General features: G+C 74.5%; 58 protein-coding genes and 2 tRNA genes (2 of these 60 cut by a window edge). 26 read left to right on the top strand and 34 right to left on the bottom strand.

All coding sequences use genetic code 11. The features are described from left to right. Positions 1-51, bottom strand: partial view of a phosphoserine transaminase gene (gene serC / locus N555_RS0107810; RefSeq protein ID WP_029430934.1) — the beginning only. Its footprint begins 1,065 nt before the window's first position; the window shows 51 of its 1,116 coding nt (coding positions 1-51); the start codon lies at positions 49-51; the stop codon falls past the left edge of the window. 29 nt (positions 52-80) lie between these two features. Next, positions 81-1,214, bottom strand: a complete 1,134-nt coding sequence (locus N555_RS0107805; RefSeq protein ID WP_034509333.1) for a citrate synthase 2 — start codon at positions 1,212-1,214, stop codon at positions 81-83. Positions 1,215-1,336: 122 nt separating this feature from the next. Between N555_RS0107805 and pdxH the strand changes: the two genes are divergently transcribed. Together pdxH and N555_RS0107795 are read left to right on the top strand one after the other, a co-directional pair. Then, entirely contained in the window at positions 1,337-1,984 is a 648-nt protein-coding gene (gene pdxH, locus N555_RS0107800) for a pyridoxamine 5'-phosphate oxidase (protein WP_156036250.1), read from the top strand. Beyond that, positions 1,981-3,384 (top strand): MFS transporter, encoded by a 1,404-nt coding sequence (locus N555_RS0107795; RefSeq protein WP_081866060.1) that lies wholly within the window; start codon positions 1,981-1,983, stop codon positions 3,382-3,384. The genes pdxH and N555_RS0107795 overlap by 4 nt, the downstream gene beginning before the upstream one ends. A gap of 48 nt (positions 3,385-3,432) precedes the next feature. Here the strand turns inward: N555_RS0107795 and N555_RS0107790 are convergent, their stop codons facing one another. Then, entirely contained in the window at positions 3,433-4,107 is a 675-nt protein-coding gene (locus N555_RS0107790) for a UdgX family uracil-DNA binding protein (RefSeq protein WP_029430930.1), read from the bottom strand. Positions 4,108-4,191: 84 nt separating this feature from the next. On the opposite strand from N555_RS0107790, the gene N555_RS0107785 reads away from it, so the two are divergent. From N555_RS0107785 to N555_RS0107770, 4 genes are all read left to right on the top strand, one after another. Beyond that, positions 4,192-5,112, top strand: coding sequence for an ABC transporter ATP-binding protein (locus tag N555_RS0107785; protein WP_029430929.1), 921 nt, complete (start codon positions 4,192-4,194; stop codon positions 5,110-5,112). Further along, positions 5,109-6,293: an ABC transporter permease gene (locus tag N555_RS0107780; RefSeq protein ID WP_029430928.1), complete on the top strand. Its 1,185-nt coding sequence runs from the start codon at positions 5,109-5,111 to the stop codon at positions 6,291-6,293. Before N555_RS0107785 ends, N555_RS0107780 begins: the two co-directional genes overlap by 4 nt. Positions 6,294-6,345: 52 nt before the next feature. After that, positions 6,346-7,326, top strand: a complete 981-nt coding sequence (locus tag N555_RS0107775; protein ID WP_029430927.1) for a TIGR03557 family F420-dependent LLM class oxidoreductase — start codon at positions 6,346-6,348, stop codon at positions 7,324-7,326. Between the two features lie 76 nt (positions 7,327-7,402). Further along, positions 7,403-8,161: a tetratricopeptide repeat protein gene (locus N555_RS0107770; RefSeq protein ID WP_029430926.1), complete on the top strand. Its 759-nt coding sequence runs from the start codon at positions 7,403-7,405 to the stop codon at positions 8,159-8,161. A 1-nt stretch (position 8,162) separates the two neighbouring features. Here N555_RS0107770 and N555_RS0107765 read toward each other — a convergent pair whose 3' ends face one another. Next, a complete protein-coding gene (locus tag N555_RS0107765; RefSeq protein WP_029430925.1) occupies positions 8,163-9,089 on the bottom strand; it encodes an SMP-30/gluconolactonase/LRE family protein in 927 nt (308 codons plus the stop codon). A gap of 56 nt (positions 9,090-9,145) precedes the next feature. On the opposite strand from N555_RS0107765, the gene ppc reads away from it, so the two are divergent. Both ppc and N555_RS0107755 read left to right on the top strand, forming a co-directional pair. Further along, positions 9,146-11,959 (top strand): phosphoenolpyruvate carboxylase, encoded by a 2,814-nt coding sequence (gene ppc, locus N555_RS0107760; RefSeq protein ID WP_029430924.1) that lies wholly within the window; start codon positions 9,146-9,148, stop codon positions 11,957-11,959. An 18-nt stretch (positions 11,960-11,977) separates the two neighbouring features. Further along, positions 11,978-13,081, top strand: a complete 1,104-nt coding sequence (locus N555_RS0107755; RefSeq protein WP_029430923.1) for an inositol monophosphatase family protein — start codon at positions 11,978-11,980, stop codon at positions 13,079-13,081. Positions 13,082-13,083: 2 nt separating this feature from the next. Here N555_RS0107755 and N555_RS0107750 read toward each other — a convergent pair whose 3' ends face one another. After that, on the bottom strand, positions 13,084-14,502 hold the full coding sequence (locus N555_RS0107750; RefSeq protein ID WP_051683836.1) for an FAD-dependent oxidoreductase: 1,419 nt from the start codon (positions 14,500-14,502) through the stop codon (positions 13,084-13,086). A gap of 86 nt (positions 14,503-14,588) precedes the next feature. On the opposite strand from N555_RS0107750, the gene N555_RS0107745 reads away from it, so the two are divergent. Beyond that, complete coding sequence (locus N555_RS0107745) at positions 14,589-14,891, top strand: putative quinol monooxygenase (RefSeq protein WP_029430921.1); 303 nt, start codon at positions 14,589-14,591, stop codon at positions 14,889-14,891. A gap of 3 nt (positions 14,892-14,894) precedes the next feature. Here N555_RS0107745 and N555_RS29065 read toward each other — a convergent pair whose 3' ends face one another. The 12 genes from N555_RS29065 to N555_RS0107685 all read right to left on the bottom strand — a co-directional run bounded on the left by N555_RS29065 (position 14,895) and on the right by N555_RS0107685 (position 26,387). Then, positions 14,895-15,461, bottom strand: a complete 567-nt coding sequence (locus N555_RS29065; RefSeq protein WP_029430920.1) for a sugar O-acetyltransferase — start codon at positions 15,459-15,461, stop codon at positions 14,895-14,897. Positions 15,462-15,534: 73 nt separating this feature from the next. Continuing rightward, entirely contained in the window at positions 15,535-16,347 is an 813-nt protein-coding gene (locus tag N555_RS0107735; RefSeq protein WP_029430919.1) for an Fpg/Nei family DNA glycosylase, read from the bottom strand. Next, complete coding sequence (locus tag N555_RS0107730) at positions 16,340-17,707, bottom strand: cryptochrome/photolyase family protein (RefSeq protein ID WP_029430918.1); 1,368 nt, start codon at positions 17,705-17,707, stop codon at positions 16,340-16,342. The genes N555_RS0107735 and N555_RS0107730 overlap by 8 nt, the downstream gene beginning before the upstream one ends. A gap of 141 nt (positions 17,708-17,848) precedes the next feature. Continuing rightward, the gene (locus N555_RS0107725) at positions 17,849-18,169 is read right to left on the bottom strand and encodes a GNAT family N-acetyltransferase (protein ID WP_029430917.1); all 321 of its coding nucleotides are present in this window, start codon (positions 18,167-18,169) and stop codon (positions 17,849-17,851) included. Between the two features lie 152 nt (positions 18,170-18,321). Beyond that, a complete protein-coding gene (locus N555_RS0107720; protein WP_034509330.1) occupies positions 18,322-19,110 on the bottom strand; it encodes a hypothetical protein in 789 nt (262 codons plus the stop codon). 1 nt (position 19,111) lies between these two features. Continuing rightward, positions 19,112-19,537 carry an S-adenosylmethionine decarboxylase gene (locus N555_RS0107715; protein WP_029430915.1) on the bottom strand — a complete coding sequence of 142 codons (426 nt, stop codon included), beginning with the start codon at positions 19,535-19,537 and terminating at the stop codon, positions 19,112-19,114. A gap of 77 nt (positions 19,538-19,614) precedes the next feature. Further along, positions 19,615-21,933 (bottom strand): putative bifunctional diguanylate cyclase/phosphodiesterase, encoded by a 2,319-nt coding sequence (locus N555_RS0107710; RefSeq protein ID WP_034509327.1) that lies wholly within the window; start codon positions 21,931-21,933, stop codon positions 19,615-19,617. 79 nt (positions 21,934-22,012) lie between these two features. After that, positions 22,013-23,260, bottom strand: coding sequence for an esterase/lipase family protein (locus tag N555_RS0107705; protein WP_029430913.1), 1,248 nt, complete (start codon positions 23,258-23,260; stop codon positions 22,013-22,015). A 160-nt stretch (positions 23,261-23,420) separates the two neighbouring features. Next, the gene (locus N555_RS27380) at positions 23,421-23,591 is read right to left on the bottom strand and encodes a CsbD family protein (protein ID WP_029430912.1); all 171 of its coding nucleotides are present in this window, start codon (positions 23,589-23,591) and stop codon (positions 23,421-23,423) included. Between the two features lie 96 nt (positions 23,592-23,687). After that, entirely contained in the window at positions 23,688-24,707 is a 1,020-nt protein-coding gene (locus N555_RS0107695; RefSeq protein WP_029430911.1) for a hemolysin family protein, read from the bottom strand. Further along, a complete protein-coding gene (locus N555_RS0107690; RefSeq protein ID WP_029430910.1) occupies positions 24,704-26,086 on the bottom strand; it encodes a hemolysin family protein in 1,383 nt (460 codons plus the stop codon). Before N555_RS0107690 ends, N555_RS0107695 begins: the two co-directional genes overlap by 4 nt. Positions 26,087-26,314: 228 nt before the next feature. Beyond that, a tRNA-Arg gene (locus N555_RS0107685) sits at positions 26,315-26,387 on the bottom strand. Between the two features lie 102 nt (positions 26,388-26,489). Here N555_RS0107685 and N555_RS0107680 point away from each other — a divergent pair. Genes N555_RS0107680 through N555_RS0107660 form a run of 5 tightly spaced genes read left to right on the top strand, consistent with a single transcriptional unit; the run spans position 26,490 to position 29,557 of the window. Then, positions 26,490-26,858 (top strand): hypothetical protein, encoded by a 369-nt coding sequence (locus tag N555_RS0107680; protein ID WP_156036248.1) that lies wholly within the window; start codon positions 26,490-26,492, stop codon positions 26,856-26,858. 47 nt (positions 26,859-26,905) lie between these two features. Beyond that, positions 26,906-27,355: an SRPBCC family protein gene (locus N555_RS0107675; protein ID WP_029430908.1), complete on the top strand. Its 450-nt coding sequence runs from the start codon at positions 26,906-26,908 to the stop codon at positions 27,353-27,355. 52 nt (positions 27,356-27,407) lie between these two features. After that, on the top strand, positions 27,408-28,289 hold the full coding sequence (locus tag N555_RS0107670; RefSeq protein WP_231502642.1) for an NAD-dependent protein deacetylase: 882 nt from the start codon (positions 27,408-27,410) through the stop codon (positions 28,287-28,289). Beyond that, positions 28,286-28,597, top strand: coding sequence for a hypothetical protein (locus tag N555_RS0107665; RefSeq protein WP_029430906.1), 312 nt, complete (start codon positions 28,286-28,288; stop codon positions 28,595-28,597). The genes N555_RS0107670 and N555_RS0107665 overlap by 4 nt, the downstream gene beginning before the upstream one ends. 39 nt (positions 28,598-28,636) lie before the next feature. Then, positions 28,637-29,557 (top strand): MSMEG_6728 family protein, encoded by a 921-nt coding sequence (locus tag N555_RS0107660; protein WP_029430905.1) that lies wholly within the window; start codon positions 28,637-28,639, stop codon positions 29,555-29,557. A 4-nt stretch (positions 29,558-29,561) separates the two neighbouring features. Here N555_RS0107660 and N555_RS0107655 read toward each other — a convergent pair whose 3' ends face one another. Then, positions 29,562-29,981, bottom strand: a complete 420-nt coding sequence (locus tag N555_RS0107655) for a PaaI family thioesterase (protein ID WP_029430904.1) — start codon at positions 29,979-29,981, stop codon at positions 29,562-29,564. Continuing rightward, positions 29,978-30,340, bottom strand: a complete 363-nt coding sequence (locus N555_RS0107650; protein WP_029430903.1) for a VOC family protein — start codon at positions 30,338-30,340, stop codon at positions 29,978-29,980. The genes N555_RS0107655 and N555_RS0107650 overlap by 4 nt, the downstream gene beginning before the upstream one ends. Before the next feature lie 161 nt (positions 30,341-30,501). On the opposite strand from N555_RS0107650, the gene N555_RS0107645 reads away from it, so the two are divergent. Next, the gene (locus N555_RS0107645) at positions 30,502-31,203 is read left to right on the top strand and encodes a YbaK/EbsC family protein (RefSeq protein WP_231502641.1); all 702 of its coding nucleotides are present in this window, start codon (positions 30,502-30,504) and stop codon (positions 31,201-31,203) included. Here N555_RS0107645 and mscL read toward each other — a convergent pair. The 5 genes from mscL to N555_RS0107615 all read right to left on the bottom strand — a co-directional run bounded on the left by mscL (position 31,200) and on the right by N555_RS0107615 (position 34,397). Beyond that, a complete protein-coding gene (gene mscL, locus N555_RS0107640) occupies positions 31,200-31,637 on the bottom strand; it encodes a large conductance mechanosensitive channel protein MscL (protein ID WP_051683835.1) in 438 nt (145 codons plus the stop codon). The genes N555_RS0107645 and mscL overlap by 4 nt on opposite strands. Positions 31,638-31,687: 50 nt before the next feature. Beyond that, positions 31,688-32,299: a Flp pilus assembly protein CpaB gene (gene cpaB, locus N555_RS0107635; RefSeq protein WP_029430900.1), complete on the bottom strand. Its 612-nt coding sequence runs from the start codon at positions 32,297-32,299 to the stop codon at positions 31,688-31,690. Positions 32,300-32,394: 95 nt separating this feature from the next. Next, positions 32,395-32,739, bottom strand: coding sequence for an FmdB family zinc ribbon protein (locus N555_RS0107630; RefSeq protein WP_029430899.1), 345 nt, complete (start codon positions 32,737-32,739; stop codon positions 32,395-32,397). 153 nt (positions 32,740-32,892) lie between these two features. After that, a complete protein-coding gene (locus N555_RS27835; RefSeq protein WP_156036246.1) occupies positions 32,893-33,069 on the bottom strand; it encodes a hypothetical protein in 177 nt (58 codons plus the stop codon). A 119-nt stretch (positions 33,070-33,188) separates the two neighbouring features. Further along, complete coding sequence (locus tag N555_RS0107615) at positions 33,189-34,397, bottom strand: PucR family transcriptional regulator (RefSeq protein WP_029430898.1); 1,209 nt, start codon at positions 34,395-34,397, stop codon at positions 33,189-33,191. Between the two features lie 124 nt (positions 34,398-34,521). Between N555_RS0107615 and N555_RS0107610 the strand changes: the two genes are divergently transcribed. Further along, the gene (locus tag N555_RS0107610; protein WP_029430897.1) at positions 34,522-34,842 is read left to right on the top strand and encodes a DUF3040 domain-containing protein; all 321 of its coding nucleotides are present in this window, start codon (positions 34,522-34,524) and stop codon (positions 34,840-34,842) included. Between the two features lie 54 nt (positions 34,843-34,896). Here N555_RS0107610 and N555_RS0107605 read toward each other — a convergent pair whose 3' ends face one another. The 3 genes from N555_RS0107605 to N555_RS0107595 all read right to left on the bottom strand — a co-directional run bounded on the left by N555_RS0107605 (position 34,897) and on the right by N555_RS0107595 (position 37,817). Further along, a complete protein-coding gene (locus N555_RS0107605; protein WP_029430896.1) occupies positions 34,897-35,238 on the bottom strand; it encodes a TraR/DksA family transcriptional regulator in 342 nt (113 codons plus the stop codon). Positions 35,239-35,566: 328 nt separating this feature from the next. Beyond that, a complete protein-coding gene (locus tag N555_RS0107600; protein WP_029430895.1) occupies positions 35,567-36,118 on the bottom strand; it encodes a dihydrofolate reductase family protein in 552 nt (183 codons plus the stop codon). Between the two features lie 109 nt (positions 36,119-36,227). Beyond that, positions 36,228-37,817 (bottom strand): GMC family oxidoreductase, encoded by a 1,590-nt coding sequence (locus tag N555_RS0107595; RefSeq protein WP_029430894.1) that lies wholly within the window; start codon positions 37,815-37,817, stop codon positions 36,228-36,230. A 112-nt stretch (positions 37,818-37,929) separates the two neighbouring features. On the opposite strand from N555_RS0107595, the gene N555_RS0107590 reads away from it, so the two are divergent. After that, complete coding sequence (locus N555_RS0107590) at positions 37,930-38,430, top strand: MarR family winged helix-turn-helix transcriptional regulator (protein WP_029430893.1); 501 nt, start codon at positions 37,930-37,932, stop codon at positions 38,428-38,430. Between the two features lie 40 nt (positions 38,431-38,470). After that, the gene (locus N555_RS0107585; protein WP_029430892.1) at positions 38,471-39,493 is read left to right on the top strand and encodes an LLM class flavin-dependent oxidoreductase; all 1,023 of its coding nucleotides are present in this window, start codon (positions 38,471-38,473) and stop codon (positions 39,491-39,493) included. A gap of 9 nt (positions 39,494-39,502) precedes the next feature. On the opposite strand, the gene N555_RS0107580 is transcribed toward N555_RS0107585, so the two are convergent. The 5 genes from N555_RS0107580 to N555_RS0107560 form a co-directional block, all read right to left on the bottom strand. Beyond that, positions 39,503-40,219 carry an AAA family ATPase gene (locus tag N555_RS0107580; RefSeq protein ID WP_197028929.1) on the bottom strand — a complete coding sequence of 239 codons (717 nt, stop codon included), beginning with the start codon at positions 40,217-40,219 and terminating at the stop codon, positions 39,503-39,505. A 112-nt stretch (positions 40,220-40,331) separates the two neighbouring features. Continuing rightward, positions 40,332-41,849: a carboxyl transferase domain-containing protein gene (locus N555_RS0107575; RefSeq protein WP_029430890.1), complete on the bottom strand. Its 1,518-nt coding sequence runs from the start codon at positions 41,847-41,849 to the stop codon at positions 40,332-40,334. Beyond that, positions 41,846-43,033: a CaiB/BaiF CoA transferase family protein gene (locus N555_RS0107570; RefSeq protein ID WP_029430889.1), complete on the bottom strand. Its 1,188-nt coding sequence runs from the start codon at positions 43,031-43,033 to the stop codon at positions 41,846-41,848. Before N555_RS0107570 ends, N555_RS0107575 begins: the two co-directional genes overlap by 4 nt. 17 nt (positions 43,034-43,050) lie before the next feature. Next, positions 43,051-44,331 carry an SLC13 family permease gene (locus N555_RS0107565; protein WP_029430888.1) on the bottom strand — a complete coding sequence of 427 codons (1,281 nt, stop codon included), beginning with the start codon at positions 44,329-44,331 and terminating at the stop codon, positions 43,051-43,053. 43 nt (positions 44,332-44,374) lie between these two features. After that, positions 44,375-44,968, bottom strand: a complete 594-nt coding sequence (locus tag N555_RS0107560; protein WP_029430887.1) for a 5-formyltetrahydrofolate cyclo-ligase — start codon at positions 44,966-44,968, stop codon at positions 44,375-44,377. 44 nt (positions 44,969-45,012) lie between these two features. On the opposite strand from N555_RS0107560, the gene galU reads away from it, so the two are divergent. The 7 genes from galU (at position 45,013) to N555_RS0107525 (ending at position 51,527) form a co-directional block, all read left to right on the top strand. Next, the gene (gene galU / locus N555_RS0107555; RefSeq protein ID WP_029430886.1) at positions 45,013-45,930 is read left to right on the top strand and encodes a UTP--glucose-1-phosphate uridylyltransferase GalU; all 918 of its coding nucleotides are present in this window, start codon (positions 45,013-45,015) and stop codon (positions 45,928-45,930) included. A 35-nt stretch (positions 45,931-45,965) separates the two neighbouring features. Next, positions 45,966-47,348, top strand: a complete 1,383-nt coding sequence (gene glp, locus N555_RS0107550) for a molybdotransferase-like divisome protein Glp (RefSeq protein WP_081866058.1) — start codon at positions 45,966-45,968, stop codon at positions 47,346-47,348. A 1-nt stretch (position 47,349) separates the two neighbouring features. Next, positions 47,350-47,973: a GNAT family N-acetyltransferase gene (locus N555_RS0107545; protein ID WP_231502640.1), complete on the top strand. Its 624-nt coding sequence runs from the start codon at positions 47,350-47,352 to the stop codon at positions 47,971-47,973. A 214-nt stretch (positions 47,974-48,187) separates the two neighbouring features. After that, entirely contained in the window at positions 48,188-48,868 is a 681-nt protein-coding gene (locus N555_RS0107540; RefSeq protein ID WP_231502639.1) for a hypothetical protein, read from the top strand. A 70-nt stretch (positions 48,869-48,938) separates the two neighbouring features. Next, positions 48,939-49,012 (top strand) — tRNA-Ala (locus N555_RS0107535). A 71-nt stretch (positions 49,013-49,083) separates the two neighbouring features. Further along, positions 49,084-50,211 carry a CaiB/BaiF CoA transferase family protein gene (locus N555_RS0107530; protein ID WP_029430882.1) on the top strand — a complete coding sequence of 376 codons (1,128 nt, stop codon included), beginning with the start codon at positions 49,084-49,086 and terminating at the stop codon, positions 50,209-50,211. Positions 50,212-50,273: 62 nt separating this feature from the next. Continuing rightward, the gene (locus N555_RS0107525; RefSeq protein ID WP_081866057.1) at positions 50,274-51,527 is read left to right on the top strand and encodes a 3-deoxy-7-phosphoheptulonate synthase; all 1,254 of its coding nucleotides are present in this window, start codon (positions 50,274-50,276) and stop codon (positions 51,525-51,527) included. Between the two features lie 3 nt (positions 51,528-51,530). Here the strand turns inward: N555_RS0107525 and N555_RS0107520 are convergent, their stop codons facing one another. Next, a complete protein-coding gene (locus tag N555_RS0107520) occupies positions 51,531-52,325 on the bottom strand; it encodes an enoyl-CoA hydratase/isomerase family protein (protein ID WP_029430880.1) in 795 nt (264 codons plus the stop codon). A gap of 49 nt (positions 52,326-52,374) precedes the next feature. Then, positions 52,375-53,637 (bottom strand): MFS transporter, encoded by a 1,263-nt coding sequence (locus N555_RS0107515; protein WP_034509320.1) that lies wholly within the window; start codon positions 53,635-53,637, stop codon positions 52,375-52,377. A 221-nt stretch (positions 53,638-53,858) separates the two neighbouring features. On the opposite strand from N555_RS0107515, the gene N555_RS0107510 reads away from it, so the two are divergent. Continuing rightward, positions 53,859-55,301: the 5' portion of a PQQ-dependent sugar dehydrogenase gene (locus N555_RS0107510; RefSeq protein WP_029430878.1), read on the top strand. The gene runs 1,368 nt beyond the window's last position; only the first 1,443 of its 2,811 coding nucleotides appear in the window; its start codon is at positions 53,859-53,861; its stop codon lies off the right edge, out of view.

Genomic DNA, 55,301 nt, shown 5'->3' with positions numbered 1-55,301 from the left:
CCCGAAGCGTCCGTCCTTCGGCAGCAGGTCGGCGGGGATGGTGATGCTCATCGACGGTCTCCTCGGGTGCGGCCCATGCGTCAGGAGGCGGGGGCGGCCTGGCTGATGGACTTGGTGGCGACGTTCTCCCAGCCCTCGACCTCATCGGGCTTGCGCGGGTCCGGCCCGATGTAGCGGGCGGACGGGCGCACGAGGCGGCCGGTGTTCTTCTGCTCGAGGATGTGCGCGCACCAGCCGGCGGTGCGGGCGCAGGTGAACATCGAGGTGAACATGTGGCTGGGCACCTCGGCGAAGTCGAGGACGATCGCCGCCCAGAACTCCACGTTGGTCTCGACCGGCCGGTCCGGACGCCGCTCGCGCAGCTCCTTGAGCGCGGCCTGCTCCAGGGCGCGGGCGGCCTCGAAGCGCGGGGCGCCGAGCTCCTCGGACGTGCGGCGGAGCACGCGGGCGCGCGGGTCCTCGGCGCGGTAGACGCGGTGACCGAAGCCCATCAACCGCTCCTTGCGGTCGAGCAGGTCCTTCACGTACTTCTCGGCGTCACCGGTCTTCTCGACCTCGTCGAGCATGTGCAGCACGCGGGAGGGGGCGCCGCCGTGCAGCGGGCCGGACATGGCGCCGATGGCACCGGACATGGCGGCGGCGACGTCGGCGCCGGTGGAGGCGATGACGCGGGCGGTGAACGTGGAGGCGTTCATGCCGTGCTCGGCCGCGGAGGTCCAGTACGCGTCGACGGCGGCGACGTGGCGGGGGTCGGGCTCGCCGCGCCAGCGGACCATGAAGCGCTCGACGATCGTCTTGGCCTCGTCGACGCGGGCCTGCGGGACGGCGGGGTTGCCGATGCCGCGGGCGGACTGCGCGACGTAGGACAGCGCCATGACGGCGGCGCGGGCCAGCTGGTCGCGGGCCTCCTCAGCGGAGATGTCCAGCAGCGGGCGGTAGCCCCAGAACGGCGCGAGCATCGCCAGCGCGGCCTGGACGTCGACGCGCACGTCGCCGCTGTGCACCGGGATCGGGAACGGCTCGGCCGGCGGCAGGCCCGGGCCGAACTTCCCGTCGACGAGCAGTGCCCACACGTTGCCGAAGGTCACCTTGCCGACCAGGTCCTCGATGTCGACGCCGCGATAACGCAGGGCGCCGCCGTCCTTGTCCGGTTCGGCGATCTCGGTCTCGAAGGCGATGACGCCTTCCAGTCCGGGTACGAAGTCGTCGGCCATCTCGCATGCTCCTCTGCGCGCGGGATCGTGCGCCGGGTCGCGGCGCACGACAACGATCGAACAGTAGGCCCAGGTCCGGTGCCCGGCGCAGCCGGGGCGGGAGCGGTGGCAGCATCGGATGCGTGCCCGACCTCTCCCGGATGCGCCGGGACTACGACCAGCCCGTGCTGCGGGAAGACGACCTCGCCGCCACCTGGGTGGAGCAGTTCGACCGCTGGTTCGCCGACGTGGTCGCCTCGGGGGCCGCGGACCCGAACGCCGTGGTCGTGGCCACGGCCGATGCCGACGGCGCTCCCGACGCCCGCATCGTGCTGGTGAAGGGCTACGACGAGGCCGGCTTCGTCTTCGGCACCAGCTACGCCTCGGCCAAGGGGGCGCAGCTGGCGGTCAACCCGCGCGCGGCGCTGGTCTTCCCCTGGCACGCGCTGCAGCGGCAGGTGCGGGTGACCGGCCGGGTCGAGCGGATCGGCGACACCGCCTCCGACGCTCTGTGGGACCCGCGGCCCCGCGAGGCGCAGCTGGCCGCGGTCGCCTCGGTGCAGTCGACCGTCGTCGACTCCCGGGACGAACTGGAGGCGCGGGTGCGGCTGCTGGACTCCGAGACGCCGGAGGGATCCGTGCCCCGCCCGCCGGTCTGGGGCGGCTACCGCGTCGTCCCGGAGACCGTCGAGTTCTGGCAGGGCGGCCCCGGCCGGTTGCACGACCGCCTGCGCTTCGTGCGGGACGACGAGGAAGGCGGCGGCTGGCTTGTGCAGCGCCTCGCCCCATGACGTCGCCGGTCGACCCGGTCGAGGGCGGGAGGGCCCTCGAGGAGCCGGTGCCGGCGCCGCGCCGCTCGTTCGCCATCGACACCAGCCCGCTGCAGAACGCGAACTACCGGCGGCTGTTCTGGGGCATCGCGGCCACGATGCTCGGCCAGCAGATGACGCTGGTCGCCGTCCCGTACCAGGTCTACGACCTCACCGGCTCCTCGCTGCTGGTCGGTGTCACCTCCGTGGTCGCGCTGGTGCCGCTGGTCGTCTTCGGGTTGCTCGGCGGGGCGATCGCCGACGCGATGGACCGCCGCCGGCTGATGCTCGTGACCGCGACCGGGTCGGCGGTCACCAGCGCGCTGCTGGCGGTGCAGGCGCTGCTGCCCGGCGGCGGCAACATCTGGCTGCTGTGGCTGCTCACCGCGTCGGTCTCCGGGTTCAGCGCGGTGAACCAGCCGGCCCGGAGTGCGGTCATCCCGGCGATCGTCGGTCCCGCCGGGGTGCCCGCGGCCAACGCGCTGTCCATGACCGTGCGCCAGGCAGGCGTCATCGTCGGGCCGCTGCTGGCCGGGATCCTGATCGGCCTCGGTGACCTCTTCCTCGCCTACGCCGTCGACGCGGTCGGGTTCGTCGTCGCGCTGCTGCTGCTCCGCGGGCTGCCGTCGCTGCCGCCCGCCGGAGTCGTGGCGGGGCGGTTGCGGCTGGGTGCGGCGGTGCGCGGCGTCGGCGAGGGGTTCGCCTTCCTGCGCACCCAGCCGGTGCTGCTGATGACCTTCGTCGTCGACATCATCGCGATGGTCTTCGCCTGGCCGCAGGCGGTGTTCCCCGAGCTGACCGACACCCGTTTCGCCGACTCGCCGAACGCGCTGGGGTGGCTGTTCGCCGGCGTCTCCATCGGCGCGCTGCTGATGGGACTGACCTCGGGCTGGGTGTCGCGGGTCGACCGGCAGGGCGCGGTGGTGCTGGTCGCCATCGTCGTCTGGGGCGTGGCCATCATCGGGTTCGGCCTGGCGCCGTCGCTGTGGCTGGCCGTCCTGTGCCTCGCCGTCGCCGGCGCCGGCGACATGGTCAGCGCGGTGCTGCGCTCGTCGATGCTGCAGACGGCCGCGCCCGACGAGATGCGCGGCCGCATGCAGGGCGTCTTCATCGTCGTGGTCGCCGGCGGCCCGCGGCTGGGGGACCTGCGGGCCGGGGCGCTGGCCAGCACGGCCGGGGTGAGCGTGGCCATGGTGTCCGGCGGGATCGCCACCGTCGTCGCGATGGTGGTCGTGGCGCTGGCGGTGCCGTCGTTCTGGCTCTTCCGCGCCTCCCGCGCGGCCCGGCCGGACGACGGCGCCCAGCCCGGCGCAGGCGGAGCCCGACCGGTCTCGCCCGCCCCCGAGAGTGGCGAGGGCCGGCCGGGCTCCACCCCGTCGTGACGAGCGGGGCGCGGGCAGGGTACTTGATCGTTCAGTAATCCCGGGCGCTCATCGGGCGAGTGCCGTGGCGACCACCCGGAGGTCGGCGACCAGCGCGTCGAAAGCCGCCGGTCGGGCGTCCTCCGGCGTCCGCAGGACCGCGGACGGGTGCGTGGTCGCGAGCATCCACGTCTGGTGCGGGGCGTCCTCGTCGTCGTCGGCCGGGTCGACCGCCGCGACGCCCGGCGGGGTCCAGGGGAGCAGCTGTCCGCGGTCCTTCGTGATCCGGAAGGACGGCGAGATGAGGGCCTTCGCCGCGGTCGCACCGAGGCAGACGACGACCTCGGGCTTGAGCACCTCGAACTCCGCCTCCAGCCACGGCCGGCAGGCGCGCAGGTGCTCGGGCCCGGGGGACTGGTGGATCCGCCGCTTGCCGGTCGGGGTGAACCGGAAGTGCTTGACGGCGTTGGTCACGTAGGCGTCGCGGCGGTCGATGCCGGCCCCCTCCAGCGCCCTGTCCAGCAGCCGCCCGGCCGGCCCGACGAACGGCTCGCCCTTGCGGTCCTCCTGGTCGCCGGGCTGCTCCCCGACGAACACGATCCGCGCCGTCTCCGGGCCCTCGCCGAACACGGTCTGCGTGGCCGGCTCCCAGAGCTCGCAGGCGCGGCACCCTGCGGCCGCCGTCCGCAGCCCGGGCAGCCCCACGCCGGACGGCGGGGAGGCCGGCACGTTCTCCTGGCTCATGTCCCGATGACACCGCAGTCGGCGCCGTGCCGCTCGCCGGACGCCGGATACGGTCGACGGAGGGCTGCCGAGGGAGGACGCACAGTGCTGGAGTTCGACGGGCTCTACAAGAGCTACGGCGACAACCGGGTCCTGGAGGGTGTCGGCTTCACCGTCGCGCCGGGGTCCATGTTCGGGTTCTGCGGCGCCAACGGCGCCGGCAAGACGACGACCATGCGCATCGCGCTGGGCCTGGCCCGCGCGGACGCCGGGGAGGTGCGCTGGCAGGGCACCCCGCTGGTCGCCGCGGCCCGGCGGCGGATCGGCTACATGCCGGAGGAGCGCGGGCTCTACCCGAAGATGAAGGTCGGCGAGCAGCTCACCTACTTCGCCCGCCTGCACGGCCTCGACGCCGCCGCGGCCGCCCGTGCCGCCGAGCACTGGGCCGAGCGGCTGGGCCTGGGCGCCCGGCGCAAGGACGCGGTCGAGAAGCTGTCGCTGGGCAACCAGCAGCGGGTGCAGCTGGCCGCCGCGCTGGTCTCCCGCCCCGACGTGCTGATCCTCGACGAGCCGTTCTCCGGACTCGACCCGGTCGGCGTGGACTCCCTCGCCGAGGCGCTGCTGGAGCAGTGCCGGGACGGCGTGCCGGTCGTCTTCTCCAGCCACCAGCTGGACCTCGTCGAGCGGCTGTGCGACTCCGTGGGCATCCTCGCCCGCGGCCGGATGGTCGCCAGCGGCACCGTCGAGGAGCTGCGCCGCCGCGAGGCCGGCCGGCTGCTCCGGGTCGTCGTCCCCGAGGCCCCGCAGGGCTGGGCGGCGGCCGTCCCCGGCGTGCGGGTGGTCTCCCAGCAGGCGGGGGACACGCTGCTGGAGCTCGCCGCCGGCACCGACGACCAGGCGGTGCTCGCCGCCGCGCTGCGCACCGGGCGGGTCACCCACTTCGCGTGGCGCGAACCCACGCTCGTCGAGCTGTTCCGCGAGGCGGTCGCCGACCCGGCGCCGGTCCTGGACGAGGTCGCGGCGTGAGCGGGCAGAAGCCGCTGGGCAGCGCCGCCCTGGTCCGGCTCGTCGCCGGCCGGGAGATCTCCACCCGCCTGCGCGACAAGAACTTCATCATCAGCTCGGTCGTGATCATCGTCGTCCTGATCGCGGTCATGGCCTTCCAGGTCGTCGTCGGCTCGGGTGAGGACGAGGGGCGCGTCGGCGTCGTCGGCGACACGTCCGAGCTGGGCCCGGCGATCCAGGCCCAAGGCGCGGCCGTCGGGGTCGACGTCACGATCGTCGAGCTGGACGACGACGCCGCGGCCCGGCAGGCGGTGGAGGACGGGGACGTCGACGGCGCACTGCTCGGCGGCACCGGGGACGAGCCGCAGCTCCTGGTCGAGGAGCGCGACGCCACTCTGGAGGCCGTCGTCAACGGCGCGGTCGCCGGCGTCGCGATCAGCCAGGAGCTCGCCGAGGCCGGTGTCGACCTCACCGCGGTCCCGGAGGTGTCGGTCTCGTCGCTGGACGAGGGGGACGACGACGGCGAGCGGATCGTCGTCGCGCTCATCGGTGTCGGCGTCCTCTACGGCCTGCTGATCCTCTTCGGCCAGTTCGTGGCGCAGGGCGTGGTCGAGGAGAAGTCCAGCCGGGTGGTGGAGCTGCTGCTGGCGACGATGCGCCCGTGGCAGCTGCTCGCCGGGAAGATCCTCGGGCTCGGCGTGCTGGGGCTGGCGCAGATCGTGGTCATCGGCGTGATCGGCGTGACGGGGGCGCTGGCCTTCGACGTCGTCGAGGTGCCGGGCGACCTGATCAGCACGGTGGTGTCCGTGGTGCTGTGGTTCGTCCTGGGCTACGCCTTCTACGCCTCGGTGTTCGCCGTCGCCGCCTCGCTGGTGAGCCGCCAGGAGGACCTCGGCAGCGTGCTGACGCCGACGACGCTGGTGCTGGTCGCCGGCTTCTTCGTCGGGCTGCAGGCCGCCGGTGACCCCGACAGCACGCTGGCCACGGTCACCTCGTTCGTGCCGGGCCTGTCGCCGCTGGTGATGCCGGTGCGGCAGGCGGCGGGGGAGGCCGCGGTGTGGGAGGTGGGCCTCGCCGTCGTCCTCATGCTCGTCGCGATCGCCCTCGTCGTCCGGCTGGGTGGTCGGGTCTACGCGGGCGCGCTGCTGCGCACCAGTGGGAAGACGAAGCTGCGCGAGGCGCTGCGCGCCGAGCGCGCCTAGCGGCACGCCCCGGGGTCGGTTGGGTGCGACCGGCCCCGGGTAGCCGGGCCGCATGGCGATGCAACTGGGCTACACGATGATGACCGAGCAGGCCGGCCCGAAGGACCTGGTCAGCCACGTGGTCGGGGCCGAGGAGTCGGGCTTCGACTTCGCGGTCAGCAGCGACCACTTCTTCCCGTGGCTGGAGGAGATGGGCCACTCGCCCAACGCCTGGGTCACCCTCGGGGCCGCAGCGCAGGCCACCAGCCGGATCCCGCTGATGACCTACGTGACGTGTCCGATCATCCGGTACCACCCGGTGGTGGTCGCCCAGCAGGCGGCGACGCTGCAGATCCTGTCCGAGGGCCGGTTCACCCTGGGCATCGGCGCGGGGGAGAACCTCAACGAGCACGTCGTGGGTGCGGGGTGGCCGCCGGCCGACGTCCGCCACGAGATGCTCGTCGAGGCGCTGCACGTCATCCGCGAGCTGTTCGACGGCGAGGGCCACGTCAACTTCCGCGGCGACCACTTCGACGTCGAGTCGGCCAAGTTGTGGGACCTGCCGGAGAAGCGGGTGCCGATCGGCATCGCCGTGTCCGGTCAGCAGTCGTGCGAGATCGCCGGCGAGCTGGGCGAGGCGATGATCGCCACCGAGCCGCGCACCGAGCTCGGCGAGTGGTTCGACGACGCCGGCGGGGTGGGGAAGCCGCGGATCGCGCAGATGCCGATCAGCTACGACACCGACCGCGACGCCGCCGTCGAGCGCGCGCACCGGCTGTTCCGCTGGTTCGGCCTCGGCTGGAAGGTGAACGCGGAGCTGCCCGGCCCGTCGGCGTTCGACTCGGCCAGCCAGTTCGTCCGCCCCGAGGACGTGTCGGGGAGCATCCCGTGCGGCGCGGACGTCGACGCCGTCATCGAGGGTGCCCAGGAGTACGCCGACGCCGGCTTCACCCACCTGGCGCTGGTGCAGATCGGCGGCGACCAGCAGGCGCCGTACCTCGAGTGGGCGAAGCGGGACCTGATGCCGGCCTGGCGGGAGGCCTTCGGCTCCTGACGGGGGAGACACGTTCGGGTCAGGTCACCATCTCGGAGGACGCCGCGGGAGCGTCCGGCACCCCACGATGATCGACATGACCGAGGACCTGCACGAGCGCCTCCGGCAACTGCCGGCCGCCGACGCGCCCGCGCTCATCGCCCTCGGCCGTGAGCTGCTGGCCGACGGGCGGCTGACGGAGGCCGAGGAGTGCTTCCGCCGTGCCGCCGACCTGGGCGATGCGGTGGCTGCCTTCGCGCTGGGCAACGCCCTGGCCGCGCAGGAGCGCTGGGACGAGGCGAGCGTCGCGTACGAGACCGCACTGGCCGGTGGCGAGGCGGACGCCTGGCACACGCTGGGCGTCGTCCTCGACGAGATGGGCGACACCGACGGCGCGCTGGCCGCCTGGCGGGGTGCGGCCGAGGCCGGCGACTCCCGTGCCGCGGCGGTGCTGGCCTGCCGCGAGTGGTGCGCCACCCAGGACCTCGGGCTGGAGGACGCGCTGCGGGCCGCCGTCGCGGAGTACCCGCCTGCCCGTGCCGACCTCGCCGACCTGCTGCGGGAGACCGACCGCGCCGTCGAGGCGCGCTTCGTGCTCGAGGTGGGGGCCAAGCGGGGCGAGGCGGGATCCTGGCTGCCGCTGGGCAACCTCTACTGCGACGAGCTGGGCGACGACGAGGCGGCCGAGGAGGCCTACCGCAGCGGCATCGCGGCCGGCGACGTCCGCTGCCACCACAACCTCGGGGTGCTGCTGGTCGGGCGCGGTGACCAGGAGGGCGCGACCGAGCAGTTCGGTCTGGGCGCCGAGGCCGGCGACGAGCTGGCCATCGCCGCCCTGCGGCTCTTCCAGGACTGACTCAGGGGAGCTGGCGGAGGGCGTCGAGCGGGCCGCGGTAGGGCGACGCGGGCGGGCCGGTGACCCCGGGCCGCGCGGTGAAGAGCCGCCCGGCGTCGGGCTGCTCCGCCAGATCGGCGGACGACATCCCCTCCGTCGAGGTCGTCACGACCAGGAGGTCGCGGTCGGTGCCGGCGAAGCAGCACGCCGAGGTCTGCGCGACCGGCACCTCCACGACCGCGAGCAGTTCGCCCTCCGGCGACCACCGGCGCACCTGCCCACCACCCCAGAGCGCCGCCCAGAGACAGCCCTCGTCGTCGACGGTGAGCCCGTCGGCCACGGCGTCGGCGGGGAACTCCAGCAGCACCCGGCCGCGGGCGATCGTCCCGGCGCCGACGTCGTAGTCGTAGGCGCGAACCAGCCCCGGCCCGGAGTCGGAGAGGTAGAACGTTCCGCCGTCGGGCGACCAGCCCAGGCCGTTGGAGATGGTCAGCCCGTCGAGCAGCGTGCGCACGGTGCCGTCGAGGTCCAGGCAGTAGAGGGCGCCGCCCCCGGGGTGTTCGTCGAACGCCACCGTCCCGGCCAGCAGACGTCCGGCGGGATCGCAGGCCGCGTCGTTCATCCGCGTCCCGCCGGACTCGGGGGAGCCGCCCTCGCCGGCGAGGTCGATGAGCACGCGGGCGGTGCCGTCGTCGGCCAGACGGGTGAAGCCGCCGCCCGCGGCGAGCAGCCAGCCTCCGGCGGCCGCGGGGGCGACGGCGCCGACGGTGTCCCCGCCCCGGTGGACGGCGATCTCGGAGAGGACACCCGATGCGTCCACGGTGCCGCGCCGCAGCAGCCCGCCGGAGATGTCCACCCAGAGCAGCTCGCCACGGGCGGCGTCCCAGCGCGGACCCTCCCCGTGGTCGGCGGCGGGAGGGGCGGCGGGCGTCGCGGTCAGCCGTTGCATCTGCACGTCCTCCCCACGTCACCCGGCCGTCACACGGGCGGCGGCATACTCCGGCCATGTCCGAAGCCACTGTGGACCCCGCAGACCTGCGTCAGCACGGCCGGGAGTCCGACGCCGGCACCGACGCCCCCCTGCGGGAGGACATCCGGCTGCTCGGGCGGGTGCTGGGCGAGGTGATCGCCGAGCAGACCGGCGACGAGGTCCTCGACCTGGTCGAGCGCACGCGGGTCGCGGCCTTCGGGGTCCGCCGGTCCGACGTCGACCGCGCCGAGCTGGCCGGCTCGCTCGGAGAGCTCGACGTCCGCGACGCCAACCACGTCATCCGGGCGTTCAGCCACTTCTCGCTGCTGGCCAACCTCGCCGAGGACATCCACCACGAGCGCCGGCGGCTCTTCCACCGGCGCAGCGGGTCCCCGCCGCAGCCGGGCAGCCTGGCCGCCAGCTTCCGGATCCTCGACGACGCCGACCTCGACGCCGGCACGGTCGCCGAGGCCCTCGCCGGCGCGCTGGTCGTCCCGGTGGTCACCGCGCACCCCACCGAGGTGCGGCGGAAGACGATCACGCAGGTCCAGCGCCAGGTCACCGAGCTGATCCGGCGCCGGGACCGCTCCGCCGACGACCTGGCCGGGGACCCGGAGTGGTCGGGCAAGCTCTGGCGGTCGGTGCTGACGCTCTGGCAGACGGCGTTGCTGCGGCTGTCGCGGCTGCGGCTGCAGGACGAGATCGACGAGGCGCTGCGGTACTACGAGCTGTCGCTGTTCGAGGTCATCCCGGCGATCAACACGCAGTTGCGGCGCGCCCTGCAGGACCGCTGGCCCGACGCCGGCCTGCTCGACCGGCCGATGCTCCAGCCGGGCTCCTGGATCGGCGGCGACCGCGACGGCAACCCCTTCGTCACCGCCGACGCCGTCCGCCGGGCCACCACCCGGCAGGCGGAGACGGCACTCGGCCACCACCTCGCCGAGCTGGTCGAGCTGCGCACCGAGCTCTCCATGTCCGACCGGCTGGTGACGCCCACCGACGAGCTCCGGGAGCTCGCCGTCCGCTCCGGCGACGAGTCCCCGTTCCGCGCCGACGAGCCCTACCGGCGCGCGCTGATCGGCCTGCACGCCCGGCTGGCGGCCACCGCCGAGCGGGTGCTCGGCCGGGTGCCGGGCGAGGCGCCCCCGGTCCCGGGCGAGCCCTACGCCGACCCGGTGGAGTTGCTCGCCGACCTCGCCGTCGTCGACGCGTCGCTGCGCAGCCACGGCGCGGGTGCGCTGGCCGACGACCGGCTGACCCGGCTGCGCGAGGCGGTCGAGGTCTTCGGCTTCCACCTGTGCGGGCTGGACATGCGGCAGAACTCCTCGGTACACGAGGAGGTCCTCGCCGAGCTGCTGGCCTGGGCCGGGGTCTGCGAGGACTACGCCGGCCTGGACGAGGAGGCGCGGGTCGGATTGCTGGCCGGGGAGCTGCGGCTGCGCCGCCCGCTGGTGCGGCCGGACGCCGAGCTGTCGGAGCTGGCCCGCGGGGAGCTGGACCTGCTCCGCGCGGCCGCCGACCAGGTCGCGCTGCTCGGGCCGCAGGCGATCCCGAACTACGTCATCAGCATGTGCGAGTCGGTGAGCGACGTGCTGGAGGTCGCCGTCCTGCTCAAGGAGGTCGGGCTGCTCGAGCTCGACGGGAACGGGCAGCCGACGTGTCCCGTCGGGATCTCCCCGCTCTTCGAGACGATCGACGACCTGCAGAACGCCGGCGCGACGACCGCGGCGATGCTCGCCCAGCCGCTCTACCGGGCCATGGTCGCCGGCCGCGGGGACCGCCAGGAGGTGATGCTCGGCTACTCCGACAGCAACAAGGACGGCGGCTACCTCGCGGCGAACTGGGCGCTCTACCGGGCCGAGCTCGCCCTGGTCGAGGTCGCCCGGACCGAGGGGGTGCGGCTGAGGCTCTTCCACGGCCGCGGTGGCACCGTCGGCCGCGGTGGCGGGCCCAGCTACGAGGCGATCCGGGCCCAGCCGCCCGGCGCGGTGTCGGGCTCGCTGCGGATCACCGAGCAGGGCGAGGTGATCGCCGCCAAGTACGCCGACCCCGACCTGGCCCGGCGCAACCTCGAGGCGCTGGTGGCCGCGACGCTCGAGGCCAGCCTGCTCGACGTCGAGGGGCTCGGCGGCGCCGCCGAGGAGGCCTACGCGCTGCTCGACGACCTCGCCGAGCGGGCCCGGCGGGCCTACAGCGCGCTGGTGCACGAGACGCCGGGGTTCGTGGAGTGGTTCCGCGCCGCGACCCCGATCCGCGAGCTGGGCGAGCTGAACATCGGCAGCCGCCCGCCGTCGCGCAAGGCCGGCGACCGGATCACCGACCTGCGCGCGATCCCGTGGGTGTTCAGCTGGTCGCAGGCCCGGATCATGCTGCCCGGCTGGTACGGCACGGGCTCGGCGCTGGAGTCGTGGGTGGGCGACTCCGACGAGCGCCTCGGGCAGCTCCGTGAGCTGCACGAGCGGTGGCCGTTCCTCCGGACCGTCCTGTCCAACATGGGCATGGTCCTGGCCAAGACCGATCTGGGGCTGGCCGCGCGCTACGCCGGGCTGGTGGCCGACGAGGAGCTCCGGGCGCGGGTGTTCGACCAGATCACCGCCGAGCACGCCCGTACCTGCCGGATGCTGCTCGCCGTCACCGGCGACGACGAGCTGCTCGCCGACAACCCGTCGCTGGCCCGGTCGATCCGCAACCGCTTCCCCTACCTGGAGCCGCTGCACCACCTCCAGGTCGAGATGCTGCGCCGGCGGCGCGGCAACCCGGACGGCGAGAGCCCGGACGACGAGCTCGTGCGCCGCAACATCCAGCTGACCATCAACGGCATCGCCACCGCGCTGCGCAACAGCGGCTGACCGGGCAGGGTCGGCCGGGTGGGGAGCGGGGGAGCGGGAGCGGAGGGCGTCGTCGTCGCGGCGACCGGCGGCGAGGTCCTGCACCGGGCGGCCGCGGACCTCGATCTGGCGCCGGCGGCCCTGGCGCCGGCGGTGAGCGATCCGGCCTACCGGGTCCTGGCCGGCGGCGCGGGGGAGGCGGTCCTGCTGCGCCGGCAGTGGACCGGTGAGGGGATGCCCGAGGCGGTGGTGCTCGCGTCCGCCGGCATGGGCCCGGACCACCCCGCGATCCTGGCGACCGCGGTGGGCTGGGGCTGCGACCGGGTGCGTGACCGGCCCGGTGGTCGCGGCGTCCGTCCCGTCGCCCTGCCGGGCCCGGACGCTCCGCTCGTCGAGCGGTTCCTCGCCGCGGCGGCGCTGGCCGCCACCCGTGTGGAGACGGCGGTGTCGCTGGCCCGGGGCACGGGGGAGGACCGGGTGAAGGTCGACGGCAGCCCGTCGCTGGCCGCCGACGAGGCCGCCCACACCGCTGCCGTCGGGGTGCTCGGCGCACTCGGCGTGCCCGTGCTCAGCGAGGAGCGGCCGGACGTCGCCGTCGACCCCGTCGCGCCGTGGATCGTGCTCGACCCGCTCGACGGCACCGGCAACTTCCGCGCCGGGCTGCCGCCGTGGGCGTTCTCCGCCGGGCTGGTGCACGCCGGGCGGCCGATCGCGGGCGTCGTCGTCGACCTGTCGTCGGGGCGGCGGTGGTCGGGCGGGGAGGGCGCCGGGGCCTGCCGGGACGACGTCCCGATCCAGCCGCGGGAGGGCACCACCGTGGTCGTCCCCAGCGCGCCCGGTGGCCGCTCGGTCGGCGTCCCGACCACCGCCCGGCGGATCCGGGTGACCGGCTGCACCGCCGTGGAGATCTGCCTGGTCGCCGACGGCTCCGCCGCGGGGTGGCACGACCTCGACCGCTCCGGCACCCACGTGCACGACGTCGCCGGCGGGCTGGCGGTGCTCGCCGCGGCCGGCGGGGTGGCGCTGACCGCCGACGGCGAGCCGTTGCGCCTGAGCCCCGACACCGAGGAGCTCATCCGGTTCGCCGCCGCCGGCACGGGAGCGACGGCGGCGGAGCTGATCGCCGCCGTCGCGCGCCGCTGACCTCAGCCGCCGGCGGGAGCCTCCGCCTCGGCCTCGATCTCCGCGGCCCGCGCGGCCGCGAGCAGGTCGTCGCGGTCGTGGATGGTGGTCCGCTGCCGGCCGCGGGTGGCACCGAGCGCGGTCTCGGCGGCGTCGATGGCCTTCCAGTTGGGCAGCAGCACCGGGTCGGCGCCGCGGGCGCGCAGCGTGCGCACCAGGTCGTCCTCGTCGCCGTGCGGGCCGATCACGCCGGCCTCGACGTCGCCGAGCAGCGTGGCCACGGTCTCCCGTGCGTCGTGCTTGTTGGTGCCGACCACCCCGGTGGGCCCGCGCTTGATCCAGCCGGCCACGTACTCGCCGCTCGACGGAGCGCCGTCGCGGAGCACCCGCCCTGCCTCGTTGGGCACCGTGTTGGAGGCGGTGTCCAGCGGCAGGCCGGGCAGCGGCAGCCCGCGGTAGCCGACGGAGCGGACGACGAGGTCGGCGGGCAGCGTGGTGAGCTCGCCGGTCCCCACGGCGCGGCCGTCGGCGTCGACCGCCGTCCGCTCCACCTCGACGCCGGTGACCCGGTCCTCGCCCAGGATCCGCACCGGACGGGCGAAGAACTGCAGCGTGATCGTGGCGCGCCCGGGCTCGGCGGTGTTGGGGGCGTAGCCGCGCAGCACCTTGACGTTGCGCGCCTTCAGCCGGTCGGCCGGGGGCGGCTCGTCCTCGCCGGGCACGTCGGCGGGGTCGACGAGCACCGTCGCGCCGGCGAGGTCGCCGAGCTCGTCGAGCTCCTTGGTGGTGAAGCTGGCCTGCGCCGGCCCCCGGCGGCCGAGCACGGTCACCGACTCCACCGGGGCGGCGGCCAGCGCGTCGAGCACGTGCTGCGGCATGTCGGTCGGGTCGAGCTCCTCGGGGGTGCGCACCAGCACCCGCGCCACGTCGAGGGCGACGTTGCCGACGCCGATCACGATCGCGTGCCGCACGCCCTCCAGTGCCGCCTCGATCCGCTCCCGGTCGGCATCGGGGTGCCCGCAGTACCAGCCCACGAGGTCGGTGGCGGCGATGCTGCCGGGCAGGTCCTCGCCGTCGATGGACAGCGCACGGTCGCGCGAGGCGCCGTAGGTGTAGATGACCGCGTCGACGTGCCGGCGCAGCTCCTCCAGCGACAGGTCGGTGCCGATCTCGACGTTGCCGACGAAGCGGACGTGCTCGTGGTCGAGGACCCCGTGCAGGGTGTCGCGCAGCGCCCGCATGCGCAGGTGGTCGGGGGCGATCCCGTGCCGGACGAGGCCGAACGGCGTGGGCAGCCGGTCGATCAGGTCGACCGCCACCGGGACGGCGTCCTGGCGGGTGAGCGCCTCGGCGGCGTAGATGCCGGCCGGTCCCGCGCCGACGACCGCCACCCGGAGGCGGCGGGGGGCGGATGTGGTGGCAGTCTCCTCGGCGTCCGACATGATCGGCATCCTGACCCGCGGGGACGGGATGCGCCAACCACCGCCCCTGTCGGGCCTGTCGCCACCGCTGCCGTTGGAGGACCTGCATGTCCGTCGTCGTCGTCGCCCACATCCGCCCGCTGCCCGAGCACCTGGACGCCGTCAAGGAGGCGTTCCTGGAGATCCTGCCCCAGGTGCACGCCGAGCCCGGCTGCGAGCTCTACGCCCTGCACGAGGCCGACGGTGTGCTCGTCATGATCGAGAAGTGGGAGAGCCAGGAGGCGCTGAACACGCACATGACCGCGCCGGCGCTGACCGCGGTCGGGCCGAAGCTGGCCGGCAAGGTGACCGGCGCCCCGGAGGTCCAGCTCCTGACGCCCCTCCCGACCGGCACCAAGGGCGCCCTCTGACCCTCAGCGCTCCGTGTCGGGCGGCGGCCCCAGCCGCCGCCGCTCGACCGCGCTGGTCGCCGTGACCACGCTCATCGGCGGCACGTCCTTCGCGACGACGGCGCCCGCGCCGACCACCGAGCCCCGGCCGATCGTCACGCCCGGGGTGATGGTGGCCGCGGCACCGATCCAGACGTCGTCCTCGATGACGATCGGTGCGCAGGTCAGGAAGTCGAACCGTTCGGCGGGCTCGACCGGGTGCCCCGACGTGCTCAGCGTCACTCGCGGTCCGATCAGCACGCGGTCGCCGATGGTGATGCCGCCGAGGTCGGAAAAGCTGCACCCCTGGTTGACGAACACCCGCTCGCCGAACTCCGTCGCCAGGCCGTGGTCGCAGTAGAACGGCGGCAGGACCGTCAGCGAGTCGGGGAGCGAGCGGCCGAAGATCTCGGTCAGCAGCGCCCGTCGCCCGTCGAGGTCGTCGAACGGCAGGGCGTTGAGCCGCGCGGTCAGGGTCATGACCACCTGCACGCGCTCGGCGAAGGCCCGTGACTCCGGCGTCCGGGTGGGGATCCGCCGCTCGTTCCGCACGCCCGGATGCTGGCACGCGGGTGGGACACCCGGAGGAGATCCGTCGGCGTCACGCCCACAGATCTCCTCCGGGTCAGGTGGCCTGGCAGACGGGGCACCAGTAGAGGTTGCGGCCGACCATCTCCTGGGTGCGCACCTCGGTGCCGCAGATCCGGCAGGGCAGCCCGGTGCGCCGGTAGACGTAGTGCGCGTCCTCCCGCGTGGCCGGCCCGCGCTTGCGGCCGCGGTGCTCGGGCCGGGTCGTCACGATCCGGCCGAGGCGGACGCCGGACCGCATGAGCGCGATCAGGTCGGCCCACAGCGCCGTCCACTCCTCGGCGCCGACGTCGCGGCCGGGCCGGAACGGCGAGATCCCGTGCCGGAAGAGGATCTCGGCGCGGTAGACGTTCCCGACGCCGGCGAGCACCGACTGGTCCATGAGCAGCGCGCCGACGGCGGTGCGGCTCCCGGCGACCCGCTTGTGGGCGAGCGCGCCGTCGCGGCTGCGGGCACGCAGCGGGTCCGGGCCCAGCCGGTCGAGGATCTTGTCGACCTCGGGCGTGGTGAGCACCTCGCAGGCCGTCGCCCCGCGCAGGTCGGTCCAGACACCCTCGCCGTCGGGGCCCGGCCCCTCCCAGCGCATCCGCAGCGCACCCCGCGGCGGCGGCGGCCTGCCGGTGCCGCTGGTGTAGGTGCCGTAGAGGCCCAGGTGCACGTGCAGGGTGTCGGCGCCGAAGCAGGCGAACAGGTGCTTGCCGTAGCTGGTGACCTCCTCGAGCACCCGGCCGTCGAGGAGGTCGGCGCCCGCGGCGAAACGGCCCTGCGGGCTGGTCACGTGCACCGGCCGGCCGGCGAACGCCTCCTGCTGCTCGCGGGCCAGCCGGAAGAGGGTGTGGCCCTCAGGCACGGCGCACCCGCTCGAAGCGGTCGAGGGCGACCTTCCGCTCGTGGGCGTGGTCCACGACCGGCTCGGGGTAGCCGGCCGGCACGCCGCCGGGCGCCGTCCACGGCTCGTGCACGTACTTCGCGTCGACGTCGCGGAGTTCCGGGACCCAGCGCTTCACGTACTCCCCGTCCGGATCGAACTTCTTGCCCTGGGTGATCGGGTTGAAGACCCGGTAGTACGGCGAGGAGTCGGTGCCGGTGCCGGCGACCCACTGCCACCCGTGGTTGTTGCTGGCGAGGTCGCCGTCGACCAGGTGCTGCATGAAGTACCGCGCTCCCCGTGTCCACTCCTGGTGCAGGTCCTTGACCAGGAACGAGGCCACGATCATGCGCACCCGGTTGTGCACGTAGGCCTCGCCCAGCAGCTGGCGCATCCCGGCGTCGACGATCGGGAAGCCGGTCCGCCCGGTCTCCCAGGCCCGCACCAGCTCCTCGGCGTGCGCCCCCGAGTCGTAGCCGAGAGCCTGCAGCTCCGGGCGCAGGTACTCCCGCGCGGACTCCGGCCGGTGCCACAGGACGTCGGCGTAGAACTCCCGCCAGGCCAGTTCGTCGGTGAAGCGCCGCACCGCCTCGCCGTCGCCCTCGTGGCCGAGGTCGGCCAGCAGCGTGCGCGGGTGGATGGTCCCGTACTTCAGGTGCGGCGAGAGCCGGCTCGTGCCGTCGCCGGCGGGCAGGTTCCGGCCCTCCGCGTAGCCCGACAGCCGCAGCTCGCGGAACCGGTCCCACGCCTCGTGGGCGGCCGCCTCGCCGGCCGGCGGGAGCTCCGTGCCGCCGAGGTCCGGCGCCGGCGGCAGGTCCTCCGAGCGGACGCCGGCGCACCACCGGACGTCGTCCCGGTGCGGGGCGGGAGCGGGCCAGCCGTGCTCGCGCCAGGCGCGGGCGAAGGGGGTGAAGACCTGGAACGGCGTGCCGTCCCGCTTGGTCACCAGCCCCGGGCCGACGGCGTACGGGGAGCCCGTCCGCACGAACGCGACCTCGCCCAGGGCGCGCTCGACCGCGACGTCGCGGCGGCGGCCGTAGGGGCCGGTGTCGGCCGAGACGTGCACGGAGGCGGCTGTGAGCTCGCGGGCGACGGCGGGGACGACGTCGGCCGGGTCGCCGGAGCGGATCACCAGCGCCCCGCCGGTCGCGTCGCGCAGCTCGCTCAGGCAGCGGCGGAGGTACTCCCGCCGCGGTGCGCCCGACGGCCCCCAGAGCCGCGGGTCGACGACGAAGAGCGGGAGGACCTCGCCGTCGGCACCGGCCGTCTCGACCGCCGTCAGCAGCGCTGGGTGGTCGCCGAGCCGCAGGTCACGGCGGAACCACAGGATGCTGGTGGGCACCCGCGCCACGGTAGGTGCGATTCCGGTTGTGCGCAGTGCATCGGCCGTTCGGGCCGGTCGCTCAGATCGTGCCCATGGCCTGACTACGCGCCCGGGTCCGCTCCTCGCTCGTTCCTCGCTGCGATGCTCCCCGGGCTGACGTCAGGCCTGGGCGGTCGCCAGACCGAAGTGCGGACGGTCGTCCTCGCGCACGAGGTCGACGTACTCCGGGTGCTGCTGGATGTAGTGCCGGATGAACGAGCAGTACGGCAGCACGTGCACGCCACGCTCACGCGCCGCGTCGAGGACGCCGGCCACCAGCGCCGACCCGATGCCGCGGCCGCCCACGCTCGGGTCGACCTCGGTGTGCGGCAACGTCATGACGCCGTTCTCGACGTGGTAGCTGGCGAGGCCGACGACACGTTCGCCCAGCCGGACCTCGAAGCGCCCCTTGTCGGGGACGTCGACAACACTCGTCTCCATCGTGCTCTGACCGTCCTCTCGTGGCCGCCGGCGCCGTTGCCGGGGCTCGATGTTCCTACCCGAAAGGTAACGCCTCGGACACGCTCTGAGTTGCCCGTTCACTCCCGAGGCGCGTCGGATCACCCGTGGTGAGGTAGGCGGCCGGGCGGAGGTCAGGGTGCCGGGACCGCCTCGGGCCGAGCGGTCGGCGGGCGCCAGCCGGTGGTGTCGCGGCGGGGGACGTCGGTCCGCACCGGCATGGGATCGGGCTCGGCGAGCGGGACACCGCGGTCGGCCGTGAGGTCGGCCGGGTCCATGGTGATCGACCGGAACCGGCCGTCGACCAGCGCCGGGGCGAGATCGGGCTGCGCGGCCGTCACGAGCTCGGCGGCCGTCGCCACGACCAGGTCGCACGGCGTGCTGCCGGGTGAGCCGAGGTAGGGGTGCGAGGTGGCACCGGCCATCGGGAACCACGGCACGCCCATGGCCTGGCACAGCTCGAGGACCGGGTCGTCCAGCAGGGTCACCAGACCGTCGACGCCACAGTTGCGCGCGTAGCGCCAGGTGCCGTGGAACAGGGCGAGGCTGACCTCGGCGCCCGCGCTGCCGGCACGGAACCGCGGGTCGACGGCCATGGTGGCGACGTCCCAGACGAGTCCGCCGGCCAGGCCCCGGGCGCCGAGGGCGTCGGCGGGGGAGAGGCGCCAGGGACCGGCCGCCATGTCGACCAGCGTCTTCACGCTGCCCGCGTCGTCGGGGAGGATCAGCCGGGCCGCGCCCAGGGCGGAGCCGTCGGCGTCGTCGATCACGGTGACGAAGCGGGACCGCGCCTCGTAGGGGCCGTACTCCTGCTCCATCACCTCGGTCGTGTTGCCGAAGGCCTGGAGGAACACCTGCGCCTCGACCCGCCGGGCGGCGTCGCGCTCGGCCGGCGTGTGGGCGATCAGCAGCCGCAGCGCCATCTCAGAACGCCTTCGCCACGATGGTGTCCGCGGAGAAGAAGTCCCGGGTGAAGGCCACGGCGGCGTCGGCGGAGAAGGCCTTGCACGTGTAGATGTCCACGGAGAAGAACAGCCGCGGCTGCTCCCACGCGTAGAAGTGCGCGCCGGAGGTCTCCCAGTGGATCCACCCGGCCCAGCCGTACAGGTCCGACCGGTGCGTCACCGGCTCGATCAGCTGCACCATGTCGACCTCGCGGGACAGTGCCGAGAGGTAGGTCCTGATCTGCTCGTCGTCGACCGGCCGGGCGGGGATCCCCTCGATCACCAACCGCTGCCGCAGGATCTCCGGCGCGAGCTCGCGCCACTCGCCGGCCTCCGGTTGCGACGCCCCGTCGCCACCGTTGCGCGACTGAGGAGAGACCAGTGCGGAGAAGGTCGACGTGATCATGAGGCCATCCTGCATGACTCACGGTCACGAGCCGGTCTCATTACGCTCAATAGGTTGAGCGCGCCCTCACTTCCGGGTCAGAACGCGCGCACTCCCTGCGTGACATCGGGGATCAGTGTGGTGCTCAGCACACCCGTGTCGTGCGCTGCGAGCCAGGTCAGGAAGTCGCCGACCGGCATCGGGCGGGCGATCGCGAAGCCCTGCGCCACGTCGCAGCCGAGGCGGGCGAGCGTCGCACTGGTGGCGAGTGTCTCCACGCCCTCGGCCACCAGGGTCAGCCCGAGGTCGTGAGCGAGGGCGACCGTGTGCTGGACGATGGCCGCCGCGCGAGGGTCGCGGTCGACGTCGGCGATGAGCGACCGGTCGAGCTTGAGCTCGTCGGCGGGCAGGTGCCGCAGGTAGGCCAGCGAGCTGTACCCGGTCCCGTAGTCGTCGATCGACGTCCGGACGCCGACGCGGCGCAGGTCGCCCAGCACCGTGCGGCCGCGGTCGGCGTCGGTCATGAGGGTGTCCTCGACCAGCTCGAGCGTGAGCGCCTCCATCGGCAGCCCGTGCCGCTCCAGTGCCGCGGCGACCTTCTCGGGCAGGTCCAGGTCGTTGACGTTGGCGGCCGACAGGTTGACCGCGACCGGCACCCGGCGGTCGGCCCACCAGAGGGCGGTCGCGTCGAGCGCGAGCTCGAGGACCTTGTCGGTCAGGGGACGGAGCAGACCGGCCTGCTCGGCGGCGGGCAGCAGGTGCGCGGGGGAGAGCAGACCCCGCGTGGGGTGGTTCCACCGGACGAGGGCCTCGGCACCGAAGACGCTCCCGTCGTGCAGGCTCAGCTGCGGCTGCAGGTGGATGACCAGCTCGTCGCCCTCGAGGGCGGTCCGCAGCTCCTCCATCGTGCGCAGCCGGTCGCTGCCGGCGGTGCCGGTGACCGGGTCCGGGACGTAGACGTGCACGCCTCCGCGGTCGTTCTTGGCCGTGTACATGGCGACGTCGGCGCAGTGCAGCAGCTCCTGCACGGTCGTCGCCGGGGCCGGCGTCGTGCCGACGCCGATGCTGACGCCGACGTGCAGCCGGACGCCGGACACCGTGAACGGCTCGACCAGCAGGTCGCGCAGGCGCTCGGCCAGGACCTGGGCCTCCTGGACGCCGGTCCCGGGCAGCAGGACGGCGAACTCGTCGCCACCGAGCCGGGCCAGCACGTCACGGGAGCGCAGCGAACCGCGCAGCCGCGGCCCGATCTGGCGGAGCAGGTCGTCGCCGGCGGTGTGCCCGAGGCTGTCGTTGACCTCCTTGAAGCCGTCCATGTCCAGCAGCAGGAACGCCGCCGGGTGGCTGGGGGTCGCGGTCGCGACGACGCGCTCGGCGTCCTCGAGCAGCGACCGGCGGTTGGGCAGGCCGGTGAGCTCGTCGGTGCGGGACTCGCGCTTGACCTGGTTGAAGCTGCGCACCTCGCCGAACGTCACGCCGATGCGGGTGATGCCGGCCAGCACGCACCCGATGGCGAGCCACGCCGCGACGGCGGGCAGATCCCGGGTCCAGCCGGCGCCGAGGACGACGAGGCTGGCCACGATGCAGGCCAGGGGGACGGCGAGCAGGCGCCACCCGAGGCGGGAGCCGGCACGGTCCATCGGCGCGGGGCGGGGGCGGGCACCTGCCGCCGCGGTGGCGGTCAGCACGACGCAGACCAGCCAGCCGAGCTCCAGCGGGCCGCCGTCCACGTAGGTGCCGTGCATCTTGAGCGCGAAGAGCACGATGTCGGAGCCGCAGATGAAGAACAGGCCGACCCCGAGCAGGATCAGGGTGCGGTCGAGCCGCACGCCGAGGATCGACCCGACGGCGACCAGGACGGCGATGAGCAGGATGGTGGTCGTCGGCGCGACGAGGTCGATCGCGCCGACCGCGGGCTCGCCGGCGCCGGGGGCCAGGTAGGGGCCGAGCACGAACGCGACACCGGCCGACAGGGTCCCGAGGGCGCCGACGATGGCGTCGAGCCACATGCTGCGGTGGAACCGCGGGACGCGGGTCCGGATCATCACGAAGATCGGCACGTACATGACGGCGTACGAGGTGAGGGAGACGGCGTTGGCCAGCGCGGAGGCCGGCCCGTTCCCCTCGAGCCCCGCGGAGAGCACCCGCAGCGCGTTGCCCGTGCCGCCGAGGACGAGCACCACGGCCAGGCCGAACCAGGCGTTCCGCTCGGCACGCACCCGTCGTCCCGCGGCGTAGCAGGTCAGAGCGGCGGCCAGGTACGGCAGGTTGTAGAGGACGACGTCGTAGGTCCGGTCCCAGAACGGGGACAACGGCCGACCCCAGAGACCGGTCGCGTAGAGGGCCGTGAGACCGAGGGTGAGGTACAGCAGGACCTGGGGGTGCCGCTGCGCGGTGCCCACCTGTCGCCTCTCCATGACCCGTCCATCGGCGCGACGGAGCAAGATCTCCAACCGAGCCACCCCTCTCGTCACCCCGACGGGTGAGTGGCCGGTCTCAGACGTCGGCGTCCCGCGCGGTCAGCCAGCGCCGGATGGCGAGGTAGACGCGCGGGTCGCTCTGCAGGTCGAAGTGGTTCAGCCCGCCCAGGCGTGTCACGTGGTCGGGCGGGAAGGTCAGCCGGTCGTCGTCGCCGGTGTCGCCGCTCGCGCTGCGCGGCGGCACCAGCAGATCGCCCAGCAGGTCGGCCGTGCGCGCCTCCGGGTCGCGGGTCAGCGTGGCGAGGACGACGAAGTGGCGCGCGCCGTCCGACAGCGGCACGTGCGTGTGTGCCGCTGCCTCTCCGGCGTCGAGGTCGCGGCCGCTCCAGTCGTCCTCGACCAGGGTGCCGCGGCGCAGGTCCTTGATGCCGACGCTGCGCAGTGCGAGCACCCGCGACAGGGGCCGGGTCTCGGGCAGCCGCGCGAGCAGTCCGGTCAGCGCGTGCGCCCCGCGCTCCAGCGGGGCGCCGAGGTGGGGGCTGCCGAGGGTGATCGTGTCGCGGACCAGCGTCGTCCACGGGCGGCCGTCCGGCGTGCCGCTCCCGGCGCGGTGCAGCGCGGCCCGGGCGACCAGGCCGCCCATCGAGTGCCCGACGAGGACGACGTCGCGGACCGGGACCGGCCAGGCCGCCACCAGGTCGCCCAGCAGCGTGTCGAGCAGCCGGCCGTTGTCGGACAGGTGCAGGCCGGTGTTGTAGCGGAGGAAGACCGGCGTCAGGCCCAGGTCGCGCTGCAGCAGCGTGCCGTAGTTCGTGCCCGGGACGCCGTCCTCGCGCTGTGACCCGCGGTCCCAGGAGGCCTCGGTCTCGGTCAGGCCGTGCAGCAGGACGACCAACCGGTCGCCGGCGTCGGGGAACGCCGCGGCGAGGTCGCCCGGCGTCGTCGGCACCGACCTGCCCTCGACGCGGACGGCCATCGGGATGGCGAGACCGGGCGCGTGCCGGGCCACGGAGTCGCCGTACAGCCCGTTGAGCACGCCGAGCGCCCGGCGACCGGCCGGCGACCCGTCGAGCGGGGAGTCGTCGGCGGCGAGGGTCGCCACCTGCCCGGCGGCACGGGCGCCGACGCCGAGCGCCGCCCCGACCCCGCCGTAGGCGAGCCCGGCGACGGCGTCGTGGACGAGCCGGACCGGCGCGCCCGCATCGCCGACGGCACCGAAGGCCCGGTCGGCGATGCCGGAGTGGAACTCGGCGATCCGCCGCGTCCACCCGCCCAACCCCATCCCGGCCAGCTCGGACAGCCCGAGCACCTCGTCGCGCCGCACGGCGTCCCCCTCTTGTTGCGGTGAGGCTCCTCCGGCGGCCAGCCGGTGGCAATGTCCGGTCGCCGCCTCCTGGGCCGAACAGCCGACGGGCCGGTCCGGCGCTGGTGCGCCGGACCGGCCCGTCGACGGTCGAACGTGCCGTCGCACGCTCGCAGGCGGTCTACTTGAAGACGTCCTTGATCTTCTCGCCGGCCTGCTTGAGGTTGCTCTTGGCCTGGTCGCCCTTGCCCTCGGCCTCGAGGTCGGGGTTGTCGGTGGCCCGGCCGACGGTCTCCTTGCCCTTGCCGGCCAGCTCGTCGAACTTGTTGCCGATCTTGTCCTCGTTGCTCATGACGGGTGACTACCCGGCGGGGACCGGCGGCAGTCCGGATGTGCGATCTCTCATCAGGGAATCGTGGATCTCGCACGCCGTGGTGGGTCGGCGACCTCAGGCGGCGGGAGCGGCCTGGCGGGGGAAGAGCCGGCGCAGTACGTCCGACAGCGTGATGACGCCGACCACGGTGTCGTCGCGGGTGACAACCGCCAGGTGGTTGCGCGTCTCGCGCATGGCCTTCAGCGCGGCATACACCGTCGTGTCGGCGGAGAGGGTGAACACCGGGCGGGCGAAGGGCACCACCGGCAGGTCCTCGGCCGCAGCCAGCGTGTCCCGGACGTGCACGACGCCGGTCAGCTGTTCGCGGTCACCGAGCAGGACCCGCAGGTGTCCGGTCCGTCGGGTGACCTCTCTGACGGCGCCGACGGTGGCGTCGCCAGGAACAGCAGCCAACGGCGCCGCTGTGTCGACCAGGTCGGTGACGGTCAGGTCCTGGAGCTCCAGCGCGCCGGAGATCTGGGTCGAGAAGCTGGCGTCCAGGGCGCCGACGTTGGCGGAGTGCTCGACCAGATGACGCAGCGCGTCGGGGCTGTGCCCGACGGCGAGCTCGTCGGTCGGCTCCACCCCGACCAGCCGCACGAGCCGGTTGGCCGCCGCGTTCAGCAGTCTCAGCAGCGGCCGGAAGACCGCCATGAACGCCCGCATCGGCGCTGCCAGGAGAGTCGCCGAGCGCTCGGGGTGGGCGATCGCCCAGGACTTCGGGGCCATCTCGCCGACGACCAGGTGGACGAACGTGACGATCATCAGCGCGAGGACGAACGCCACGACGTCGGCGGCGACCAGCGGGAGTCCCCACGTCTCGAACAGCGGGGTCAGCCAGTGGTGCACCGCCGGCTTGCTGATCGCACCCAGCGCCAGCGTGGCCGCGGTGATGCCCAGCTGGGAGCCGGCGAGCAGCAGCGTGAGCTCCGAGGAGTTGCGCAGCGCCGCCCGCGCCGACCGGCTGGACGGTGCCGCCTCCTCCAGCCGGTGGCGCTTGGCGGCCAGGGCAGCGAACTCGACGGCGACGAAGAACGCACTCAGCGCGACGATGACGACGGTCGCGGAGACGACCACCCATGGGCTGTCGCTCATCGGGTGTGCTCCTCGGGGGTGGCGGCGCGGTCCGGGAGTTCGAGGCGGACCCGGGACGGCACGTGCCGGTCGACGGCGAGCACCTGGACGTGCAGGAAGCGCGGGTTCGGGTCGTCGTCGTGCACGAGGTCGCCGGGGTCCGGCGGCAGCTCGATCGTCAGCGTGGCGCCGGGCGGCGGCAGGGTGCCGGCGGCGGCGATGACCAGGCCGGCGATCGTCTCGTAGTGCCCGCGGGGCAGGTCCACGGCGAGGGCGCGCTCGACCTCGTCGACGTGCACGTCGCCGGCCATCTCCCACACGCCGTCGCCGTCCACCGGCACGTACGCGGGGTCGACGTCGGCGTCGTGCTCGTCGGTGATCTCACCGACCAGTTCCTCGGCGAGGTCCTCGAGCGTGATGACACCGGCGAAGCCGCCGTACTCGTCGATCACGCAGGCCAGCTGGTTGCCGGTGTCGGCGAGCTGGCGCAGCGCGTCGGGCAGCGGCGTGAAGGTGGAGACGACCGGGCACTCCCGGGCGATGACGCTCACCGGTGCGGTGTCGGGCTCGGGGGTGATCAGCAGGTCGGCGAGGTGCACCACCCCGACGACGTCCCCGGTGGCGGTGTCGAGCACCGGGTAGCGGGAGTGGCCCGCCGCCATCAGCGCCCGCAGGTGGCCCAGGGTGTCGTCGGGCTGGACGGTGCCGACCCGTGGCCGGGGGATCATCGCGTGCTCGACGTCGCGCTCGGGGAAGTCGAGGATGCGGTCGACGAGCATCGACAGTTCCGCCGGGAGATCGCCGCTCTCGCGGGACTCCTCGACGATGTGCTCCAGGTCGCGGGCGGTGGCGGCGTGCTCGACGTCGTGCACCGGCTCGATCCGCAGGACGCGCAGCAGCAGGTTCGACGCCTGGTCGAACACCCAGATGAGCCAGCCGAACACCCGCAGGTACATCGTGGTGGAGGTGGCCAGCCAGCGGGCGACCGGCTCCGGGCGGGCGATCGCCAGGTTCTTCGGGAACAGCTCGCCGAAGAGCATCTGCACGATGGTGGAGAACAGCAGCGCCAGCACCGCGCCGATGCCGACGCTCACCCCGGTGGGGATGCCGACGCCGCCGAGCAGTCCGCCGAGGGACTCGCCGATCAGGGGCTCGGCGACGTAGCCGACCAGGAGCCCGGTCACGGTGATGCCCAGCTGGGCGCCGGAGAGCATGAAGGACGTGCGGCGGGTGACGGCCAGGGCGCGTTGCGCGGTGGCGTCCTCCGACTCGGCGGCGGCCGCCAGGCCGGCGCGGTCGACCGCCATGTAGGCGAACTCCTGCGCCACGAAGTAGCCGGTGACCACGGTGATCCCGAGGACGACCAGGACGCCGAGCAGGAGGGTGAGCAGGTCGGTCACCGGCCACGCACCTCCCCGGTGGAGGGGACGGGCGTGGCCTGCGGTCTGTGCTCGGGGCTCATGGATCTCTCGGGACGGAGGGGCCGGACCAGCCGGAGGCTCCACCGGACAACGCGGCGCGGACCGCGGCCGTTCCGGGCCGGCGGCGTAGTGGCTGCCCCGGTGCACACCCGACGGCCCGGTGCCCAGATGCCGTGCGGGCCCCGCGCCACGGCCACCCGGCGGGAGTGCCCCCGGCAGGATTCGAACCTGCGACACACGGTTTAGGAAACCGATGCTCTATCCCCTGAGCTACGGGGGCTCGGGCGGCGACCGCCGCTCGTCGGGGTGCGCCGAGGTTAGCCGGTCACCCGCCGTGGCCGACCGGCCGGACCTCAGGCGCTCCGGGCTCTACGGTCGGGAGATGACCGGGGTGCTGGCAGCGGTGGGCCTCCTGGTCCTGCTCGCCCTCGTGATCGTCTGGATGGTCCGGCCGGTCCGCGGGGCGCAGGCGCTCGGCGGCCGGCCGGCGCTGCCCCCGCGCGACCGGGCCCGGATGGCCGAGGCGGTGGCCGCTGCCCGGTGGGCACCCGCGCACGACGAGGTGGAGGGGCAGACCCGCGTCCTGCTGCGCCGGTCGTGCCCGGGGCTGGACGGCTTGCCGGTCGTCCTCGAGGAGCGGGTGTTCGCCACCTTCCCGGCCGACGACGCGGCCTGGGAGGCGCGGTTCACCGAGGCGATGGCCGGAGCGCGGTTCCGCTGCGGCTACCTCAACGCCGAGGAGGGCGGCTAGTCGCCCCTGCCGGGGCCCCGAGGAGGGACGACGGCAGGATGGCGGTCATGGGTCAGGTCGTCGCCACCGCAGAACACGTCGTCCGCGCTCCGGCCGAGCAGGTGCGGGCCGGGCTCGCCGACTACGCGGGCGTCCGCAGCCGGGTGCTGCCCGAGCAGTTCTCCGACTACCGGGTCGAGTCCGGGGGGCAAGGTGCCGGCACCCGCGTCGCCTGGCGGTTCGCCGCCACGTCCAAGCGGGTGCGCGAGCAGCTGGTCGAGGTCACCCAGCCCGACGCCGACACCCTCGTCGAGCGCGACACCCGCTCGTCGATGGTGACGACCTGGACCGTCCACCCGGCGGACGCCGGCGCCACGACCGTCCGCGTGCGGACCACCTGGGACGGGGCCGGCGGCATCGGCGGCTTCTTCGAGCGCACCTTCGCGCCCAAGGGCCTGCGCCGGGTGTACCTCGACCTGCTCGGCCGCCTCGAGCGGGAGCTGGGCGCCGCAGCCTGATGTCGTCTGACGGTCGGCGGCGCACAACCGGTTCGCGGGGGACGATGGGCCGGTGAGTTCCGCGCTGCCCGTCGTCGAGGAGCCCGCCGAGCTGCGCGGGGAGGTGCCCACCCTCCCGGGCCTCGCGGAACTGGCCGACCTCGTGGGGGACGGCGACGTGCTGGTGCTCTCCGGCGCCGGCCTCTCCACCGACTCCGGCATCCCCGACTACCGCGGGGCCAGCGGCTCGCTGCGCCGGCACACCCCGATGACCTGGCAGACGTTCCGCAAGGACCCCCGCGGCCGGCACCGCTATTGGGCGCGCAGCTTCGTCGGCTGGCGGCAGATGCGAGCGGCCCGGCCCAACGCCGGCCACCGGGCGGTCGCCGACCTGCAGGCCGCGGGGCTGCTCAGCGGCGTCATCACCCAGAACGTCGACGGGCTGCACCAGGCCGCCGGCGCCCGCGACGTCGTGGAACTGCACGGCGGGCTGGACCGGACGATCTGCCTGCAGTGCGGCGACGTCGCCTCCCGCGCGCTGCTCGACGAGCGGCTGCGGGCGGCCAACCCCGACTTCGGGCCGCGAGCCGACGAGGTGAACCCGGACGGCGACGCGGAACTGCCCGACGAGGTGCTCGACGGCTTCGTGATGGTCGACTGCCTGGCCTGCGGTGGCGGACCGCTCAAGCCCGACGTCGTCTTCTTCGGCGAGACCGTGCCGCGCGACCGGGTCGACGGCTGCTTCCGGCTGCTCGAGGAGTCCGGCAGCCTGCTCGTCCTCGGCTCCTCCCTGACCGTGATGAGCGGCTACCGCTTCGTGCTGCGCGCGGCCGAGCTGGGCATCCCGGTCGGCGTCGTCAACCTGGGGGAGACCCGTGGCGACGCCAAGGTGGACGTGAAGGTCGACGCCCCGCTCGGCGCGGTGCTGCCCGAGCTCGTGACCCGCCTGACGTGACCCGCGAGGTCGAGCACACCGACGACGGCCGCTGGATCGTCGTCGACGGGCGCCGGTGGCGGACCGCCGACCCGGCGCTGCCCGACGACGTGCGTACCCGGCTGCTGCACCACCTCGGGGTCGGGCGTTCCGGGGTGCGCAGCGCCGGCCGGGCCGACGACCCGACGGCGCTGGCCGCCGCGCGGGCCCGGGTCCAGCTGGCCAAGACCGGGCTGGGGGAGCGCGGCGAGGCCTGGTGGGAGCAGGACGACGATGCCCGGCGTGCACGCTGGGAGACGGCACTGCGCGAGCTGGACGCGCTGGACTGAGCGGGCGGTCCGCGCCGCCGTCGGGAAGGATCGAGGGCGATGCAGACCTTCCTGCCGGTGGCCGACTTCGCCGAGAGCGCCCGGCTGCTGGACTCGCCGCGGCTGGGCAAGCAGCGGGTGGAGACCCTCCAGGTGCTCCGTGCGCTCGAGCTGCCCGACTACGGCTGGGTGTCGCACCCGGTCGTCCGGATGTGGCGCGGCCGCACCCCCGCCCTCGTCGCCTACGGGCTGGCCACGGTGCGGGTATGGCGGGAGCGCGGCTTCGCCGACAGCACGTTCACGCAGATCGGGGAGTTCGCCCCGGACGTCGTCGACGCCTCGCAGGAGGAGCTGGCCGCGGCCGGACTGCTGCCGTCGTGGCTGGGCGACCCGGCGCTGCACCTGTCACACCGGTCGAACCTGCTGGCCAAGGAGCCGGAGTACTACCGGCCGCGGTTCACCGAGCGGTTCGGATCCGAGCCCGACGACCTGCCCTACGTCTGGCCCGAGCCCGACGACGTGCCCCCGGCGCCCGAGCCCGAGGGGGTCCGCGTGTGGGTGGTCCGGCCGCGCAACCACAACGAGCTGGGCGCGTGCCTCGCCGCCGGCGTGGTGGGGCTGGGCACGCAGTCGGGGATCGACGTCGACGCGACCGGCCTGGAGCCCGCGGAGCTCCGGGCGCTGTCGAAGGAGCTGACCGGACGCCGCCCGGCCAAGGACCTGCGCCAGCTCTCGGCGTTCCTCGACGAGATCCAGCCGGGCGACCTCGTCGGACTGCCCATCGAGCACGGCGCCGGGCTGCTGCTCGGCGAGGTGGTCGGGGACTACGGGTTCCAGGGCCGCGAGCTGCTGCCGCACCGCCGTCCGGCCCGGTGGGACCGCGTCGTCCCGCGGTCGGCCGCCCGCCCGCCGGCCACGCTGCAGGACCCGCGTGCCCTCTTCTCCGTCGTCCTCGACCCCGCCCACGTACCGAGCGGCTGAGACCTCAGGCGCCCGGCAGCGGCACGTTCTGCAGCCGCACCTGGCCGCGGGCGACGAGCTTGCCGTCCTCGGCGCGGGTCAGCACGACCTGCCACAGCTGCAGGGTCTTCCCCTGCTGGATCGGCTGGGCCACCACGTCGAGGCGACCGGCGGTCATCGGCCGGACGAAGTCGGTGTTGTTGTTGACGCCGACGGCGAACTGGCCGCGGTCGGCCACCGCCGTGCTGGCGCCGATGCTCGCCGCGGACTCGATCACCGCGCAGTAGAGCCCGCCGTGCACCACGCCCCACGGGGTGTGCTGCTGCGGCCCGGTCTCGACGGTGCCGGTGACCCGGGTGCCGGTCGCCTCGGTGACGTCGAACGCGGTGGTGGCGACGAACGGGCTGGCCGCGGTCAGGTCGACCGGCGGCAGCTCGGCGCTCATGCGGCATCCCAGACGAGGCAGAACGGGTGGCCCACCGGGTCGGCGTAGACGCGGAAGTCGCCGCCGCCTCCGGGGAGCTTGCGGGCGCCCAACGCGAGGGCCTTCGGCTCGGCCTCGTCGATGTCGGTCACGAAGACGTCGAGGTGGAACTGCTGGGGGCGGTCGGGGTCGGGCCAGTCCGGCGGCTGGAGGTCCGGCGCCTGCTGGAACGCCAGCCGGTGCCCTTGGCCGGTGACCACCACCCAGTCGTCACCGGGGCCGCCCCTGCTCACCTCCATCCCGAGCAGCTCGGCGTAGAAGGTCGCGAGGGCGTGCGCATCGGGCGCATCGAGGACGACGGAGTGCAGCTGGCCGATCATGGCCTCCATCCTGGCGGCGTCGGCGCCGGTCGGCCCAGCGGGGATCCGGCCAGAGAGGGCACCGATCCGGCACTTCCGCGCGGAATGGCGGTTCTGCACGGTGCGGAATGGCGGTTCTGCCCGGGAGGCGGGTGCTCCGGTCCGTGACGGAGGATCGGGGGGTGCCCGACGCCGCCTCCGCCCCCCGCCTCGGCTCGCTGACCTGGCTCCCCGCGGCCGACCACCCCGAGCTCCTGGGTCCGCCCGTCGCCGCTGCGCTGCCCGCGCTGCAGGGCACCGCGTGGGTGGCCGCCATCGACGACCAGCTCGCCGACACGGCCGCGTTCACCGAGGCTTACGGCGTCCCGCCGGCGGCGTCGGCCAACTGCGTGGTGGTCGCCGCCCGCCGCGCCGGGCAGACGGTGCTCGCCGCCTGCCTGGTCCCGGCCACCGCCCGGGCCGACGTCAACGGCCTGGTCCGCCGCCACCTCGGCGCCCGCAAGGCCTCGTTCGCGCCGCAGGACGTCGCGGTCGCCGAGAGCGGCATGGCCTACGGCGGCATCACCCCCGTCGGGCTCCCCGCCGGCTGGCCGGTCCTGGTCGACGCCGCGGTGGCCGCCGGGGACCTGCTCGTCGTCGGGTCCGGGACCCGGGGCAGCAAGCTCGCCGTCCCCGGATCGGTGCTCGCGTCGCTGCCCGGCGCCGAGGTGCTGGAGGGGCTGGGCCGGCCGGTGCCCGACGAGCCTGAGCCGCGACCCGCCGAGCCGGTCCGCGAGCGTGCGCCGGACGACCGCGACGTCGGCTGGGGCGAGCGGCCGGCCGATCCCTCCGACGCCGACCGCCGCTACCTGGAGGACCGACCCCCGCACTGGGGCAGCGACTAGAGCTGGCCCGGGAGGGTCGTGGTCCCGGGGCCCGACGGGTCCCGGCCCGGGCCGGCGCCCTGCTGCGCGCGCAGCAGGTCGCGGATCTCCACGAGGAGCTCGACCTGGGTGGGCTCGGCCGGGCCGGCCTCCTCCCCGCGCTTGCGCCGCTCCATGAGCTTGTTCAGCGGCAGCACCACGAGGAAGTACACGACCGCCGCGGTGATCACGAAGGTGATCACCGCGTTGACGAACGCGGCCCAGTCGAAGACCTGGCCGTTGATGATGAACGTCCCGCCCTCCAGGCCGCCGCCACCCACCAGGGCGATCAGCGGCTCGAGGAACGAGGCGGTGAACTGGCTGACGAGGGCCGTGAAGGCGGCGCCGATGACGACGGCCACCGCCAGTTCGACGACGTTGCCGCGCAGCAGGAAGTCCTTGAATCCCTTGAACATGGGCCTCATTGGCGCACACCGACAGGGCCCGCGATGAGCCGACTCGCTGGTCAGGGCGGCGGAAGGCTGAGAGTCAGGGTGGAGGTCGTCGCCGCGGCCGCGAGATCCGCTGCGGTCGAGCTGTCGACGGCCAGCAGCAGCAAGCCGGCGGACGGGTCCTCCGACGGCGGTGCCGCCATGAGCACCAGGGCCCCGGGAGCCACCACGCGGGCGCTCGGCTCGCCGTCGGCGGTGGCGAGGACGTCGACGCGGTCCCCGGCCTGCGGGAGCGCGCTCACCGCGACGTCGGCCGGGCGCACCGGGGCGGCGACCGTCCCGGCCGGCAGCAGCGAGGTCAGGGCCGAGCCGACCAGCCGGACGTCGGTGACCGGTTCCCCGGCCCGGACGGCGCCCGCCAGCGTCCGCCCGACCAGCTCGGCCGGGTCCGCGACCGCGCCGCCGGGGGAGGTCGGCAACCGGGTCACCGCGAGGTGCCCGCGCTCCAGCGGCGTCCCGGCGGGCAGGTCGGCCGCGGCGGTGACCACGGGCACGCCCGGGTCCGGACCGCTGGGGTCGACGGGATCGGGCCGCAGGGCGAGGACGAGGGCGGCGGTCGCGAGCAGGCCGGCGAGGCACTGGCGGACCAGGTGGACGACGGAGCGGGGGCGACGCAGGCGGATCATCCCCCCACCGTCGGCGGCCGGCTCCCCACGTGGGGAGCCGGCCGCCGAGGTGTGGATGCGCGCGGACGCTGTGGACGGCGACCGCCGTCCACCGGTCAGCCGGCGCTGGCCGCCTTGGAGGAGCTGCCGGACGTCGAGGACGGGGTCGACGAGCTCGTCGAGGACTCCTTCTTCGCGCTGCTGCTGCCGCCGCTGTCGGAACCCGACGTGGAGGAACTCGACGTGGAGGAGGACGCGGACTCGCTCGCCGACGAGCTCTTGCGGCTGTCGGTGCGGTAGAAGCCCGAGCCCTTGAAGACGACGCCGACCGAGCCGTAGACCTTGCGCACCGGGGCGCCGCACTCGGGGCACTCGGTCACGGGCGCGTCGGTGAAGGACTGCACGACCTCGAACTCGTGCTTGCCGTCGGGGTTGGTGCAGGCGTACTGGTAGGTCGGCACGGCGGGAGGCTCCTGGTGGGGCGGGGGTCGGGCGCGCCGGGTCTGGCACTCTCGCCCGGCGACTGCCAATGATGCGCCCTCGTCCGCCGTCCGTCCATCACTGTGACGAGGACGAGGCCCGCGCCGTGCGGGGGTCCCGGCGGGCCGGGGCGGTCACCAGTTGGCCGGGGGATCGCTGGCCGGGAACGAGTGCATGCCCCACTGGTCCACCACGTCGACCACGTCGGGGTCCGGGGCGCCATGGGCCGGTCGTCGATGCCCGGTGGACGCGGTGCGCTCGCCGGCACCGGGCAGGTGGACGAGGTGGGGGCGGGTGAGGGTGGCGGTCACGGAGTCCTCCGTCGTCGTGGTGGCGCTCTCCAGCCTCCCGCCGGCAGGTCGGCCGGCCCAGGGCGGCGGCCGGTCGATCTCCCGCCGCCCGGTCTTCCGGTGACCGGCAACCCCACCGGTCAGCCGTCGGCCGGCAGCGGGCTCGCGGGCCACTCGAGGAGGCGGGCGCCGAGCACGGCGGTCTGCAGGGAGAAGCGCTGGTCGGGCCGGGACACCCGGTACCCGGTCAGCTGGGCGACCCGGGAGAGCCGGTAGGTGACCGTCCGGACCGAGACGTGCAGCCGGCGGGCGGCCTCGGTGGCGACGTCGCCGGCCGCGAAGTACACCTGCAGGGTCTCCAGCAGCACCTCGGGACCGCCCCGGACCGCCGCCAGCGGGCCGAGGACGTCGCGCACCAGATCGGCGATGGCCGCCTGATCACGGGCGAGCACCCGGTACACCAGCAGGTCCCGGGCGTGGACGACGTCGTCGTCGAGGTGGAGCCGGTCGGCGAACGTCAGGCTCTCCCGGCACTCCTCGTAGGACCGGGCCACGCCGTACGCCCCGGCGAAGGCGCGCCCGGCGGCCACCCGCCAGCGTCCGGCGATGCGCAGCCGGACCATGTCGCGCTGCAACTCCTCGCCGACGTCGGGGCCGCCGGCCGGCGTGCCGCTGCCGGGCAGGAGCACCACGACGCGCCCGTCCTTCGTGGCGACCAGCACCTCGCGGTCGCCGAACCGGTTCACGGCGGCCCGCTCCAGCACGATCGCGGCGCGGGCGACGTCGCAGTCGGGGTCCCGTGGTGCCACCAGGGCGACGTGGTGCGGCTTGCCGAGGTCGACGCCGAACGGCTCGGCGCGCTCGACCATCGCGGAGACGTCGGCGTTCCCGCGCAGGAGGTCGTCGACGAACTCCGCACGCAGCGTCTCCTCGCGGCGGATCATGTCCCGCCGCTCCGACTGGTGCCCGTCGACGAGCACGCCGACCGCGTCGTCCAGCACGCGCAGCACCGCCTCGGCCGCGCGACGCACCTTCTCCGGATCGGAGGAGCGCGCCACGAGCGGCAGCCGCCGCCAGAGCCGCCAGGCCGCGGACAGGTACAGGTCGACCGCGCGGCCGGCGCCGACGCCGTGCGCGGCGGCCCGCCGGCCCAGTTCGCGGACGGCGTCGAGCTCCCACGGGTCGGGGCGGCGACCGTGGATGGCGGCGTCGGCCAGCAGCGGCAGGTACTCGCCGAGCAGGTCCGCCGGGGCCCGGGCGGCGGACGCCGCGGAGGCCCCCACCGTCCGCAGCCAGTCGTCGTCCCCCGCGCTCGATGCGGCCCGGCCGGGAGGTGCGCTGTCGGTCATGACCCCTCCTCGCGTTGCTCGCTCCTTGCCGACGGTCGGCAACGACAGCCTGCACCGTTCGACCGGCCGGGCCCATGTCCGCGTCCGCGGTGTCGCGGGACGGTGGGGTCGAGGAGGAGGACTGGTGCTGAGTTCACACGAACGGCGGGTCTGGGACGAGATCGAGCGGTCCTGGGCGATCACCGCCGAGGAGACACCGGGCGAGCGGAGATCCGCGGCCCACATGCGCGAGCGGGCCCGACGGGAGCGCCCGTCCGTGCCTGCCTGGACGATCGGTGCCGCCTGGGGTGCGGTCTTCCTGCTGCTCTTCGGCGAGGTCGTCGTGGGGCCGGCCGTGGCCGCCGCCGCCGTGCTCGGCTGGGCGGTGTCGCGGTGGTGGTCGGCGTCGGGAGGACAGGAGCCGGTGTCGGGCAGCGGGCCGGTGGCGGGGGAGGAGTCCCCGTAGGTCAGGCGTCCCGGGCGGCGGGCCGTGCCCGCCGCCCGGGACGCGGCCGGCCGGTCAGCGCACCGAGGACTGGCAGGACACGCAGCCGGCCGCGGACGGCCGGAGCCGCAGCCGCTCGCTCGGGAGGTCGACGCCGCACTGCACGCACGTCCCGTAGGCGCCCTCGGCGATCCGGCCCAGCGCCGCGTCGATCTCGTCGATGCTCTGCAGCAGGTCGGCAGCCCGTCGCATCGCCACCGGGTCCGGCATCGAGGTGGCGACCTCGGCCAGGGCGAGCTCGCGCTGCCGGAGGGCGTCGGCGCGCTGCTCCTCGAGCAGTGTGGCGAAGGCACCCCATCTCGGCGCCGGAGCGGTCGCGGTCGAGGTGGTGGTCGGCGCGTTGAGTTCCACGGACATGGTGTTCTCCTACGGATGAGCAGAGGGCGCGCCCACCGATCGGTGGAGCGCGCCCGGGGACGTCGCGGAGCGACCGTGCGGTCAGCGCGGTCCTGGTGGCGCTCGGTCGGAGGAGCGCCCGGCGGGCGGTGTCGCGACCGCGACCGTCGGCTCCCGTCTCCCCATCCGGCTCACCTCCCGCGCGTCGATCTCCGTCCGTGCCACGACCCTGCCCGCCGGGTCGTGCGGCGGACAGGTCGGCGCCCGGCGATCTGGGACCCGGTTCCGTTGCCGGTGCTCGGCAGGACGACCGTGGGAACCGGCCGTCCGGGGGCCCCGGGCCGGCCGGTCAGCAGACGCGGAAGCGCAGGGAGGTGCGGACCCCCACCTCGTCGACGCCGAGCTTCTCCAGGCGGTGGTGCCCGATGCCGGCGAACAGCGGGAGACCGGCGCCGAGCAGGACCGGCATGACGTCGACGTGCAGCTCGTCGGCCAGGCCGGCCGCCAGCAGCTGCCGGTTCAGGTCCGCGCCGCCGACGACGGTCACGGCGCGGTCGCCGGCCGCCTCCCGGGCCCGGGTGACCGCCGAGGCCACGCCGTCGGTCACGAAGGTGAACGACAACCGGTCGGTGCCCTTCGGCGGAACCGCCGGCGGGGTGTGGGTGACGACGACGATCGGCACCTGGAACTCGTAGCCCTCGTCCGCCCACGAGTCGGGGTCGCCGCCCATGTCGAAGGTCCGCCGGCCCATGAGCACCGCGCCGGTCTCGGCCTGCAGGGCCTTCATGTAGTCGGACCCGGCCAGCACGTCGAAGTCCTCGTACAGCGGAGCGGAGCTCCCGTCGGCGTCCTCGACGAAGCCGTCCAGCGACATCGACATCCCCGCGATCACCCTGGCCATCGGACCTCCTCCTCGAACGCCCCGGCGGGGCGGCTGTGCGAGAGGAGACCCGGGCGGTCGCCGGAAGTGATCGGTCGCCCGCCCCGGGCCACGGGACGGGCGACCGGGCTCAGTTGTCCTCGAGGACGAAGTCCGCCGCGCGCCAGGCCATGGCCATCATCGGCGCGTTCAGGTTGCCCGAGATCATCGCCGGGAAGACCGAGGTGTCGATGACCCGCAGCCCCTGCACGCCGCGGACCCGCAGCCGGCTGTCGACGACGTCGGTGTCGTCCGGGCCCATCGCGCAGGCGCCCGAGGCGTGGTAGCCGGGGCCGCCGTAGAGGAAGCCGGCCTCCAGGATGTCGTCGTCGTCCTTCACCACGGCGCCCGGCTGGATCTCCATCATCACCTTGTCGGCGATGGGCGACTGCTGGATCACCTCGCGCATCTTGCGGAACATGCCGACGGAGACCTCGCGGTCGTGGTCGGAGGTCAGGTAGCCGGGGTCCAGGCGCAGCGGCATGTCGGGGTTGTCCGACTGGATGTGCGCCGAGCCCAGGCTGGTCGGGCGCAGCGCGAAGCCGAGCATGGAGAAGCCGGGTCGGTTCTCGACGGCGAACTTGGTGGGTGCCCAGCCCATCGTGAACGGCGTGACCAGCACTTGGGCGTCGGGGCGGGGAGCCGACTCGGTGGCGCGGAAGAAGGCGAGCATCTCGTAGGCCGGGGTGCCGATCGGGCCCTGCCGGTCGAGCAGGTACTTGGCGCCCGTGACGCCCTGGCGGACGACGTTGGCCAGCACCTTGTTGTAGCCGATGTTGTCGGTGATCCGGACCTGGAGCGGGAAGCACCGGTGCTCGCGCAGCCCCTCGCCGACCTGCGGAGCGTCGACGCGGACGTCGACGCCGACCTCGCTGAGCACCGAGCGCGGGCCGATGCCCGACAGCTGCAGCAGGTGCGGCGAGCCCAGGTTGCCGGCGGAGAGGATGACCTCCTTGCGGGCGCGGAACTCCGTCGTCCCGCCGTCGGCGCGGGCGCTCACGCCCACCGCGCGGTCGCCCTCGAAGAGCACCCTGGTCACCTGCACGCCGCTGCGCACGGTGAGGTTGGGGCGCTTCTCCACCGGGTGCAGGAAGGCCTTCGCGGCGCTCTGCCGCAGGCCGCGCTTGATGCTGCCGGGGGTGTAGCCGATGCGCTCCTCGTCGGAGGAGTTGATGTCGTCGGTGCGCTTCACACCGACTGCCCCGTAGGCGTCCATCAGCAGCTCGCTGAGCTCCTCGGGCTTGGTGCGCACGGTGACACCGAGCGGCCCGCCCTCGCCGCGCATCGGCGAGGACCCGAGGTTGTGGTCCTCCATCTGCTTGTAGATCGGGAGGATCTCGTCCCAGCCCCAGCCGGGGTTGCCCAGCTCGACCAGGTTGTCGAAGTCGGCCTGCGACCCGCGGTTGTAGACCATCCCGTTGACCGAGCTGGAGCCGCCGATCATCTTGCCGCGCGTCCAGTACTCGGTCTGCTGGCGCGGACCGAACGGCACGGTGGGGTTGATCCACATCTTGTCCGGGCCGAGGAAGGCCAGGCCCTTGGGCACGTGCACCCACGGGTTGCGGTCACCGCCACCGGCCTCGATGAGCAGGACCGACGTCCCCGGGTCGGCGCTGAGCCGGTTGGCCAGCACGCAGCCGGCGGAACCGGCCCCGACGATGACGTAGTCGTAGCCACTCATGGACGGACCCTCCCAGCGGTGAACGGAAGTCGAATGTTCCACAACCATCGAAGCGTTGTAAACCGGGAGGCCACGGGTCGGTGATCTCCGCGCCCGGCCGTACGGTCTGCGCGTGGCGACGCGGTGGCTGGACGACGAGCAACAGCGGGCCTGGCGGGCCTGGTTGAGCGTCAGCGAGCTCGTGCCGCGCGTGCTCGACGCCCAGTTGCAGCGCGACGTCGGCCTCACGCATGCCGCCTACGTCGTCCTGGCGATGCTGTCCGAGGCGCCGGGCCGCGCCCGGCGGATGAGCGACCTCGCCCGCCGGGCGAACCAGTCGCAGAGCCGGCTGTCGCACACCGTCGGCCGGCTGGAGGAGCGGGGCTGGGTGCGGCGGGAGCGGGCGGCGGACGACGGCCGCGGCAACCTGGCCGTCCTCACCGACGCCGGCTGGGAGATCGTCCAGCAGGTCGCCCCCGGTCACGTCGAGGCGGTCCGCGAGGCGATGTTCGCCCCGCTGTCGGCGGACCAGACGCGGGCGCTCCGCGAGGCACTCGAGCAGGTGCTCGAACGGCTCGACCCCGACCACAGCCTGCGGATCGAGCACGGCGCCGACGCCGCTCCGGAGGGCTGACGCGGGAAGGCCGGGCGGCTGCCGCGGCGTTGCCCGCAGCATGACCGAGCCGCTGCCGCTGTCCGTCCTCGAACTGGCCACCGTCGGGACCGGCCAGTCGACCGCCGACGCGCTCGTCGCCACCACGCGGGTGGCGCAGGCGGCCGACCGGCTGGGCTACACGCGGATCTGGGTGGCCGAGCACCACAACATGCCGGCGGTGGCGAGCACCAACCCGCCGGTCCTCATCGCGCACCTGGCCGCCGTCACCGAGCGGATCCGGGTCGGCTCGGGCGGGGTGATGCTGCCCAACCACGCCCCGCTGGTCGTCGCCGAGCAGTTCGCCCTCCTGGAGGCGCTGCACCCCGGTCGCATCGACCTCGGCATCGGTCGCGCGCCGGGCACCGACGCACACACCGCGATCGCGCTGCGCCGAGACCCGGCGGCCCTGTCGGCCGAGGACTTCCCGCAGCACCTGCTCGACCTGCTGGGCCTGCTGGGCGATCCCCGGGTCGAGGGCGGTCTCGCCGAGCGCTTCAGCGCCACACCCGCCGCGCGCACCGCCCCCGCCGTCGTCCTGCTCGGGTCGAGCGGCTTCTCCGCGCAGCTGGCCGGACAGCTGGGTCTGCCGTTCGCCTTCGCCCACCACTTCGGCGGCCCGAACGTGCAGGCCGCCGTCGAGCTGTACCGCGACACCTTCCGGCCGTCCCCGGTGCTCGACCGGCCGTACACGGTCGTGACCGCGAACGTGCTGGCCGCCGACACCGACGACGACGCCCGCCGGCTCGCCCTCCCGGGTCAGCTGATGCGGCTGGCCATCCGCACCAACCGGCTGCGGCCGGTCCCGACGCTGGAGGAGGCGCAGGTCCACCCCGAGCGCGCGGCCGCCGAGGCGATGCCGAGCAACGCCGTCATCGGCTCGCCGGAGACGGTCGTGGACCAGCTGCGCCGGCTGGCGGCCGACACCGGGGCCGACGAGCTGATGCTCTCGGCGTCCACCCACGGGGTCGAGGAGCGGGTGCGCAGCCTGGAGCTGGTCGCGGCGGCGTGGGGCCTGCCGGCGGGCGAGCGCTCCGCCGCCTGAGGCCGTTCCTCAGTGCAGGTGCCGGAGGAAGGACTCCGGCGCCCCGAGGAACTGGCGCCAGTTGGCGGTGAGCTCGAGCTCGTCCCACCGCGCCGTCCGCATGCCCCACGGGCCGATCTCGAGCACGTGCGCACCGGGCAGGGCGGCGAGCACGGGGGAGTGCGTGGCGACGACGACCTGGGCGCCGCGGGCCACGAGGTCGGTCAGCGAGGCCAGCAGGGCGAGCGTCGCGGTGAACGACAGGGCCGCGTCGGGTTCGTCCAGCAGGTAGAGGCCCGGACGGGTGGCCCGGTCGTGGAAGAGGTTGAGGAACGCCTCGCCGTGCGACAGCTCGTGGAACGTCGGCTCACCGGCCGGCGACGGGTTGGACTCCAGGTAGCTGTACAGGCCGTGCAACGTCTCGTCGCGCAGCAGGTACGCCCAGCGGGGCGCGCCCGGCGCCCGCTCGACGACGAGGCCGAGCGAGCCGGGCTCGCTGGCCCGCGTGCTGTGCCGGGCGCCGACCGAGCCGCCCTCGGGGTTCAGCCCCACCGCGGCCGCGATCACCTCGACCAGCGTGGACTTGCCCGAGGCGTTCTCCCCGACGAGGACGGTCGCGCCCGCACGGAGCTCGAGGCCCTCCCGGAGGAGCTGCGCCACCGCGGGGACGGTGGCCGGCCACACGTCGGGTGCCGGCGCCGACGCCCCGGGGTCGGGCCGCAGGCGTCGGATCGGGCGGCGGTCCACGGGGGTCATCCTGGCGGGACGTCGTCCTCCCTCACCGCGGCGCGTCCTCCCTCGTGGTGTGCGGTGGGGGAGGACGCGCGGGGATCAGGTCACCTGATCCCCGCGCGACGGGCTACCGGCCGAGGTGGCGGTAGCGGTGCAGGCGGCTGCGGAAGCGCTCGTTGTCGTCGCGGCCGAGCAGCCCGGCGAGCTCCTCGCCCAGCACCCGGCCCATCCGCAGGCAGAACTCCTGCGGCTCGTCGGCGGCGTCCGGCCGCTCCGGGACCACCCGGTCGACGATGCCCGCGCGCCACAGCTCGGTGGCCCGCACCCCCTGGTTCGCGGCCATCTCGTCGGCCCGGTCGACCGTCCGGTGCACGATCACGCTCGCGCCCTCCGGCGGCAGCGGACCGAGCCAGCCGTTGGCCGCCGACAGCACCCGGTCGGCCGGCACCAGGGCGAGCGCGCCGCCGCCGGTGCCCTGGCCGAGCAGGACGGCGATGGTCGGCGCCTTGAGCATCACGAGGTCCTGCAGGCAGCGGGCGATCTCGGCGGCCAGCCCGCCCTCCTCGGCCTCCTGGGACAGCGCCGCGCCGGGGGTGTCGATCAGCGTGACCAGCGGCAGCCGCAGCTCGGCGGCCAGCCGCATGCCGCGCCGGGCCTCGCGGAGGGCGGCGGGGCCGAGCGGAGCGGACAGCGACTGCCCGCGCCGGTCCTGACCCAGAACCACGCACGGCGCCCCGCCGAAGCGGGCCAGCGCCAGCAGCAGGCCGGGGTCCTTCTCGCCGGCGCCGGTGCCCGACAGGCCGACGACGTCGGTGGCCGCGGTCCGCAGCAGCCGGCGCACCCCCGGCCGGTCCTCCCGGCGCGAGGCGGTGACGACGTCCCAGGCGCTGCGGCCGTCCTCCGGGTCGTCGGCGTCGGTGCCGTCCTCGGCGGTCGGGCGCTCGGCGCCGGCGACGTCCTGGTGCCAGGTCCGCCGAGCCGCCAGCACGCTCAGCGCCCGGTCGGCGACGTCGGCGATGTCCTCGTGCGCCACCACCGCGTCGATGAGACCCATGTCGGACATGTGCTCGGCGGTCTGCACGCCCTCGGGGAACGGCTCGCCGTAGAGCGCCTCGTACACCCGCGGCCCGAGGAACCCGATGGAGGCGCCCGGCTCGGCGATCGTCACGTGGCCCAGCGACCCCCACGACGCGAGCACCCCGCCGAACGTCGGGTGCCGCAGGTAGACCAGGTACGGGAGGCCGGCCTCCTTGTGGCGGGCGATCGCGGCCGTGATGCCGATCATCTGCAGGAACGCGACGGTGCCCTCCTGCATACGTGTGCCGCCGGAGACAGGAGCGGCCAGCAGCGGCAGCCCCTCCTCGGTCGCCCGCTCCACCGCGGCGATCAACCGCTCGGCGGCGGCCACCCCGATGGAGCCGGCGAGGAAGCCGAACTCCCCGGCGACGACGGCGACGCGGCGGCCGCGCAGCAGGCCCTCGCCGGTGATGATCGACTCGTCCTGACGGCTCTTCTCCGCGGCCTTCTGCAGCTCGGCGGCGTAGCCCGGGGCGACGTCCCGCTCCGGGATCGGCGCGTCCCACGACTGCCACGACCCCGGGTCCAGGACCCGGTCGCGGAGCGTGCGGGCGTCGGTGCCACTCATGTGTTCCCCTCGGTCAGCCAGGCGCGGAGCTGAGAGTCTGACGCCCCGAGCACCGGGGGAGCGGCGTGGTCGCGCTTGGTGGTCTCCGTCTCGCCGTCCGGGCCGGCGGCGAAGAAGCGCAGCGGCGGGCCGGGCAGCTGCAGCCGGCCGAGCGTCTCGTGCTCGACGTCGACCAGCAGGCCCTGCGACTGCACCTGGTCCCAGCCGTAGACCTCGTCGAGGGTGCGCACCTTCCCGGCGGGGATGCCGGCGGCGTCGAGCCGCGCGAGCAGCGTCGGGGCGTCGATGCCGGCGAAGGCCTCCTCCAGCAGGGCGATCACCCGCTCGCGGTTGCCCACCCGCTCCCCGTTGGTGGCCAGCCCCGCGGCGTCGGGGTCCAGCCCGAACTCGGCGCACAGCCGACGCCACAGCGACTCCGACCCGCAGGAGAGCTGCACGCTGCCGCCGGCGCACCGGAACAGCCCGTACGGCGCGATCGACGGGTGGTGGTTGCCCTGCGCGCGGTTCACCTGGCCGCCCACCGTCCACGCCGTCCCCTGGAACGCGTGCACGCCGACGATCGCGGCGAGCAGCGAGGTGCGCACGACCTGGCCGCGGCCGGTGTGCTGCCGCTCCAGGAGTGCGGCCAGGACGCCGTAGGCGCCGTAGATGCCGGCGAGCAGGTCCCCGATCGGCACGCCCACCCGCTGGGGGTCATCGGGGCCGGGGCCGGTCAGAGACATCAGCCCCGCCTCGCCCTGCGCGATCTGGTCGTACCCGGCGCGGCCGCCCTCGGGACCGTCGTGGCCGAAGCCGCTGATCGCCAGGGTCACCAGCCGCGGGTTGAGCTCCGCCAGGACGTCGGTGCCGAAGCCGAGGCGGGCCAGCGTGCCGGGGCGGAAGTTCTCCAGGAGGACGTCGGCGCGGCGGATCAGCTCGGTCAGCAGCGCCTTGTCGCCGTCGTCCTTCAGGTCGAGGGTGATCGACTCCTTGTTGCGGTTCGCCGAGAGGAAGTAGGTCGACTCGCGGGTGCCGGAGTCGGGCTGGACGAACGGCGGCCCCCAGCCACGCGTGTCGTCGCCCGTGCCGGGGCTCTCCACCTTGATCACGCGGGCGCCCAGGTCGCCGAGCATCATCCCGGCGTGCGGGCCGGCCAGCGCCCGGGTCAGGTCGACGACGAGGACGCCGTCCAGCGGTCCGGGCACGGGGGTTCTCCGATCGGTCAGAGCCAGCCGGGGACGACGAACACCAGCCAGGCCAGCAGCGGTCCCACGACCACGACGAGCGAGGAGTAGCCCAGGATCTGCTTGTAGAAGCGGTCCTTGTCGACGTCCTGCGCGTTGGCCAGGACCAGCGCGCCGTTGGTCGAGAACGGGCTCACGTCGACGATCGTCGAGCTCACGGACAGGGCCACCACCACCCCGACCGTGCCGATGTCCCCGGCCTGCAGGAACGGCACCGCCAGCGCGATGGCGACACCGATGATCGCGGTCGACGACGCGAACGCCGACACCACCCCACCGATGTAGCAGAGCAGCAGCGCGATCAGCAGGGGGGCGCCGAGCCCGATGACGGCCTCGCCGACGTAGTCGATCGTGCCGGCCTCCTGCAGCACGAAGACGAAGGTCAGCACCCCGGCGATGAGCAGCACGGTCGACCAGCTGATCTGGCTGACCGCGTTCTTGTGCCGGGCGGCGGCGAACGCGGCGAGCACGGTCGCGACGGTGATGGAGACGAACCCGATGTCGAGGTCGAACACCAGCGCCAGGACGGCGACCGTGGCCAGGCCGATCAGGGTGAACACCTGGTCGACCGTCACGCGGTCGGCGGTGCGGACCGTGCCGCCGTCACCGTCGGCGTCGGCCGGGGCGACCGGGGGCTCGGCCGCGATCCGCCGACCCATCAGCCGCCGGCCGCCGAGAGCCAGGAACAGCCCGACGGCGATCGCGAGGTTGAAGAACAGGCTGCCGAGGAACAGCGTGAGCGGGGCGGACTGCAGGCCCTCGTCCTCGACGATGGTGTTGACGGTGACGCCGTAGACGCTGATCGGCGAGAACCCACCGCCCTGCGCGCCGTGGATGACCATCATCCCCATGAGCAGCGGGCTGATCCCGTGCCGGGCGGCGAAGGTGAGCGCGATCGGGGCGATGATCGCCACCGCGGCGGGGGAGAGCGCGCCGATCGCGGTGAGCAGCGCGGTGACCGCGAACATGATCCACGGGATGGCGGCCACGTAGCCGCCGACCAGCCGGACCGCGCCGCGCACCAGCAGGTCCACGGTGCCGTTGTTCTGGGCGATCGCGAACAGGTACGTGACCCCGATCAGGGTGACGACCAGCTCGGCGGGGAAGCCGGCGAGGATGTCGTCGGTGGTCATCCCGACCGACAGCGTCCCGACCAGGAACGCGGCGACGAACGCCAGCGCGCCCATGTTGATCGGCAGGAAGGCCGCGATCGCGAAGATCGCGACCAGGGCCAGGATCGAGACGATCTCGGGTGACACCGGAGCTCCCGCCGACGCCGTGGCTGTGACGGGGACCACGCTCTCAGGAACCGGCGGGTAGCGCCTGCCAGCCGCCGGAGGGGGTCACGACGACGCCGACCCGGCGGTCGTGCGGCGCGACGGGGAGCTCGTCCAGGAACTCGTCGTCGTGCACGAGCGCGATCAGCAGCGCGTCCGGCCGGACGTGCAGCAGCGCCCGGTCGTAGTAGCCACCGCCGCGGCCGAGCCGCGCCCCTGACCGGTCGACGGCCACCGCCGGGACGACGACCGCCTCCGCCGCCCCGATCGCGGTCGCCCCGAGCCGCGGCCCCACCGGCTCCATCAGCCCGAACCGGCCGGGGGCGAGCCGGCCGGTGTCCACCGCCCAGCGCAGCTCGGGGTCGCCGTCGTGCACGACCGGCAGCAGGATCCGGGCCCCCAGCTGGGTGAACGCCGCCGGGATCCGGCCGTGCCCGGGCTCGAACTCGTCCGGGCAGAACGCCGCGATGGTGCGCGCCGAGCCCAGGCCGCGGAGCAGAGCGGCCGTGACCGCGGCGGCCGCCGCCGCCCGTTCCGGTGCCGGCCGGCGGCGCCGCTGCTCCAGCAGTCGCTCCCGCAGCGCGACCTTGGCCGCGCCCACCGGGTCGGGGGAGGTCACGGACGCAGGTTAGGCCTCGTCCCGCCCTGGCTAGGCTCCCGCCCATGTCCGCCTCGAGCACGCGCGCCGCGCGCAAGGCCGTCATCCCCGTCGCGGGGATGGGCACCCGGTTCCTCCCCGCGACCAAGGCCGTGCCCAAGGAGCTGCTGCCGGTCGTCGACCGGCCGGCCCTGCAGTACATCGTCGAGGAGGCCGCCCGCGCCGGCCTCGGCGAGGTGCTCATGGTCACCGGCCGCAACAAGGCCGCCATCGAGGACTTCTTCGACCGCACGCCGGAACTGGAGACGGCGCTCGAGAAGAAGGGGGACGCCGGCCGGCTGGCCGCGGTGCAGGAGTCCACCGACGTCGCCCAGGTGCACTTCGTCCGCCAGGGCGAGGCGCGCGGCCTCGGGCACGCCGTCCTCCAGGCGGCCGCGTTCGTCGGGGACGAGCCGTTCGCGGTGCTGCTGGGCGACGACCTCATCGACGCCCGCGACCACCTGCTCGAGCAGATGCTCGCGGTGCAGGCCGAGCACGGTGGCTGCGTGGTCGCGCTGCTCGACGTGGGCCGGGAGAACATCGACAAGTACGGCGCGGTGGCGATCCGGGAGGACGTCCAGGAGGGCGTCGTCACGATCACCGGCCTGGTCGAGAAGCCGCCGGTCGACGAGGCGCCGAGCAGCCTGGCGATCATCGGCCGCTACGTGCTCGCCCCCGAGGTGTTCGGCGTGCTGCGCGAGACCGCCCCCGGCCGCGGCGGCGAGATCCAGCTGACCGATGCGCTGGCCACCCTGGTGGAGCGCGGTCAGCCGGTGCACGGCGTGGTCTTCGACGGCCGCCGCTACGACACCGGCGACAAGCTGGACTACCTCAAGGCGGTCGTCCGCCTGGCCGTCGAGCGCGACGACCTGGGGCCGCCGCTGCGGGCCTGGCTGACCGAGTTCGTCGCCGAGCTGGCCCCCGAGGGCGCGTCGCAGGCCTGACCGCGGCCCCGCAGGGGGGAGCATCGACTGTCGTGATGGGTGTGGACGACGACAACGCCGCGACGGGCGTGCGCGGGTACCGGGAGACGACGGCGCTGGACCTGCGGTCCGGGGCCGTGACGCCGACCGGCGGTGTCCAGCACACCGCGCAGATCGACCCCGGCGCGGTGCCGCCGCCACCCGGGACGCCGGAGCTGCCGCGCACCGTCGAGTCGCACCTCGACGAGATCCTCGGCGCGGTGCCGCAGCCCGACCCGATCGAGCTGGCCGTGCTCGACGCCCAGGGTCTGCTCTGCGCGGAGGAGGTCGTCAGCAAGCGCGCGCTGCCCGCCCACGACCAGGCCGCCCTCGACGGGTACGCCGTCCGTGCCGACGACGTGACGCCGGCGACGCTCGAGGCGCCGATCCGGCTGTCGGTGGTGGGGGAGACGGCCGCGGGCGCGGCCGGTCCCTCCTCCATCGGCCCGGGGCTCGCGCAGAAGGTGGCCGCCGGTGCCCTGCTGCCGGGCGGGTCCGACGCCGTCGTCCCGGCCGTGTGGACCGACCGGGGCGTCGTCACGGTGACCGTGCACGCCGGGGTCGCGCCGGGGAACTACGTCCGCCGCACCGGGGACGACGTCGCCGCCGGCACCCCCGCGGTCGCCGTCGGCACCCCGATCGGGCCGGCGCAGATCAGCCTGCTGGCCGCGGTCGGCCGCGAGCGGGTGCTCGTCCGCCCCCGGCCCCGGGTCGGGATCCTCTCCGGCGGCGGCGAGCTCGTCGACATCGCCAGCGACCCGGCTCCGGGCCAGGCGGTCGACGTCAACAGCTACGCCCTGGCCGCGGCCGCCCGCGACGCCGGGGCCGACGCCTACCGGTCGGGCATCCTGCCGGCCGACCCGCGCCGGCTGTCGGAGGTCCTGGAGAGCCAGACGCTGCGCAGCGACCTGATCCTCATCTCGGGCACCTTCCCCGACGAGGGCGACATGGTCCGCGAGGCGCTGAGCGCGCTCGGCGACGTCCGGTTCCGTCCCGTGACGATGCACCCGGGACCGGTGCAGGCGTTCGGCCGGATCGGCCGGGACCCGGTGCCGGTCATCGTGGTGCCCGGGGAGCCGGTCGCCGCCCTGGTGGCCTTCGAGGTGTTCGTCCGCCCGGCGATCCGGCTGATGCTGGGCAAGCGGCAGCTGTTCCGCCGCACCGTGCAGGCGATCTGCGCGCAACCGGTCTACTCGCCGCTGGGCTACCGGCAGTACCTGCACGGCCAGGTCATGCGGCACCCCGACGGCGGCTACGTGGTCGAGCCGCTCGGGGACGGCGACGAGGCGATGCTCGCCCGCATGGCCCGCGCCAACTGCCTGATCGTCGTGGACGAGGACGTCACCGAGGTGGCCGCCGGCGGGCTGGTGACGGTCATGCCGCTCCTGCTCGGCGGCTGAGGTGCTCGCCGATCCGGCGCTGCGCCCCGGCTGGCCCGCGACGCTGCGCGAGGGGCCGGTCGAGCTGCACCCCCTGCGCCGGTCCGATGCCGTGGAGTGGAGCCGGGTGCGGCTGGCCAACGAGGAGTGGCTCGCCCGCTGGGAGCCGAGCGGGAACCAGCCGTGGGCGCCGCGGCACACGCCCGCGGCCTACCGGGCGGTGCGCCGCCGGGTGCTGCAACGCGCCCGGCTGGGCCTGACGCTGCCGTTCACCCTGCGCGTCGAGGGCCGGCTCGCGGGCCAGGTGACCCTCGACAACGTCGTCCGCGGCGCCATGCGCTCGGGGAACATCGGCTACTGGATCGACCGGGCGGTCGCCGGCCGGGGCGTCGCCTCGCTGGCGGTGGCCCTGGTGTGCGATCACGCGTTCGGCCCCGCCGGGCTGCACCGCGTCCAGGCCGACATCCGGCCGGAGAACGGCCCCAGCCAGCGGCTGGTGGAGCGACTCGGGTTCCAGCGGGAGGGGCTGCTCCGCCGGTACCTGGACATCGACGGCGACTGGCGCGACCACTACACGTACGCACTGCTGGCCGAGGACCTGCCGGGTGGCGTGCTGACCCGCTGGCGCGCCGGTTCCCGTGATTAGCCAGCGCTCCGCGGGGGTACTAGTAGTGGCCCCGCGTAGCACGGAACCGACCGGTCCTCACCGGTCGCCGTGTCGACACGCCGCCCGGCCGGCACTCCAGTCACACAACGCTCCCGCGACACACCGCGCGCCTCCCTCGAATGAGCGAGCGGCCTGCTTAATCTGCCGCGGCAAGTTACTCGTGTGACGGGTGGTGTTCTCCATGGGATCAGGTGTGCTGCTCGCAGCTCTGGTCGTCCTCTGGTTCGTCGTGCTGGTCCCGATGGTGGTGACCCGTGGCGACGAGCGGAAGCGACCGACGGCGAGCGACTCCGGTCGCACGCTCCAGCGGCGCAGGGTCGTCGACCCGGTCGTGCACGCCGACACCGAGCGCGTCTCGGTCGACCGCGTGCGGCTCCTCGAGTCCGGTGAGCTGCGGGTCGACGTGCACGCCGTGCGGCGCCGCACGCTGGCCGGCCTCGTCGCGCTCGCGGTGCTCGCCGCCGTCGCCGCGGTCGTCGTCACCCCCTGGGTGTGGGCGCTGCAGGCGCTGCTCGACGTCGCCGTCGTCGGCTACCTCATGGTGCTGCGCGCCGCCGCCCGCCGGGAGCAGGCGGCCGCCCGCCGTGCCGCTCGGATGGCAGCCCGTCGCACGGCGCGCCCCGCGCCGGTCGAGGTGGCGGAGGAGTTCGAGGAGGAGCTGGTCGCGGCCGGGCCGGTGCACCACACCGTCGGCCTGCGCCACCCGAGCCTGCCGCTCGCCCCGGTGCACCCGCTGCGCCCCGGCCGGGTGGTCGGCGGCCGCACCGGCGCGCCGGCCGGCTGGCAGAACAGCGCCGTCGTCGGCCTGGACGACGACGACATCGGGTTCGCCGACATCGACGAGTACCAGCCGCGCCGGGTCGCCGGCCTCTGAGCACGACACCCCGGCGCCGCCACCCCGTGGCGGCGCCGGGGTCCGCGGGCGGTACTCTCGACTCCGGTCAGGGGCTGTAGCGCAGTCCGGTAGCGCACCTCGTTCGCATCGAGGGGGTCAGGGGTTCGAATCCCCTCAGCTCCACCCCGACACCCAGGGCGTCCTCCTCCCGGAGGGCGCCCTGAGTCGTTCCCGGACCCGGCTAGGTTCCGTCCGTGACCTCTGCTCCGGACGACGGACCACTGCGCGGCCTGCGGGTGCTCGACCTGACCCGCTTCCCCCCGGGCGCCTACTGCACGCTGCTGCTCGCCGACCTCGGGGCCGACGTCGTCCGCGTCGTGCCACCGTCGCGCGCCGAGACGGTCGACCTCGTCGTGGGCGAGGTGGGGCTCAGCCGCGGCAAGCGATCGATGACGCTGGACCTGCGCGCGCCCGGGGCGCACGAGGTGCTCGCCCGGCTGGTGCGCGCCGTCGACGTCGTCGTGGAGAACAGCCCGCCCGGCTCGATGGAGGCGCGCGGCTTCGGCTACCGGCAGGCCGCCGAGGCGAACCCCGCGCTGATCTGGTGCTCGATCACCGGCTACGGCCAGGACGGGCCCTACGCCTCGTGGGCCGGCCACGACCCCAGCTACCTCGCGCAGTCCGGCCTGCTCGGCGTGCTCTCCCCGGAGCTGCCGTGGCACCCGGGCGCGATGATCTCGGTGCCGCTGGGCGCCTCGATGGCCGCGCTGGGGATCGCCGCGGCGGTGGTGGAGCGGGACCGCACCGGGGCCGGGCGGCAGGTCGACATCAGCCTCGCCGAGTCCACGACGTGGGTGCTCGCCGGCCAGGGCTGGTCGCTGGGCGAGCGCTCCACGGGCATCCCGCCCTCGCCGGGACGGCGCCTCTACGCCTGCGCCGACGGCGAGTTCGTGTCCGTCGCGGCCGCCGAGCCGCGCACCTGGGCCGCGCTGTGCACGGGGCTCGGCCTCGACGACCTGGCGGGTGACCCGTACCCGCAGGACGCCGAGGCGGTCACCGGGCGGATCGCGGCCGTCTTCGCCACGCGGCCGATGCGGGAGTGGATCGACCTGCTGGGTCCGGCCGGTGCCGCCGTGGCGCCGGTCAACCGTGGCCGCGCGGTCGTCGACGACCCGCAGACACAGGCCCGCGGGACGTTCGTCGAGGTGGCCGGCACGCAGGTGCCGGTGAGCCCGGTGCGGCTGCGCGACGTCGACGGGCCGCGGTCCGCGCCGGCCACCGCCGAGCCGCCCCGCGGTGGGCAGCACACCGACGAGGTGCTGACCGCCGCCGGGTTCACCGCGGAGGAGCTCCGCGGGCTGCGCGGGTCCGGCGTGATCTGAGGCCCGTACCGTCCTACCGGGGTCCGAGGGCGGTCCCCGGTACGACGACGAGGGGACGGCGGATGGCTGGCGAGGCTCAGGTCGCGACGGAGACGGTGCCGGCCGACCGGCTGCTGCCCGAGGCCGCGCGGATCGCCGAGCACCTGCTGGCCGTGCAGCAGCGGGTGAACGACCAGGTCGACCTGCTGCAGGCGAGCCTGATGCCGGACGTGCGTCGCCGGCTCGGTGTCGCCGAGGCCGAGCCCGTCGACGTCTCCGACCTGGTCAACGCCCGGATCGCCGGCCTCAGCGTCGTCGTCACGCCCGAGGCGGTCGCCACCGTGCTGCCGCTGACCGCCGCCTCCGCGGCGACCACGCGCGCCGGGCGTCGGGCCACGACCGGCATCGTCACCGGGACCGACCGCCGGCTGGCCGTCATCGCCGGCCCCTGCTCGATCCACGACCCCGCCGCCGCGCTGGAGTACGCGGCCTTCCTCGCCCGGATGCGCGAGCGGCACGCCGAGGACCTCGAGATCCTCATGCGCACCTACACCGAGAAGCCCCGCACCGAGGTGGACTGGAAGGGCTTCGCCTACGACCCGTTCCTCGACGGGTCCAGCCGGATCAGCGTCGGGCTGGTCGCGACCCGCATGCTCATGGGCCGGATCACCGCCCTCGGCGTGCCCGTGGCGGCCGAGCCGCTGAACGCGCTCACCCCGCAGTACGTGAACGGGCTCGTCACCTACAACGGCGTCGGCGCCCGCAACGTCACCGACCAGACCGCCCGTGAGCGGGTGTCTGGGTTCTCGGCCGTCGTCGGCTTCAAGAACTCGCCCGAGGGGAGCATCGAGGTCGCCGTCCAGGCGGTGGTCTCGGCCCGCGCGCCGCACGAGTTCCTGGGCGTCGACCGGCACGGGATGACCGCGCAGCTGTCGACGACCGGCAACGAGACCGGCCACGTCATCCTCCGCGGCGACAAGTCCGGTCCGAACTACTCGGCCGAGCACATCGCGGCGACCCGGGCGGCGCTGCGGGCCCGCGGGCTGCCCGAGGTCGTCGTGGTCGACGCCTCGCACGGCAACAGCCAGAAGAACCACCTGCGGCAGATCGACGTCGTGCACGACCTCGCCGGCCAGATCGCCGGCGGGGAGCCGGCGATCCGCGGCGTGATGATCGAGAGCAACCTCGTCGCCGGCCGGCAGGACCTCGACCAGCGGGACCCCGGCTCGCTCGAGTACGGCAAGAGCGTCACCGACGCGTGCGTCGACCCGGCGACCACCGAGCAGCTGCTCGCCGAGCTGGCCGCGGCCTCCCGCGCCCGCCGCGCCGCCGGCTGAGGGTCAGCGCGCGCCGCGGAAGTCCGGCGTGCGCTTCTCCACGAACGCCCGGACGCCCTCGCGGCCCTCGGGGTCGGCGGCGGACTCGGCGATGAGCCGGGCCTCCTCGTCCAGCTGCTGCTCGAGGGTGCGGATCGCGGCGCTGCGCACCAGCGACCGGGTGCGGACCATCGCCCGGACGGGCCCGGCGGCCACCTGGTGGGCCAGCGCCGCGGTGGTGGCGTGCACCTCGTCGTCCTCCACCAGGCGCGCCACGAGCCCGGCCGCGTGCGCCTCGGCGGCGGTGAGCGAGCCGTTGGTGAGGCAGAGGTCGAGCGTGCGCGGCGCGCCGAGGGCGCGGGTCAGCGCCCAGGAGGTGCCGCCGTCGGGGGAGAGGCCGATCGATCCGTAGGCCGGGCGGATCTTGGTCGAGCGGGCGCACACGACGATGTCGCAGGCGCCGATGAGTCCGACCGCGGCGCCGGCCACCGCGCCCTGGATGCCGGCGACCACGGGTACCGGGCAGTAGAGGACCGCCCGGACGACGCGGTGCCAGGCGTCGGCGAGGTCCCCGACGAACCGGCCCGGGTCGTCGGCCTGCGCGAACAGCCGCACGTCCCCGCCGACGCTGAACCGCGGGCCGTTGGCCAGCAGGAGCACCGCGCGGGCCGACTCGGGACGGGCCTCGACGGCCGCCGCCAGCGCGTCGGCGAGCTCGGGGTCGATCGCGTTCCCCGTCTCCGGGCGGTCGACGGTGATCCGCCAGAGGTCCCCGTCGACCGCGGTGGTCACGGCAGGGCGTGCGTCGGTGCTCGTCATCGTCGTCCCCTCGTCGGCCGGGTCCTCCCAACCTAGGGCGGAGGGCAGCTCAGGCGCTCGCCCGCAGGTGCTCGGACCGGAGCTCGCTGTCGACCGCGGCCGGGGCTCCGCCGAACTCGTCGGCGACCTCGCCGGCGACGTCCTCGGTGCCGTCGGCCCCGAGTCGGGCGTCGGCCGCGGCCAGCATGCGGTGGCCGGTGGACAGGACGGCGATGCCGGCCAGGACCGCGACGGCGCCGACGACGAATGGCACGTGCAGGTTCCAGTGCTCGGCCAGCTTGCCGGCGACGTAGGGCGCCAGCCCGCCGCCGAGGAACCGGACGAAGCCGTAGGCCGCCGAGGCGACCGGCCGCTCCACCGGGCTGACCAGCATGACCGCCTGGGTGGTCAGCGTGTTGTTGATGCCGACGACGATCCCCGAGGCGATCACGCAGGCGATCAGCGCCCAGCGGGTGTCGGTGAACAGGCCGATCAGCAGCAGCAGGACCGCGAACAGCCCGAGCGCGCCGTAGAGCGAGGGGGCGGTGCCGAACCGGGCCTGCAGGCGGGGGGCGCCGACCACGGAGAAGAAGGCGACGAGCAGACCCCAGCCGAAGAAGACGAAGCCGAGCTGGATCGCGTCGAGCTCCATCGGATACGGCGCGTACCCGAGCATGGTGAAGAAGCCCCAGTTGTAGAGCAGCGCGGTGACGCCCATCGTCAGCAGGCTGCGGTGCCGCAGGGCCCTGAGCGGCGCGAGGAGCGAGGTCTTCTGCGCGGGCTTCGGGATCTCGTCGAGCAGGACGACGGTCGCGATGAGCGCGATCGCCATGAGCGCGGCGACACCGAAGAACGGGCCGCGCCAGCTGATGTCGCCGAGCAGGCCTCCGATGAGCGGGCCGGCGGCGATGCCGAGCCCGAGCGCGGCCTCGTAGAGGACGATCGCGCCGGCGAAGCCACCGGTCGCCGAGGCGACGATGACGGCCAGCGAGGTGGCGATGAACAGCGCGTTGCCCAGGCCCCAGCCGGCGCGGAAGCCGACGATCCCGTTGATGGAACCGCTCAGGCCGGCCAGGGCCGAGAAGACGACGATGATGGCCAGCCCGGTGATCAGCGTCTTCTTGGCGCCGATCCGGCTGGAGACCCACCCGGTGCCGAGCATCGCGACGGCGGTGACGACGAGGTAGCTGGTGAACAGGAGGCTGACCTGGCTGGGCGTGGCGTCCAGCTGTTCGGACAGCGCCGGGAGGATCGGGTCCACCAGGCCGATGCCCATGAAACTGACGACGCAGGCGAAGGCGACGGCGTAGACGGCCTTCGGCTGCCGGAACATGCTCGACCCCGAGCTGGCTGCGTGCGACACGTCTACCAGTTGTAATACACAACTAACGATATGGCCACCGGCTCGGGGTGCGGAGCGCCACAGTCGCCCGCTCACACCCCGTGACGGCTGCGCGCCGATCCCGCAGCGCAGCGCCGGGACACCGGGCCGCTGCCGATCCGGTCCGTCGGGGCGACCGGGAACCCCCTCCGGTCCCGGAGACACTCCCTCCGATGCCCAGGGAACGTCGCGCCGCCGCGACCGTCGTCCAGCTCGCGCTCCGCGTGGGCGTGGTCCTGGCGCTCGTCGCGGGCGTGCTCGCCGTCCTGCCCGGCGCACCGGCGTCCGCGGCGCCGTCCCTGCCGGCCGGCTTCGTCGTCCGCGACCTGCCCAGCGGCCAGTCCGACACCCTCACGGACTTCGACTCCGCTCCCGACGGCAGCTGGTTCACGACCGGCAAGAACGGGCGCGTGGCCTGGGTCTCGGCGGCCGGGGGAGCGCGCACGCTGGCGACCCTCCCGGTGGTCACGCAGCAGGACCTGGGGCTGACCGGGATCGCCGTGCCGGCCGACTACCCGACGTCACGCCAGGTCTACACGTCGCGGACGCTGAGCGTGAACGGCGTCTGGACCGCCCGCCTGAGCGCCTGGACGGTCACCGGTTCCCCCGAGCCCACCGGCCTCGCGGCCGAGCGCGTCGTCCTCGAGCTGCGCCAGGACGCCGACGTCCACGGGATGACCGACATCGTCGCCGCGCCCGACGGCACGCTGTGGGTCTCCATGGGGGACGCCGCCGACTTCCGGGTGGTCGACCCGCTCGCCCTGCGCGCGCACGACATCGAACAGGGGCACGGCAAGCTCCTGCACCTCCTCCCCGACGGGCGGGGCGTGCCCTCGAACCCGTACTTCGACGCGGCCGCCCCGCAGTCGTGGAAGAGCCGGGTGTACGCCAGCGGCTTCCGCAGCCCCTTCCGGCTGAGCCTGGATCCCACCTCCGGCGCGCCCGTGCTCGGGGACGTCGGCTGGAACACCTGGGAGGAGGTCGACCTCATCCGCCCGGGGGCGGACTACGGCTGGCCGTGCTGGGAGGGGGACACGCAGACCCCGGGCTACCGCGACCTGCCCGGCTGCCAGGGCGCGACGAACACCTCGCCGCTGTGGACCTATCCGCACGGACCCCTCGGCAGCAGCGTGACCGGCGGCGTCGTCTACACCGGGTCGTCGTACCCCGAGGCCTACCGCGGCGCCTACTTCTTCGGCGACTACGCCTCGCAGCGCGTGTACACGCTGCGCTACGACGCCCAGGGCCGGCTGACCCGTCAGCCCGAGGCCGCCGGCTTCGGCGCCGGGAACGGGCTGCCGGTCGCCTTCGGCACCGCGGCCAACGGCGACGTGGTCTACGCCGACATCGCCGGCAGCACGCTGAAGCGCCTGGTCTACCTGCCCGGCAACCGGCCGCCGACCGCGGAGGCGACGTTCACCACGAACGCGGCCGCGCGCACGGTCTCCTTCGACGCCGCCCGCTCCACCGACCTCGACGGCGACCCGCTGGGCTACGCCTGGGACTTCGGGGACGGCACCATCGGCACCGGCGTCCGGGTGGACCACACCTACGCGGCCACCACGCCGACCACCGTCACCGTGCGGCTGACCGTGACCGACCCCCAGGGCGGCGCG

The organism is Blastococcus sp. URHD0036 (assembly GCF_000701365.1).
Taxonomy (GTDB): domain Bacteria; phylum Actinomycetota; class Actinomycetes; order Mycobacteriales; family Geodermatophilaceae; genus Trujillonella.
The sequence above is the reverse complement of the archived record's forward strand: the minus strand, read 5'-3'. Positions and strand labels throughout refer to the sequence as shown.

What these genes read in the sequence shown, in the direction of transcription:
- N555_RS0107805 (WP_034509333.1), bottom strand. Translation starts at nt 1,214, where the DNA reads ATGGCCGACGACTTCGTACCCGGACTGGAAGGCGTCATCGCCTTCGAG.
- N555_RS0107795 (WP_081866060.1), top strand. Translation starts at nt 1,981, where the DNA reads ATGACGTCGCCGGTCGACCCGGTCGAGGGCGGGAGGGCCCTCGAGGAG.
- N555_RS0107790 (WP_029430930.1), bottom strand. Translation starts at nt 4,107, where the DNA reads ATGAGCCAGGAGAACGTGCCGGCCTCCCCGCCGTCCGGCGTGGGGCTG.
- N555_RS0107775 (WP_029430927.1), top strand. Translation starts at nt 6,346, where the DNA reads ATGGCGATGCAACTGGGCTACACGATGATGACCGAGCAGGCCGGCCCG.
- N555_RS0107770 (WP_029430926.1), top strand. Translation starts at nt 7,403, where the DNA reads ATGACCGAGGACCTGCACGAGCGCCTCCGGCAACTGCCGGCCGCCGAC.
- N555_RS0107765 (WP_029430925.1), bottom strand. Translation starts at nt 9,089, where the DNA reads ATGCAACGGCTGACCGCGACGCCCGCCGCCCCTCCCGCCGCCGACCAC.
- ppc (WP_029430924.1), top strand. Translation starts at nt 9,146, where the DNA reads ATGTCCGAAGCCACTGTGGACCCCGCAGACCTGCGTCAGCACGGCCGG.
- N555_RS0107750 (WP_051683836.1), bottom strand. Translation starts at nt 14,502, where the DNA reads ATGTCGGACGCCGAGGAGACTGCCACCACATCCGCCCCCCGCCGCCTC.
- N555_RS0107745 (WP_029430921.1), top strand. Translation starts at nt 14,589, where the DNA reads ATGTCCGTCGTCGTCGTCGCCCACATCCGCCCGCTGCCCGAGCACCTG.
- N555_RS0107725 (WP_029430917.1), bottom strand. Translation starts at nt 18,169, where the DNA reads ATGGAGACGAGTGTTGTCGACGTCCCCGACAAGGGGCGCTTCGAGGTC.
- N555_RS0107720 (WP_034509330.1), bottom strand. Translation starts at nt 19,110, where the DNA reads ATGGCGCTGCGGCTGCTGATCGCCCACACGCCGGCCGAGCGCGACGCC.
- N555_RS0107715 (WP_029430915.1), bottom strand. Translation starts at nt 19,537, where the DNA reads ATGATCACGTCGACCTTCTCCGCACTGGTCTCTCCTCAGTCGCGCAAC.
- N555_RS0107710 (WP_034509327.1), bottom strand. Translation starts at nt 21,933, where the DNA reads ATGGAGAGGCGACAGGTGGGCACCGCGCAGCGGCACCCCCAGGTCCTG.
- N555_RS27380 (WP_029430912.1), bottom strand. Translation starts at nt 23,591, where the DNA reads ATGAGCAACGAGGACAAGATCGGCAACAAGTTCGACGAGCTGGCCGGC.
- N555_RS0107695 (WP_029430911.1), bottom strand. Translation starts at nt 24,707, where the DNA reads ATGAGCGACAGCCCATGGGTGGTCGTCTCCGCGACCGTCGTCATCGTC.
- N555_RS0107680 (WP_156036248.1), top strand. Translation starts at nt 26,490, where the DNA reads ATGACCGGGGTGCTGGCAGCGGTGGGCCTCCTGGTCCTGCTCGCCCTC.
- N555_RS0107675 (WP_029430908.1), top strand. Translation starts at nt 26,906, where the DNA reads ATGGGTCAGGTCGTCGCCACCGCAGAACACGTCGTCCGCGCTCCGGCC.
- N555_RS0107660 (WP_029430905.1), top strand. Translation starts at nt 28,637, where the DNA reads ATGCAGACCTTCCTGCCGGTGGCCGACTTCGCCGAGAGCGCCCGGCTG.
- N555_RS0107655 (WP_029430904.1), bottom strand. Translation starts at nt 29,981, where the DNA reads ATGAGCGCCGAGCTGCCGCCGGTCGACCTGACCGCGGCCAGCCCGTTC.
- N555_RS0107650 (WP_029430903.1), bottom strand. Translation starts at nt 30,340, where the DNA reads ATGATCGGCCAGCTGCACTCCGTCGTCCTCGATGCGCCCGATGCGCAC.
- mscL (WP_051683835.1), bottom strand. Translation starts at nt 31,637, where the DNA reads ATGTTCAAGGGATTCAAGGACTTCCTGCTGCGCGGCAACGTCGTCGAA.
- cpaB (WP_029430900.1), bottom strand. Translation starts at nt 32,299, where the DNA reads ATGATCCGCCTGCGTCGCCCCCGCTCCGTCGTCCACCTGGTCCGCCAG.
- N555_RS0107615 (WP_029430898.1), bottom strand. Translation starts at nt 34,397, where the DNA reads ATGACCGACAGCGCACCTCCCGGCCGGGCCGCATCGAGCGCGGGGGAC.
- N555_RS0107605 (WP_029430896.1), bottom strand. Translation starts at nt 35,238, where the DNA reads ATGTCCGTGGAACTCAACGCGCCGACCACCACCTCGACCGCGACCGCT.
- N555_RS0107600 (WP_029430895.1), bottom strand. Translation starts at nt 36,118, where the DNA reads ATGGCCAGGGTGATCGCGGGGATGTCGATGTCGCTGGACGGCTTCGTC.
- N555_RS0107595 (WP_029430894.1), bottom strand. Translation starts at nt 37,817, where the DNA reads ATGAGTGGCTACGACTACGTCATCGTCGGGGCCGGTTCCGCCGGCTGC.
- N555_RS0107585 (WP_029430892.1), top strand. Translation starts at nt 38,471, where the DNA reads ATGACCGAGCCGCTGCCGCTGTCCGTCCTCGAACTGGCCACCGTCGGG.
- N555_RS0107575 (WP_029430890.1), bottom strand. Translation starts at nt 41,849, where the DNA reads ATGAGTGGCACCGACGCCCGCACGCTCCGCGACCGGGTCCTGGACCCG.
- galU (WP_029430886.1), top strand. Translation starts at nt 45,013, where the DNA reads ATGTCCGCCTCGAGCACGCGCGCCGCGCGCAAGGCCGTCATCCCCGTC.
- glp (WP_081866058.1), top strand. Translation starts at nt 45,966, where the DNA reads ATGGGTGTGGACGACGACAACGCCGCGACGGGCGTGCGCGGGTACCGG.
- N555_RS0107525 (WP_081866057.1), top strand. Translation starts at nt 50,274, where the DNA reads ATGGCTGGCGAGGCTCAGGTCGCGACGGAGACGGTGCCGGCCGACCGG.
- N555_RS0107520 (WP_029430880.1), bottom strand. Translation starts at nt 52,325, where the DNA reads ATGACGAGCACCGACGCACGCCCTGCCGTGACCACCGCGGTCGACGGG.
- N555_RS0107515 (WP_034509320.1), bottom strand. Translation starts at nt 53,637, where the DNA reads ATGTTCCGGCAGCCGAAGGCCGTCTACGCCGTCGCCTTCGCCTGCGTC.